Genomic DNA, 56,147 nt, shown 5'->3' on the forward strand with positions numbered 1-56,147 from the left:
CGACGCCGCCATCTCCCGCGTCCTGCTCGCCGGCTCGGTGGTGATCGACGTCGGCCGGGCGACGCGGGTGGTCTCGGCGCCGGCGCGGCGGGCGCTGCGGCTCCGGGATCGCGGTTGCCGCTGGCCGGGCTGCGACCGCCAGGTCAACTGGTCGACGCCGCATCACATCGTCGCCTGGAGCAAAAACGGTCCGACCGACCTGGCCAACCTCGTGCTTTTGTGCTTCGCTCACATCGCCTCGTCCACGAGGGGGGATGGCAGGTGGTCAAGGCCGGGCGCGAGTTCCGCTTCCTGCCGCCCGAGCGGGTGGTGATGCGGCGGGCGCGCGGACCGGGTGTGCGCTGGGCGGCCTAGGTCGCGTAATCGCGGAACCGGTGCCTCTCCTACTCTGGGACAGGGCATCCTAGTCAGCCCTGTCGGCGGTAACGAGTGGCAGCTCGACCTCGAACGTGGCCCCTCCGCCCGGCGTTTCGGTGACCTTGACGCGGCCGCCATGGGCGGTGACCACCGCGCTGACGATGGACAGGCCCAGCCCCGCGCCGCCGCTGTCCCGGCTCCGGCTCGGGTCCGCTCGGTAGAAGGGTTCGAATATCCGGTCCATCTGATCGGCCCGCAGGCCTGGGCCGTGGTCCGCGACCGACAGCCGTCCGTTGCCATCCGCTGTCGATACCGCGATGTCGACCGGGCTGAGCTGCGGCGTGTGCACGAGTGCGTTGCGGACCAGGTTGCCCAGAACCTGTCGCAGCCGCGTGTCGTCTCCTTGGACGACCACCGGGCCTGGCGTGCTGAGGCTGATCTCACGCTGCGGCGCGACCGCGCGCGCGTCGGCCACGGCGTCTTCGGCGATGGCCTGCAGGTCGACCGGCTCATTCTCCAGCGGCCGGCCCTGGTCGAGCCGCGCGATGAGCAGCATGTCGTCGACGAGCACCGACATGCGGACGGCCTCCTCTTCGATGCGGCGCCTCGCGAGCTCCGAGTCGGCCGGCGATTTCGCCGCGCCGCGCCGGAGCATCTCCGAGTAACCACGGATCGAGGTCAATGGGGTTCGCAGCTCGTGCGAGGCGTCCGCGACGAAGCGCCGCAGCCGCTGTTCGGTCTCGGTGCTCTGGGCGAACGCCGCCTCGATCTGGCTGAGCATGCCGTTCAGGGCCAGACCAAGCCGCCCGATCTCGGTTTCCGGTGTCGCGGGCTCGACGCGGCGGCTGAGGTCTCCCGCCGCGATATCCGCCGCCACGACGCCCATTCGCTGCAGCGGTCGCAGCCCGAGTCGGATGATGAGCAGCGCGAGCACCGCGGTTCCGGCGACGACGCTCAGGCCGATCAATGCCTCCAGCAGCAGCAGCTGGCTGAGCGTGGACTGAGCCTCCGTCAGCGGAACCGCAAACACGACGTATTGGCCATCGAACAGGTTCTCGGGCCAGTCGGTCATCCGGTACTGCGACACGCCACCCGTCCCGCTGACGGTGAACGGAGGGGCAGGAGTGTCGATACCCGCGGTCGGCAGGGGCTTCGGCAGCACAGGGCTCGCCGGCCGGGTCGACGTCGAGCCGAACTGCAGCGTGCAGGCCGTGACCACCGTGCCGTCCAGGCCGATGAGCTCGGCGACCGTGCCGGCTGGATACTCGGCCGGAGCGCCCGGCACTCGCCTCGTGCATTGGCCGGCAATGACGGCGACCGCGGTGTCGACCATCGATCGCGTTCCCAGCTGCCGGTCGATCCTGCCGATCAGGGATGACTGCAGGGCTGCGTACGTGGCGATGTCGGAGATCAGCAGTCCGGTGGCCACCAGCGAGATGACACCGATGAGCAGCCGCCCGCGCAGCGACCGGGTCATTTCCTGACCGCGCGGCGGCTCTTCACTTTCTGGGGCGGCGGAGGACATAGCCGACGCCGCGCACGGTCTGGATGAGCGGTGGATCGTGGCGATCGACCTTCCGGCGCAGGTAGCTGATGTACGTCTCCAGGACGCTTGCGTCCCCGCCGAAGTCGTAATGCCACACGTGGTCGAGAATCTGGCTGCGGGTGAGCACGCGGCCCGCGTTGATCAACAGGTAACGGAGCAAGCGGTACTCGGTGTTGGTCAGGTCGACGACGTGGCCGTGACGCCGGACCTCGTGGCCCTCGTCATCCAGCTCGAGGTCCTCGAGCGCGAGCTTGCCGGTTTCGGGCTCCGTGTTGCCGTGCCGCCTCAGCACCACCCGGACTCGTGCCATCAGCTCTTCGACGCTGAAAGGCTTGGTCACGTAGTCGTCGCCGCCGATGGTGAGGCCGTGCACCTTGTCTTCGGTCGCATCCCTGGCGGTGAGAAAGATGATCGGGACCTTTCTGCCCGCGCTGTTCAACCGGCGCAGCACCTCGAGACCGTCGATGTCGGGCAGCATCACGTCGAGAATCACCAGCGCCGGAGAGAACTGGGTCACCGCCGTCAGCGCACCGCGTCCAGTGGCGGCGGTCTTGACGCTGAAGCCTTCATAGCGGAGGGCCATGGCCACGAGCTCGGTGATGTTGGGCTCGTCGTCGACCACGAGCACGCGGGTCCCGTCGGGGTTCACCCCTCAATGCTGGGCTCGATTCCTGGGAAATTGCTCAAAATCCGTTGGGAAGCGACTTGGGGTCTGCCCGGTCGCGATGCCGCCGGAAGGTGGAGCGTGATGCCGGCCGTTCCAGGGGCGGGGCTCGACGGTGGGTAAACTCTGCTGGTCGCGTTAAGCCCCCGTAGCTCAGGGGATAGAGCAGGACGGTCCTAACGTCAAGGTCGGGGGTTCGATTCCCTCCGGGGGCACTTGTGTCGTTGACGGCGAAGCGAATACGCCGGCTGCAGCCCGTCAGGCAGGGGACTCGGCGTGCCGCCTTCAGCGCTGCGCGCGCCAACTCCAGCGCGCCGAGCGGCCGGCGCTGGCCGTCACGAGCTCCTGTTCACGCAGTTGGCGAAGAACTTGACGCATGGTGGCGTCGCTGATGCCGGGGAGCGCCTGACGAAGGTTTGAAGCCGGGTGCACCATCTACTCGTGCACGGTGGCCATCAGCCCATGAGCTGTGCCACGCGGGCGCCGATCAGGCCGCGGCCGGTGCCGGAAGGTAGGGCATCGGGTCGACGACCTGGCCCTCCACCCGCAGCTCGAAGTGCACGTGCGGCCCGGTCGAGTACCCCGTCGATCCCTCCAGCCCGACACGCTGCCCGCGCACGACCAGGTCATCGACCAAGACGTCGGTCTCGAGCAGGTGGCCGTACAGGGTCATGATCCCGCCGCCGTGGGCGACGACGACGTAGTTCCCGTAGCCCACCCCCGAGTGGCCGACCGCAACCACGATGCCGTCGGCGGCGGCCAGCACCGGGGTGCCCAGCGGAGCGGCGATGTCGATGCCGGTGTGGAAGTGGGGGAACGGTCCGAGCGGGGGTTCGAGGACGAGGTTGGTCGGGCCGAACGGCTGCGTCACGCGCGCGCCGGCCATCGGCCAGGCAAGGGTCAATCCGGCCACGGTCCTGCTCGCCGGCAGTTCCCCCGCCACCAGCGCGAGCCCCGTCCCCACCTGGGCCTGGTTCCATGCCTGCTGGTACGCCCTTTGAAGCAGGTCCAGCTCCTCCTGCTCGAGCAGCTGGGCGAGGTTGGCCGTCACCTCGGGAGGCTGGTTTTGCAGCCCGGCGGCAGCGTCCTGAAGGCGCTTCGTGAGCCCGGCCAGCTGGTTGTTGATGCCGTTCTGGGTGTTCATCAGCACCTCCAGAGCGCCGAGGTCGGCGACGAGCCCGTCTCGCAGCGCGTGCTCGCGGTCCAGCTCGGCTGCGAGGTCGGCACGGTCGGCCTGCAGCTTTTCGAGGTCGGCTTGCAGCCGCGCCTGCAAGGCGTGCGCGCGCTGGCCGGCGACGACAAGGTCGGCGGTGGCGAGGATCGCGTCACGCAGGTTTCCGGTACGAGCGACGAGGACCAATAGCGAATCGGGCTGCCGGTAGATCGCTCGCGCCATGGCGGCGACCTGCGTCCTCTCGACTTCGATGCGGTCCTGGGTCTGCGAGATCTGCGTGTCGAGCTGGGAGATCCGGTCTTCGAGGCCGGCGATGCGAGCCTCCTCGCGGGCGATCTGGTCGGTCAAGATCCGCTCGCTCGCGGCTGTCTGGTCGAGTACGAGCGCCAGCTGCTGCTCGGCGGTCAGCGCTTGGGCGAGGTCGCCGCCAAGCTGTGCCCGCAGATGGTCGTACGCGGCCTGCGTCGCGTCCGGCGCCGGGCAGGTCGGCGCGGGCGAGGCCAGCCGTGCGCCGGAAGCCGCACTGGTGCCCGCTGGACTGGGCGACGGGCACGTCGACGGATTCGCGGCGCCTGCGCTCGAGACCTGCAGCGCGAGCAGCGCGCCGGCCAGGGCCAGCGCGCCCAATCCGCGAGTCACGCGCGGATCTGCCGGAAGCCGAGCGTCGCGGTCAGCGCGCCCAGGACCAGGCCGGCCGCGATGACGGTGGCGAGCACGAGCTGGACCAGATCGGGACCGACGCCCGGCAGGACCTGGGCGTACGTGGCGGATGCCAAGTGATTGGCGAGGAGCCAGGCGCCCGCGACCGCCGCGGCCGCCAGCGCGCCGGCCAGCGCGCCGGTCGTGAGGCCCTCGACGACGAACGGCCCGCGAAGCATCCAGCCCGCGGCGCCCAGGAGGCGCGTCACCTTCACCTCATCCCGTCGCGCCGCGGCAATGCCGCGCATCGCGTTGGCGATCACCGCGTAAGCGACCAAAGCGAACAGCAGGACGAGCCCGCCGCCCACCGCGCCGGCGACGAGCGCGACCCGGCGGAGCCGCGAATAGGTGTCTGGATCGTAGGAGGTCGGGTACGAGGAGTCCACAGCTGGATCTCCGGTGACGGAGGCGGCGACCACTCCGACGTTCGTCACCTGCCGAACCTGGACGTCAAGGCTCGCTGGAAACGGGTTGGTCGTGCTCAGGCTCGCCAGGTTGTCGAGACCGGGATGGCTGCCCGCCTCGGCCAGCGCCGCCTCGGGGCTCAACTCGGTGACCGAAGCCACCCTGGGGTCCGCGACGAGGCGAGCCTTGAGCGCCGACACGGCATCAGGCGTCGCGCCCGCTGCCAGGTAGACGCGCACGATCGAGGCCTGCGCGGCCTGCTGGGCCGCGACGCGGTCGAGGGCAAGCCCGACCAGGGCGAGCGCCCCGCAAAAGACGAGCAGCAAGGCCATCGATCCCAGCGCCGGTGCGGTCAGTCGCAGGTCACGAGTCCAGCTGCGCAGCCCGCCGAACACCACGAGCCGGAAGCTGTTGGCGCACAGCGCAACCAGCCGGCGCCAGACCGGAAGTCGGGACGGCCGCGCCGCGCGCTTTCGCGGCCGCTCGTGGACTGGAAGCAGGCGGCGCCACAGCGGTTGCGCGGCATGACCGCCATTGCTTTCAAGCTGCCGCGACCCGTTCAGCAGGACCTTGCCGCTGGGGAGGCGCAGCAGGCGGCTCGAGCGGAACGTTGGCTGATGCGTGGCGACGATGACCGCGGTGCCGTTGGCGGCCGCCTCTTCGAGGAGGCGCATGACGACCTGAGCGTTGTCCTCGTCGACGCCAGCGAGGGGCTCGTCGGCGAGGAGCACTCGAGGGCGTGCGGCCAGCGCGCGGGCGACCGCCACGCGCTGCCTCTCGCCGGCTGAGAGCTGGTGCGGGTACGAGCGCCGCTTGTGCAGCAGGCCGAGGGACTCCAGCGCTTCGAGCGCCCGCTGCCTGGTGGTGCGGTATGGCAGCTGCGGAGCGCGCACCTGCAATGCCAGGACGAGGTTCTCGAGGACGTCGAGTCGCGGCAGCAGCCGCTGCTCCTGAAAGATGAAGGCGACGTCCCTGCGGATCCGTCCCAGGCCGCGGCGCCACCACCGATGCAGACCGCGGCCTTCCACCCACACCTCGCCACGGCTCGGGCGCAGCTGGCCGTGGACGAGGCGCAGAAATGTCGTTTTGCCTGAGCCGCTCGGACCCGTAACCTCGACCAACTCGCCGGGTGTGACGGTGAAGCTGATATCGCTCAGCACAGCCGTCCGGCCGAAGGATTTGGTCACCCGCGTGAGCCGGACCACCGGCTCCGTCGCCACCGCGTCGGCGGCCGGAGGGCGATGATGTGCCGCCCCGTTGTTTTTCGCGCGCATCCCATCGGTGGCCGCGCCGTGCTTCGAGACGCGCGCGCCGTCAGTGGCTACCTGTCGGTATCCCACCCCTTTCCACAGGACAGAGTAGTCCTCGCCACGCTCAGGAAAACCTCAGGTTTCGATGACCGCCGGCGAGGCCGGCGGCCCACCGGCGCCTGCGGCTTGCAGGGTGGCGCAGGTGTTCGTGGTCGTTCAGAAATCTGTATAAGGCACACTAGGAGTCCGAGAATCTGTGGTGTTATTTACACGAGGGTTGGCGTGAGGAGCCGGCATAAGTTGAGGGACGTGCGGATCGAAGGTGGGGGGGAGGACTCGAGCCTTGCCGCTCGGGAGCTGAGCTTTCTCGTGCGGCTCGCTCAGGCGGCGGCTTCGACGCAACGGCCGGACGAGCTGCTGGAGCTCATCATCCGCGAGGCCACGTCGGCGACGGGTACCGACGTGTGTTCGCTTTACCTGGTTACACCCCGCGGCCGCGAGCTGCTGCTGACGGCCACGAACGGGCTCAACGAAAACATGGTGGGCAAGGTGGTCATGCGGTTGGGCGAGGGCATCACGGGCTGGGTCGCTGAGAGCCGGCAGCCGACGGTGGTGCCGGATGTGAGCCAGGAGCCGCATTGGAAGTGGGTGCCGGGCCTCGACGAGGACCGCTTCCAGTCCATGCTCTCGGTGCCCATCGAATCGGGCCCCCGTCTCGTCGGCGTCCTCAACGTGCAGAGCGCCGCGAAGCGCGACTTCGACTCGGGCGACATCGACTTCCTGCGCGCCATCGCGGGCCAGGTGGCGGGGATCCTCGAGCGGAGCGAGCTGCAGCGGCGCATGGAGGCTCAGCTCGCGGAGATCCAGATGTCGCATGACATCCACGAGCGCTTCACGAAGCTCTCGCTCGAAGGCGCCGGCATCCGATCGATCCTCGAGGTTGTCGGCTCGCTGGCGGGCGGGCGGGCTGCGCTCTACTCGGCGGACGGGTACCGGGTGCGGGGAGCGGGGGAGTCGACCGACGGCATGCCCCAGCGCATTCACGTCCCCAGCCCGCTCGCCCAGGCCGGGGCCAGAGAGGTCCGGATCAACGCGGGACGACCGGCGAGGGCGCTGGACGTGGTGCCGGTGCGCGCTGGCTCCGACGTGCTGGGGCTGCTCGCGGTCGGCGTGGATGAGAAGACGGTGGATTCCCACGGCCGGCGCCGTGCCCTCGAGCACGGGTCGACGGTGCTGGCGCTGGAGCTCTCCAAGGAGCGGGCCGCGGCCGAGGTCGAGCGCCGGCTGCGCGGCGATCTGGTCGAAGAGGTCCTTGCCGGCGGACTCGAAGCTGACGAGGCCGAGCGTGTCGCGCGCCAGGCGGAGCGCTTGGGCCACAGACTCCCGCAGCGCGCGTGGGTCGTCGTCCTGGAACCGGACGACGACGACACAGAGGCGGCGCTCGGAGCGCGCGGCCAGCAGGACCGGCTGGACGGCGCGCTCAGCGGCCTGATCCGCTCCCGGCTGCCCGGCGCCCTCACCCTGGTCCGCTCCGCGTCAGCGGTGTTCCTGGTCCCCGACGAGTTGGCTTCCGACCTGCCGACGGTGGAGAAGCTCGCCGGCCAGGTCCTGGCCGCGGCCGCCCCGGTGATGAAGCCCGGCACCGCCTCGGTCGGGATCGGGAACGTGGCCAATGGTGTCGGCGAGCTCGCCCGGTCGCACATCGAAGCCCGACAGGCGCTGCGGCTCACGCGCCGCGCCGGTGGGCGCGGCCGGGTCGCGTCCTATCGCTCGCTGGGAGCGTTCCGGCTGTTGCTGGAGGTGCAGAGCCCCGACGCGCTGCGCCGCTTCGTCGACGAGCTGCTCGGCACGCTGCTGCAGTACGCGCAATCACGGGATACGCCGCTGCTGGAGACGCTCGAGGCTCTTTCGGCGGCGCGCTGGGTGCGGCGGGCGGCCGCCCGGCAGCTGGGGATCCACATCAACTCGATGAGCTACCGGGTGGAGCGGATCCAGGCGCTCACCGGCCTGCAGCTGGACGACCCGGAAACGCGAGTCGCGATCTCCATCGCCCTGCGTGCCCGCGCCATGCTCGGGATGTAGAGAAACAAAAAGGGCCCCGGTCGAACCGGGGCCCTTCGGAGAGTGGTCCTTTAAACGTCGCTGTAGAGCATGAACTCCCACGGGTGCGGCCGCAGAGCCACCTGCTCGACCTCCCGCTTGCGCTTGTAGTCGATCCAGGTGTCGATGACGTCCTTGGTGAAGACCCCGCCCTCCAGGAGGAACGCGTGGTCATTCTCGAGCGCGTCCAGGGCCTCGCCGAGCGAACCCGGCACCGACTTGATCTTGGCCTTCTCTTCGCCGTCGAGCTCGTAGATGTCCTTGTCGACCGGCTCCGGAGGCAGGATCTTGTGCTTGATCCCGTCGAGTCCGGCCATCAGGCAGGCGGCGAACGCGAGGTAGGGGTTCGCGGCCGGGTCAGGCGAGCGGAACTCGACACGCTTGGTCTTGGGGTCGGTCGAGTACATCGGGATCCGGACGCACGCGGAGCGGTTTCGCTTCGAATAGACGAGGTTGATCGGCGCCTCGTAGCCGGGGACCAGCCGTCGATACGAGTTGGTCGTCGGCGCGCAAATGGCAAGCAGCGCCGGCGCGTGCTTGAGCAGTCCGCCGATGTAATGCACGGCGGTCTGGCTCAGGCCGGCATAGCCGTCCGCATCGGCGAACAGGTTCTGCCCGTCCTTCCACAGGCTCTGGTGCACGTGCATCCCGGACCCGTTGTCCTGGAACAGCGGCTTGGGCATGAAGTTCGCCACGTAGCCGTGCTGCGCCGCGACGTTCTTGATCACGTATTTGAAGACCATGAGCTTGTCGCCCATCTTGGTCAGGGAGTCGAAGCGCATGTCGATCTCAGCCTGGCCGGCCGTGCCGACCTCGTGGTGCTGGACCTCGACCCGCACGCCCGCCTCGAGCAGCTTGAGCATGATCTCGGAGCGGAGATCCTGGAACTTGTCTGTCGGCGGCACCGGGAAGTAGCCCTCCTTGTGCCGCGGCCGGAAGGCCAGGTTGGGCTCGGAGTTCTTGCCCGAGTTCCAGATGCCCTCCTCCGAATCGATGTGGTAGTAGCCGCTGTACGCGTTCTGGTCGAAGCGGAGCGAGTTGAAGATGTAGAACTCCGCCTCCGGCCCCCAGTAGCTGACGTCGGCGATCCCCGACCGCTTGAGATGCTCCTCCGCCTTCCTGGCGATGAAGCGCGCGTCGCGGGTGTACGGCTCGCGATTGATGGGGTCGATGACGTCACAGATGAGAAACAGGGTCTTGTGCGATAGGCAGGGGTCGATCGTCGCGGAGTCCGGGTCCGGGATGAGCAGCATGTCGCTCTCATCGATCGCCTGGAAGCCGCGGATGCTGGAGCCGTCGAATCCGAGCCCGTTGGTGAAGCTGTCAACCTGCAGCTCACCGAGCGGCAGGCTGAAATGCTGCCACGTGCCGGGAAGGTCGATGAAGCGGACGTCGACGATCTCGACGCCCTGGGCTTTCGCCCGCTCGATCACCTCGCGCGGGCTGGTCTTGCTGACGGACTTGGTCTGTATCGCCATTTACCCTCCTGAACCTGGGATTGCCGGGCGCGCTGGGCGCCCCTCGAATTTGACGGGCTCATGGCCATCGTAGGCGCCGAGCCGGCGAGGTTCACGGTGGCACTGGCACGAATTGGAAGCCACCGTTTATGTGTGGTTGACACGAGGAGAAATATCCACAGGTCGCACGGCTCGTGCGCTCTGCACAGGCTGAAGGGGGTTGGTTCGTACTCACCACACGTTTCGGCGGGCTGGCTGCGGGCCTAGCCTCATCGTCGAGCCGTCCCGGCGGCATCCACATTCGGAGGTGACGTCAGCCTTGCCCACGCCGAGTCAAGACCTGAAGCGGTTGGAATCATCCCCTCACCGGACCTCTTCCCATGGGGAGAGGGCAGTCGCGCGAGCAGTCGGGAAGCGGAGTGCGGCGCTGGCCGTCGCCGCGGGCATGGCCTTGCTCGCCGCCCTTCTGCCGGCCGGCGTCCTCGCCGACGACAGCACCGCAACCCAGGCGGCGGGCGTCGCGGCGGACACGGTGTGGGTGATCGTCGCCGCCTGCTTCGTGATGTTCATGCAGGCCGGCTTCGCCATGCTCGAGGTCGGTTTCAGCCGCATGAAGAACGTGGGCACGGTGGTCGCCAAGGTGGTGACCAACCTGAGCGTCAGCTCGGTCGCGTACTGGGCGGTCGGCTTCGGGGTGGCATTTGGCGCGGGAGGGCTCTTCGCCGTCATCGGCGGCAGCGGTTTCTTTCCCACCTTCAGCCCGGGCTCGCAGCTGAACCTGCCGGCAATCGCCTCCAGCACCGCGCCCGCCGCCGCCAAATGGTTCTTCGAGTTCGTGTTCTGCGCCGTCTCCCTGGCGATCGTCTGGGGGACGATGCTCGAACGGACCAAGTTCATCGTCTACATCCTGTTCGGCATCCCGTTTGCCGCTTTCATCTATCCGTTGGTCAGCCACCAGCTGTTCGGCGGCGGGTTCTTGATGGCGACTCTGGGTTCGCAGGACTTCGCCGGCTCGACGGTCGTCCACCTCACCGGCGCGACGGCCGGTTTCGCGGGCCTGCTCCTGCTCGGGCCGCGCATCGGCAAGTACGAACGCGGGCGAGCCAACGCGATCCCCGGCCACAACATGCCGCTTGCCCAGCTGGGCGTTCTCATCCTCTGGTTCGGGTGGTTCGGGTTCAATCCCGGCTCCACCCTCAACGCGACCAATCTGCACTTCGCGGACGTGGTGGTGGTGACGAACCTTGCCGCCGCCGGGGGCGCGGTGGCCGCGCTCGCCACGGTCTACATGATCACCAGGACCATGGATGTCGGCATGATCGGCAACGGCGCCATCGCGGCGCTGGTCGCCATCACCGCACCGTCAGGCTATGTCGAACCCTGGGCCGCGATCGTCATCGGAGCGGTCGCGGGCGTGATCGTGGTCGTGGGCGTGCTCGCCCTCGACCGGTACGTTGACGATCCGGTCGGCGCCCTGCCGGCCCACGGCCTGGCGGGCATCTGGGGCACGCTGAGCTGCGGATTGTTCACCGTGCCGGCGCTGGCCAAGTTCAACGGCGTTGGTCAGGGCGGCCTGTTCTACACCGGCAGCTTCCACCAGCTCGGCGCGCAGGCGATCGCCGTCACCGCGTCATTCGTGACGGTGTTCGTCCTCAGCTACGGGCTGTTCTGGGTCATCAAGCGCACGGTCGGCCTGCGCGTCTCCGCGTCCGAAGAGATGGAGGGCCTGGACATCAGCGAGCACGGGATGTGGGGTTACCCCGAGTCCTTCATGCCCGTCCCGGGCGGCGTCTACCGGCAGCCGGACACGCCGACCGTCAACCCCCACCGGGGCCACGAACCGGCGGGCGCCGCGCAACAGGAGGTGGCGTCGGCATGAAGATGGTGGTCGCGATCATCCGTCACGAGCGGCTGCAGGAGGTCCAGGACGTGCTGGACGAGTGCGGGGTGTCGGGCGTCACCGTCACGGAGGTCAAAGGCTGCGGCGCGCAGCGAGGCTACACGGAGAAATACCGCGGAGCCGCCGTTCACATCTCGCTGCGGCCCCGGCTCAAGGTCGAAGCGGTGATGAAGACGGAGATAGTGGCGACAGTGGTCGACAAGATGGCCGTCGCCGCACGCACGGGCGAGGTGGGCGACGGCAAGATCTTCGTCATCGGCGTCGACGACGCGGTGCGCATCAGAACGGGCGAGCACGGCCCGGAGACGGTGCAGCATGCGCAAAGAGCGATGTGGGGCCATTGACGGAACAGGTGAGAGGGAACCCGCAGGGTTCCCTCTCACGGCGCTTTCTACGGGTTAGGCGGCGGCGACGCCGACGTTCTTTTCGATCCAGGCCTTGATCGGGGCCGCCCCACCGGGGTAGCCGACCAGCCGGTCGACCAGCTTCCCGTCACGGAACAGGCCCAGGGTCGGGATCCCCATCACGCCGTAGCGGATGGCGATGTCCTGGTTGAGATCGACGTCGAGCTTGCCGATGGTCACCTTGCCCGCATACTCACCGGCCAGCTGTTCCACGACCGGCGTCATCATGCGGCAGGGGCCGCACCAGTCGGCGTAGAAATCGACCATCACGGGCTCGCTGGCTTGGAGCACGTCGGCCTCGAAGGTCTGGCTGTCGAAGTGCTTGATGTTGTTCATGTCCACTGAAAGCGCGGCGCCGCTGAAGCTATTCCGACCCCTCCAAGCCGGCGGTCCCATAATCGGGCGGTGACCACCCTCCCCGCGGACCGCCCGGCGCCGGCTCTCGAGCAGGCGTGGCGGCAGTTCGGCGCCCGCCTGTTCGAGGCTGCCCCCGGTCTTGTCACCTGGGTGCTTCTGCTGGCGCCGGCGTGGATCCCGATCGTCTTCCAATCGCCTGGAGCGCTGGCGGTCGCGGTCTCGGTCCTGGTCTTCGACATCTACTGGATGCTGCGCGCGATCACGGTGGTGACCGGGGTCTACAGCACGCTGTTCCGGATGCGGCGGGACATGGGGCAGGACTGGCTGGCGCTGTGTCGCGAGGATCAGGCGCATGGCGCCCACGACCCGCTTCAGTACTACCACCTGTGCGTCATCCCGACCTATACCGAGCCGTACCACGTGCTCGAGCGGACGGTGCAGGCGATCGTGGATTCCAACTACCCGCCCGAGCTGAAGATGGTCGGGATCATCACCCGCGAGACGGACAAGCCAGGGTGGGAGAACGTGGCCCGGTTGAAGGCCAAGTTCGGGGACCAGGTACGCGGCTTTTATCACATCAAAGACCCGCTCGAGCCCGGGATCGTGATCGGCAAATCCGCCGCCATGAACTGGGGCGGCCGCTGGATGGTCCGGGTGCTGACCGAGGAGGGTTACGACCTCGGTCAGGTGCTCATCACCGACCTGGATTCCGATTACCGCGTCCATCCGCAGTACTTCGCGTGGATCAGCTGGCATCACGCCCGGGAGGCGATGCGCGATTACCTGATCTGGCAGCCGGTGCCGCTGTTCCACAACAACATCTGGCAGGTGCCGATGGCCGTGCGGATCATGTCGTCGAGCACGTCGCAGTGGCAGATGTTCCTGCATTCGCGGCCCCACCGCCTCGTGGCCTTCAGCAGCTACACGTGCAGCCTGGAGTTCGTGCACGGCGTGGGCTATTGGGACAAGGACGTGATCCCGGAAGACTCGCGGTTCTACTGGAAGGCCTTCTTCACCTTCGGCGAGCGCTTTGCCGTCAAGTCGGTCTACCTGCCGCTGTACGGCGATTCACCCAAGTCCCGCGACTACGCGTCGACTCACATGAGCCAGTACAACCAGATCAAGCGTTGGGCGTGGGGCATTACCGACGTGCCATATGTCCTCGCCCGCCTGTTCAAGCATCCCGAGATCCCGCTGGGGCTGCGGATCAGGCGCTTCATGAACCTGTTCCTGAACCACCTGAACTGGATCTTCCTGCCGCTGTTCCTGATGTTCGGCGCCTCGGTGCCCATCTGGGTGAGCGTCGACTTCTCGCTCACCGACCTGGGCCAGACGCTGTGGTCTTACTCCGGCATCCTGTTGTCGACCACGCTGTCGACGGTGGTCTTCTTCGTGTACGTCGAAATCAGGATGCTGCCGCCGAAGCCGGCCGAATGGCCGCTCTGGAAGAAAGGAGCCGTCCACCTGCAGTACCTCGCGTACCCGATCGTCGGCCTGGTCCTGAGCGTGCTGCCCGCGTTGGAGGCCCACACCCGGCTGCTGATGGGCCGCTACCTGGAATATCGCGTCACCGAGAAGGTGTGACGGGCGAAGCGACTCGTGCGGGTGGCTGTCTCAGGCCCCGCAGACGGGGCTGTTGATGATCCAGGGCAGGCAGAACTGCGGCCCGGCCAGGGCCCATATGGTCAGCAGCGCGACGATGCTCAGGCCGACCACCCAGAGCGTGCCGGTGATGATGTTGCGCCCGGGCACCGGCCAGGTCCTCCAGCCGAGGCGGCGGGCCATCTTGGGGCCGGCGATGGAGTCGATGAACGGCCAGAGCAGGAGCCCGACGACCACGATCGGCGGGATGACCAGGGACATGATCAGCTCCGGTCCGAGCTTCAGGAACTGGAACAGGAAGAGGAAGTACCAGTCGGGCCGCGGGATCGTGACCGTGCGCGGATCGGCCGACGTTTCCAGCTGCAGGTTCCTCTGCACGAAGGCGGCGAGCAGGCCGACCGTCACCAGCATCATCACGGCGATGATCGGGTAGGGCCAGAAGTGATCCGGGAAGAACGGATGGGTCTCGTCGTCGGGCATGTCATCCGCGAGGTGATGCCCGGCTGCGCCCATCAGGATGGGGAACAGGGCGAGGCCGACCAGCACCGGGTACAGGATGTGGTCGGGGCCGACCGGCAGACGCTTCCATTCAGGCTCGAGGGTGTGGCCGGAAGGGGACTCGGCTTCGACGACCGGCACCCGGACCGCTGTGGCTGCGCCCGGACCCTCCCGGCGGATGTCTTCGCTCATCTCACATCGGCTCCGAGATGCCGTGAGCGCGGATGAAGCGGAAGTGCACGTACATCAACAGCGTGATCAGGGCCGGGAGAAGGAACACGTGGATGGTGAAGAAGCGCTGGAGGGTGGGCGGTCCCACCACGGGTCCGCCCTGCAGCACGTCCTTGATGAAGGCGCCGAGCTGCGCCGGCGGAGCGGAGCCCGCGATCTTGATCGTGACCTCGGTGGCGAAGTAGGCCTTGGTGTCCCAGGGCAGGAGGTAACCGGTGAGCGAGAAGGCAAGGACGATCAGCAGCATGAGCACGCCGACCATCCAGTTGAGCTCACGCGGTGCGCGGTAGGATCCGGTCCAGTAGACCCTCGCCATGTGGACCAGCACCATGATGATCAGCAGGTTGGCGCCCCAGAAGTGGACGCCGCGGATCAGCCAGCCCAGGTACACGCTGTTCTGGATGAAATTGACGCTGGTGTAGGCGGGCGCCGGGCTGCCGGTCGCGTCGGGGACGTAGTAGAGCGCGAGCAGGATGCCGGTCAGCAGCTGCAGGACGATGAGGATGAAGACCATCCCGCCAAAGCAGTAGTAGAAAGCGTTGGCGAAGTTCGGCACGCGCTGGTAGAGGGCTTCGTCGACCGACTTCGTGAACGGATAGCGCTCGTCCAGCCAGTCCACGACCGCCATCTGGATTTCGCGCGGGTGGGGGATTGCCATCAGGATTCCCTAAAACCCGAGGGTGATGCCGTCCACCTGGATGGTGTTGGGGTCATCGCCTTGCTTCCAGCTGAGGTGCGAAAGTGGATAGGCAGCCGGGCCGTGGCGCACGGTCCCGTCGAGATGGAACTTTGAGCCGTGGCACGGGCAGTCGAAGCCGGACTTGTCCGAGTTGACGGCGACCGAGCATCCGAGGTGTGAGCAGTTGATGGCGAGCACCTCCACCTTGCCCTGGTTCTTGACCACGAACCCACCGAACGCAAGGTCGCCGGCGGCGTTGTCGCCACCGCCGTCGGCCATGATGAAGGCCGAATTGGGGCTCGTCGGAGCGTCGAACTTGATCGCCTCTCCGTCACCGAGCTGATCGATGGCCTTGTCGAGAGAAACCTTCACCGGTTGCTTCTTCTGGCCCTTCGGCGGAGCCGGCCAGAGGTAGACCAGGATGGGAGCGAGTCCGGTGACGACCGTCGCCGTCATGAGCATGGCCATCCACCAACCGAGAAAGGTTCGTCGTGTGAGCTGCTGCGGCGCTGAGGCGTCTGCCATCCGGCCAGAATTCTAATCGTCCTAACGTTTTCAGCGCGGGGCCGGCAGGCCGATCGCCTGGCGCACCTCGGCCATGGTCTGGCGCGCGACGGCCCTGGCTGTTTCGCTGCCCTGCTCGAGGATCCCGCCGACCTGTTCCGGGCCGAGCTCGGCCCGGAGCTCGCGAAACGGACGGAACTTCTCGATCATGCGCTCCGCCAGGAGTTTCTTCTTGTCGTGGCATCCGATCTGGGCTCTGCGGCACAGATCCCAGTAGTGCTGCCAGTCGTCGAAAAAGAACTTGTACAGGGCGCACACGTTGCAGGTGCGGGGATGACCGGGCTGGGTCCTGTAGATGCGCTTGACGTCGGTGACCATGGAGAGGACCTGCTTACGCAGGACCTCGGGTTCGTCGGTCACGCCGACGACGTTGCCGACGGTCTTCGACATTCGTTGCTTGCCATCCGTGCCCTTGATGAGCGGCGCCTCGGTGAGGAGGGCGCGAGGTTCGGGGAAGACGGGCGCGTAGGTGCGGTTGAACTTGCGCACGACCTCGCGGATGAGCTCCAGGTGAGGCAGCTGATCCTTGCCGACGGGCACGCCGGCGCCCTTGACGAGGACGATGTCGGCGCCCTGGAGGACGGGGTAGGAGAGCAGCCCGAGGTTCACGTTGTCGGGATGCTTTTTCGCCATCTCCTTGAAGGTCGGGGTGCGGAGGACCCAGCTCAGCGGCGTGACCATGGAGAGCAGCAGGGAGAGCTCAGCGACCTCCGGGACCTTGGATTGCTGATAGATCACGCTGCGGCTGGGGTCGAGCCCGACCGCGATCAGGTCCGCGGTCAGATCGAAGATCTTGCTCTCGACGGTGTGGCCGTCGGGCTCCGTGGTCAGGGCGTGGTAGTCAGCGACGAAGTAGAAGCATTCGTACTGTTTCTGGAGGTCGACCCAGTTCTTGGCGGCGCCGAGGTAATTGCCCAGGTGGAAACGTCCGGTCGGACGCATGCCACTGAGGATCCGGATTCGCTCAGCCATTGGCCGAGGAGTCTAACGGTGCTCCCCGTCCAGGGCGGATCCCAGCTCCGTGATCGCGCGCCCCCGGAGCGCGAGCCCTCCCCAAATCCACCCGGCCGGGGGGCTCGGTGCGGCTGCCACCGGAGTGCGGCCGGGCGGCGCCGCCGCCGATAGCGCCCTCGACCGGGGATTAGGATTTGGCGAAGTTGTCAGATCACGACCCAGCCTCCGACCTGCCGGCGGCGACCGCCGGGCTCGGCTCGCGGGCGCTCCGAAACACCGTCATCGTCCTCGCCGCCAAGGTCGTGGGGCGCGTGATCGCGCTGGTCACCGTCATCGCCATGCTGAACCACCTCCGCGCGGCTCCTTACGGCACCTTCACGACCCTGGTCAACTACACGGCGATCGTCAGCGTGGTCCTGGACCTGGGGTTCAACGTCCTGTTCGTCCGCGAGGGCGCCCGCCATTCGAACGAGATCCAGCGGTACCTCCGAAACATTATGTCGATCCGGCTCCTGATGTCGGTTGTGAGCCTGGTCCTGCTGGCCGCCGTGCTCGCCCTCGCCGGGCTGGGTGAGTTGCTCGTGCCCGGCTTCGTGCTCATGGTGTTGACCTCCTACTCGACGCTGCTCCGCAACGCCCTGTACGCGGTCCAGCAGCTGGGCTTCGAGGCCATCGCCGTGGTGCTCGAGAGCGTGGTGCTGCTCGGCCTCGTGCTCATCGGCATCAAGACGGGCCGAGGCGTCACGTACTTCCTGTGGGCGTACGCGGCCCAATACGCCTTCAGCTGCTTCTACTTCGCGATCGTGCTGGCGCTCAAGCGGATCGCGGTGATCGGCTGGCGGTTCGAGCCGGCGCTGCTGCGAGCCTGGCTCTGGCAGGGCCTTCCCTTCGCCCTCACGTTCGTCCTGACCATCCTCTATTTCAGGATCGACCAGCCGATCGTGTATGCCCTCCGGCCGCATGTCGAGGCCGGCTGGTACGGCGCGGCCTACAAGCCCTTCGAGGCCCTGCTGTTCATCCCGATGACCTTTCTGTCGGTCGTGTTTCCGGTCCTTTCCGTGTATCACCGCGAGCGCCCGACCGAGCAGATCGACGCCGTGAGCCGATTCTTCAAGGCGCTGTTCCTGATCGGCTGGCCGATGTCGGTGGGCATCTTCGTGCTCGCCCAACCACTGACCTCCGCGCTGCATCTGTACGGACCCTCGGCGCCCGCGCTGCGCATCCTGGCGCTCGCCCTGAGCATCGGTTTCGCCAACAACGCGTTCATCGGCGCCCTGAGCGCCTCCGACCGCCAATCGTCGTTCACGTGGGCCGCGGGCTGGAGCCTGGTCGCCAACGTCGCGCTGAACCTCGCCCTGATTCCGGCGTTCGGCTACATCGGCGCCAGCTGGGCGACCGTCGTGACCGAGATCGTGCTTGGCGTCGCCGGCTGGGTGCTGACCGCCCGTCACATCGGCCGCGTACCTGTGCTGCAGCTGAGTTGGCGCGTCGTCCTCGCCGGCCTCGTCATGGGTTTGGCCGTGTTCCCCCTCCGCGACCTTGGCGGCGCGGCCATCGCCATCCCGATCGGGGCCGGCGTGGCGGTTTATGCGGGCGCCGCCCTGCTGTTGCGCGCGGTGACCAAGAGCGAGATCTCGTGGGCGAGGCGCGCGCTCGCGTTGGCCCGATGAGCTCCAAGCCGCTGTTCCTCAAACCGCGCGGCGCGGCGCAGCCCGTCGCCTGGGAAGCGATCGCGGTCGACGCGCCAGAGCTGGGTCCCCAGACCAGGCTCGAGGCCGCCCAGTTCGTCGCGCTGGACGTGGAGACCACCGGCAATTCGCCCTTTCTCGTGCTCGAGATCGGCGCCGAGCGGTTCCGCTTGGAGGGTCCGCTCTCCTTCTTCGACACGCTCGTCGACTGCCGCGCCCCGATCAACCCTTACGCGCGCAAGCGGCATCACATTGACCGATCGATGCTCATCGGCGCGCCCGAGTTCCGGGATGCGCGCCGGGCCTTCCTCCGCTTCGCCTACGGGGCGGTCCTGGTCGAGCACAGTCACGATGCGTTCGACACCTGGCTCGTCGGCCGTGGACTCGAAAGCCCGCTCGAACACCCCATCATCGACACGTCAGCCTTGGCCAGGCTGGTCCTCGACCTGCCGAAGGGCCAGACTCCCGGGCTGGCGCGCCTGGTTGAGGAGCTCGCTCTGGACATCACGCCCGCGCATGCCGCCCTGGGCGACGCCCGCGCCACGGCGATGGTGTTTCGCGCTCTCATCAAGCGGGCGCAGGAGAATCTTGGCTGGACGACGGTCGGGGAGGTCATCGCCGCCCTGCCCCGTCCGGTCGTCGACCGGACGCCGCCTAATCGAACAGCGTCAGCTGCAGGTCGGGCGCAGGGTGCTCGAGCCCAGACAGGCCCACGCCGATCAACCGCACCGGCCTCGACTCCACGTGGGACTTCTCCAGCGCCGAGCGGGCGGCGCGAAAGATCGTCTCGACGTCGTCGGTCGGGCTCGTCCGGCTCACCTGGCGGCTCACCAGCTTGAAATCCGGAAGCTTCAGCTTCACGTAGACGGTGCGGGCGCGCACGCCGTCGGCCTTGAGCCTCTCGGCCACGCGATCGGTCAGCTCTCGGAGCGCCCTTTCGAGCTGCTCGCGATCACTCACGTCCGCCTCGAAAGTCGTCTCGGCGGAGATGGTCTTGGCCGGCTTGCTGCCGTCCACCGGCGATCGGTCGCGTCCCTGAGCGAGCCGCTGCAGGACCGCGCCTCCGACGCCGAGCGCCTGCACGAGCCGCTGCGTCTCGTAGGCGGCGAGCTCGCCGACCGTGCGTAGGCCCATGGCCAAAAGCCTCTCTTCCGTCTTGGGGCCGAGGCCGGGGATGACGCCGATGGGGAGGGGGGCGAGAAAGTCAGCCTCGGACTCGGGCGGCACCAGGACCAGGCCGTCCGGTTTGCGGGTTCCGCTCGCCACCTTGGCGACCAGCTTCGAAGTGGCGGCGCCCACCGAGGCGGTCAGACCCACCTCGGTATGGATCTGAAATTTGATGCGTCGCGCCACCTCATCGGCGTTCGAGGTCCCATGCCGCGTGCGGGCGGTCACGTCCAGGTACGCCTCGTCGAGAGCGACGCCCTCGACCAGCTCCGGCGACGTGTAGCGCCGGAAGATTTGGTGCACTACCCGGCTGGCCTCGCGATATCGAGACCCGTCCGGGGTGACGACCATCAGCTGGGGGCAGGCATGCAGGGCCTCATGCAGGGGCATCGCCGAGCGCACGCCGAACGCCCGCGCCTCGTATGACGCCCCCATGACCACGGCCCGGCGCGAGCGCCCCGCGACGGCCACCGGGATCCCGCGGAGCTTGGGGTCGTCCCGCTGATGCACCGAGGTGTAGAAGGCGTCGAGGTCGACGTGGAGGATGGTGCGGGGCCAGTTGTCGGGTCGGGGCATGGCTTGTGTCGCGGCCAGTCTGCCACAACAACTTGTGGCCCACCCGCTTTCGGGGTCCTGGTTGTGGTTGCTCTAGAGGGATCTCACTAGGGCGGGGAGCCGAGCGCGGCCGCCACGTTGGAGAAGATGTTCGAGATCTGAGCCCCCATCGTGTACAGGACGACCATGACGAGGATCGACACCAGGACCAGGACTCCGGCGAAGACCGCCACCGTGATCCCGATCGCCACGGCCGCGCCCGTTCGGGACCCCGTGGCGGGAATGCCGCCGGCCGGTTCCCAGGCCTGCCCGTTCCAACGCCACAGGCGGTCCTGGGACAGCGCCGGCTTCCATTCCGCCCCGTCCCACCACCAGAATCCGTCCGCCGAAAAGCGCGTCTGGGGCGGTGGAGCGCTGAGGCCTCCGGGATCTCCCGCCATCTTCCCGAAGCATAGGTGGGCTGGCGCTCGCCAGTAGAATCCGGGATCGAATGAAGGGAGTCATCCTCGCGGGCGGTACCGGCAGCCGGCTGCATCCGCTGACACGCATCACCAACAAGCACCTGCTCCCGATCTACGACCGGCCGATGATCAGCTACGCCATCGAAGCCCTGGTCAAGGCCGGCGTCTCGGAGATGATGCTCGTCACCGGGGGCACCCACGCGGGGGAGTTCCTCCGGCTCCTGGGCAACGGGCAGGAGTTCGGCATCGATCGCCTCTTCTACGCGTACCAGGAGAAGCCGGGCGGCATCGCCGAGGCGCTGAGCCTCGCCGAGAGGTTCGTGGGTGGCGACCGCACGGTCGTCCTGCTCGGCGACAACATCTTCGAGCGGTCGATCCGGCACTGCGTCGAAGCCTTTCGTCGGCAGGAGCGCGGGGCTCGCGTCGTGCTCTCGCACGAATCAGACCCGGAGCATTTGAGGCACCTGGGCGTGGCTCAGATCAATGGCGACCGCCGGATCGAGCGCATCCTCGAGAAGCCCGAGCACCCGCCAAGTGAATTCGCGGTCACCGGTGTCTATTTCTATGACGAGACGGTATGGCAGGTGCTGCCCGAGCTCCAGCCTTCCGGCCGGGGCGAGCTGGAGATCACCGACGTCAACAACTGGTACCTGGATCACGGCCTCATGGAGTACGACGTGCTCGAGGGCTTCTGGGGCGATGCCGGGGAGTCGATGAACGCCTATTACGCGGTCCACGACTTCGTGCGCGCGCACGGCGCCAACCGGGAGCCCTGAGGTGACCCCGGTGACCATCGAGGGAGTCGTGCTCAAGGAGCTGGTCACGCACGCGGACGAGCGCGGCTTCTTCCGCGAGGTGATCCGCGAGACCGACGATTTCTTCGAGCGCTTCGGCCAGTGGAGCCACTCGCTGATGTATGCAGGCAGCGCCAAGGCCTGGCACATCCACCAGCGGCAGACGGACTGGTGGTACGTGATCGGGGCGGTCAAGGTCGCCCTCTACGACACCCGCGACGGTTCACCGACCAGGGGCCGGCTGATGGAGTTCCTCATGGGCGACCGGCAGCCGGCCTGCCTGAAGATCCCGCCCGGCGTGGCGCATGGCTGCCGGGCGCTCGAGCTGAGCCACCTCCTTTACATCACCTCCAGCGTCTACTCGCCCGAGGACGAGGGTCGCATCCCGCACGACGATCCCGCGATCGGATACGACTGGACGGCGGGTACTCCGATCAAGTGACCCGTTCCCCCAAGCGGCTCCTGGTCGCCGGAGCGGCGGGCTTCATCGGCTCCAACTTCGTGCGCCTGCTCCGCTCCACCCGCCCGGATGTGCAAATCACCGTGCTGGACAAGCTCACCTATGCGGGGAACCTCGCGAACCTCGTCGACTTCGAGGGCCAGCCCGGTTACAGATTCGTTCACGGCGACATCTGCGACGCGGAGCTCGTCAACTCATTGGCCGCGCAGTCCGATGCGATCGTCAACTTCGCGGCCGAGACCCACGTCGACCGCTCGCTCATGGATCCGTTCGCGTTCATCGAAACCGACGTGCGCGGGACCGCCGTGCTGTGCGAGGCCGCGCGCCAGCACGGCCACGAGGTCTTCCTGCTGGTGAGCACCGACGAGGTCTACGGCGACGTGGCCCACGGCCGCTCACGAGAGGACGACGCGATCCGTCCGCGAAGTCCCTATTCCGCGAGCAAGGCCGGCGGCGAGCACATCGCCCGTGCGTACGCGGAAAGCTTCGGGCTGCCGCTCCTGGTGACACGCGGATCCAACAACTACGGCCCTTACCAGTACCCCGAAAAGCTCGTGCCGGTGCTGATCACGAACGCGATCGACGACCTGCCGCTGCCGCTGTACAACGACGGTTCAGCCGTGCGCGACTACATCTACGTCGAGGACCACTGCCGCGCCATCGACCGGGTGCTGCACGAGGCCCCGGTGGGCGGGGTCTACAACGTGGGCACGGGGGCTGAGACCAGCGGCAAGCAGGTCGCCGAGGCCGTGCTCGACATCATCGGCAAGCCGAGGAGCCTCATCCAGTACGTCGCCGACCGCCCCGGCCACGACTACCGCTACGCGCTCGACATCGCGCGGATCACGGAGCTGGGATGGGAGCCGAAGGTCACCCTGGCCGAGGGGTTGCAGCGGACAGCGCGCTGGTACCAGGAGCATCCCGAGTGGTGGCGGCCGCTCAAGTCGGGGGAGTACTGGGAGTACTACAAGAAGAACTACCGGCCGCTTGACGGCACGGCGGAGGAGGCCCTCCCGCGCCCGGGTCGCGGGGACCCCAAAGGCAGCCCCTCCGCGTAGCTCTTCGTCCGAAGGCGCTCGAAACGGTCATCGCCTCGTCCTGAAACGTCCCGCGAGCCCACGGCGGTACCAGTGCAGGTAGCGGGGCAGCCAATGCCACAGCCGGAAACGACTCTGACCCGCCGTGCGATCCCGCCAGGTGGTCGGCACCTCCGCGACGCGCATCCCGAGCAGGTGAGCCTTCACGGTCAGCTCGAGGCCCAGCTCGAACCCGCCGGTCGATTCGATCGTGACCCGGTTCAGGAGGCGCTTGGAGTAGAGCCGGAAGTTGCTCGTCGCGTCGTGCACCGGGACGCCGCCCAACCAGTGAAGGGAAAGGCCGGCCGCCCGTGACAGCGTCCGCTTGAGGAGCGGGCCGCCGAGCTGGCGGCCGCCGCGCATGTAGCGCGAGCCCGCGACGACGTCGGCTCCGCCACGGGCCAGCTCATACATGGGATCGATGTCGCTCGCGTCGTCGGAGCCGTCGCCCATGGTGATGAGCACGTAGGGCGCTCTCGCCGCCCGCAAGCCCGACTTCATGGCGTTGAGGACGCCCCGGCCGAGGGTGTTGCGGTGCAGGCCCAGCTCGGGCATCTCCGATTGCAGCCGCCTGACCACCGGGACGGTCGTGTCCTCGTCGAAGTCGTGCACGACCAGCACCTCCAGAGGCCGGGTCCGAGAGCGCTCGACGAGGCGGCGAAGCGTCGGCACCACGTTCTCGCCCTCGTTGTAGACGGGGATGACGACGCTGAGCGCCGGTGTGACCGCGCTCAGATCCGTCCGGCCTGGATCTCTTCGCGAATCCACGGGATCACCTCGTCGAGCATCTCCTCGAGCGACGTCGTGGCCTCGAAGCCGAGGACCTCGCGGGCCTTGCGCACGTCGGGCACTCGCAGCTTCACGTCGTGCTCGTACGGCGGGTCCGAGACCAGCCGCAGCGCGCGGTCGGGACCGTGCACCTTGCGCCAGATGACCTCCGCCAGCTCATGCACCGTCGTCGAACGCGCGGTCGAGATGTTGAAGTCCTCGTTCACGGCCTTCTCGGATTCCATCGCGAGGCGGATGCCGCGCGCCAGGTCGCCGCCGTAGGTGTAGTGCCGCACCTGGTGGCCGTCGCCGAGGATGTGAAGCGGCGCCTGGCCCTTGAGCACCTTCTGGCACAGGTCCGGGACCACGTGGCTCATCGCCAGCTTGACGTTCCCGCTCATGACCTGATGGTCGCGCAGGGCCCGCCGCTCTCCGATGCCGACGCAGTTGAAGGGCCTCACGATCGTGAACGGCAGGCCGTATTGCTCGTGCGCGCCATGGGCGAAATACTCGGTCGCCAGCTTCTGGAATCCATACGTCGATCGTGGAGGCGGGCTCGTCAGCGCGGCCTCCTCCGGGGTGGGGAAGACCGCCGCCGATTCGAACACCATGCTGCTCGAGAGCACGGTGATCTTCCGGAGCCGTCCGAGTCGACGGGCGGTGATCGCCGCGTCAAACGTGGCCGCACAGATCCGCTCGTTCTCGGCCAGCAGGTCGTACGCAAACTCATGGAAGTAGGAGATCCCGCCGATCATCGCCGCCCCCGCGACCAGGTGGTCGCAGTCCACGGCGAGCTCGGTCAGGAGCGCCGCGTCTTTGGCATCGCCCTCGACCAGCCGGTACCGCGGATCGGTGTCGTGGCCGCGCTTGACCGGCCCGTACTTGCTGAAGTTGTCAACCCCGACGACCTCGTGCCCGGCGTGGAGCAGCTCGGCGACGAGGTAGCCGCAGATGAACCCGGCGGCGCCGGTGACCAGGACTTTCAAGCGCCCTCGACGCCGCCGGCGCGCGATGCGAGGGCACCATCCGGGTTCCCACTCACAACCGGATTGGTCCCGTGATGCCCCAGATGTCGACCACCTCGCGCCCGTCCAGTTCGAGTGATCGGTATGCGCGATGGGGGGCGGCGATCACCAGCACCTCAGCTTCCCGCAGCACCTTCTCCAGCGGCTCGAAAGAGGGATCTTCGACGTACGGGTCGGTGCACATCACGCGCGCCCCCTTGAAGGCCGCCAGCTTACGCAGCTTGTAGCTGAGCGACGCGCGCGGGTCGTCGGACTCGCCCTTGAAGGCCATGCCGAGTATCCCGACGGTGCGCCCCGACAGAGGCCGGCGGGAGTTGATGGTGTCGACGATGTAGTTGGGCAAGCCTTCGTTGATCTGCATCGCGGCCTGACCCATCGGGAAATGATCGGGCGTGTATGCGGACAGCTGCATCGTGTCCTTCAACAGGCACGGCCCGGCGGCGAAGCCGGGACCCGGAAGGTCGGCGGCTCGCGGGTAGTCGTGGCGGATGGCGTCCAGCACACGGTTGTAGTCGAGGCCCGAACGGTGGGCGATCTGAAAGAACTGGTTGGCGATCGCGAACTTCATGTAGCGCCAGGTGTTGGTGAGAAGCTTCGCGAGCTCCGCCTCGAGCGGCGTGGTGCGGACGACGGCGACCCCCAACCGCTGGAACAGGCGGCTCGCCCTCTCGAAGGCGGTATCGGAAGAGGCCCCGACCAGCTGAGGCAGAGTCCGAAGCTCCTCCAGGGCATGGCCTTCGGCGATCCGTTCCGGGCAGAAGACCACCTCCGCCTCGATGCCGGCGGCGCGCAGCCGCCGCTCCACCGACTCGGTGGTGCCCGGGAACACGGTCGACCGGAGCACGACGAGGCAGCCGTCCTTGAGGTGGGGCACGAGATCATCGAGCACCCTCTCGAAGATCCGCACCGACGGGTTCATGAACTCGTCGATCGGCGTCCCGATGACCAGGATGATGGTGTCGGTGCGTTCGAGCAGGCTCGGGTCCGAAGCCAGCTCGAGGCGCCCGCTCGGTAGGAGCGTCCCGAGCAGCTCCGCCGCTCCCTTCTCCAGGAAGGGCACGCTCCCCGACCTCACCTGCTCCACCTTGGCCGCGTCGACGTCATCGATGCCCACCTGGTAGCCGCAGTCGGCCAGCGCCAGCGCGAGCGGCAGGCCGACGTGGCCGCAGCCGCCGACGACGACAAGGTCCAGGGGGCCCATGGCGGCCAAATTATGATGGCTCGACTGATGGCCTCATCCCCAGATTGAGCAAAGAGGCGAGCCGGCACACCCGCAAGGCAGCAGACGGGCCCTCGGTGCTGCTGGACATGCGGCCTCTGCAGGGACCCAGCGCCGGTCGTGGCGTCGGCTCCTATGGCAAGGGCCTGCTCGGCGGTCTGATCGCCGCCGGCTTCGATTCCAACCTCACGCTGCTGCTCGATGTGGGCCTGCCCGAACCCGCTCTGGCGCCGGGCCGTTACCGCCTGGCCGGCTCGCGACGGCGATACCGCGGCCAGCTGGCAGCCTATGAAGAAGCGGTCGCTCTGGGTTCGGACCTGGAGCGGATTCGCCCGGACGTCTATCACGCCATCGATCTGCGGCTTCCAGGACGGTCGCCGTGCCCGCTGGTGGTCACCCTTCACGACCTGATTCCGTGGGCGTGGGGAGGCCCGCGGATGCGCGGTGAACGCCTGCGCTTCTGGCTGGGCAAGCGACTGCTCAAGCGAGCCGACGCCGTGCTTGCGGTTTCGAAGGCGACGGCGGCCGACGCGGCCCGGTTCGGCGGCGTGGATCCGCAACGCGTGACGGTGGTGCCGGAAGCCGCCGCCCCGGCGTTCGAGCCGAGGCGGGGGGCGGGTGATCGCGTCCGCGGGCGCTGGGGTGTCGAGCCGGGCTATCTGCTCTTCGTTGGCGCCCTGGACGCGCGCAAGGATCCCTCGGCGCTCCTGCGCGCCTGGGCCGCGGCTCGGCGCACGCAGGCGCAGCTGGAGCTCGTGATCGCCGGCAATCCCGGGCGGCAGGCGCCTCCGACCATGCCCGGGGCCCGCATGCTCGGTCGCGTTGACGATTCGGAGCTGGCCGATCTGTACACGGCCGCCGGCTGCTTCATGCTCCCGAGCCGCTACGAGGGGTTCGGCCTGCCATGCCTCGAGGCGATGGCTTGTGGCTGCCCCGTGGCCGCGTACCGGAACTCGAGTCTGCCCGAAGTCGTCGATGCGGCCGGCGAGCTCGTGGACGACGGTGACGCAGAGGCCCTCGGCCGCGCCGCGGCGGCGATGGCCGCCGGACCCGAGCGCTGGCGGCGTGCCGGGCTCGAGCGCGCGAAGTCGTTCAGCTGGCTCAAGGCCGCGCGCCGCACGATCGCCGCCTATCAGGCGGTATTGAGATAATCGGCGCTGTTTTGAGCAAAGTCGCGGTCATCGGCGCGGGGTACGTCGGCCTGACCACCGCCGCCTGCCTCGCGGACCTCGGCAACGACGTGATGGTGGTGGACGTCAACCGCGAAAAGATCGACGAGCTGAACCGCCACCGGGTGCCGTTCTACGAACCCGGACTGAACGAGCTGGTGGAGCGAAACGCGACCGCCGGGCGCTTGCGGTTCACGACGTCGTACCCGGAGGCGATGTCCGGGGCCGAGTACGCGATCATCGCGGTCAGCACGCCGGAAGGTGAAGGCGGCGAGGCCGACCTTTCCTACGTGGAGTCGGCCGCGAATTCAATCGCGGACTCGATGGACGGGCCGCTGGTCGTCGTCAACAAGTCCACCGTGCCGCCGCTGACGGGTGACATGGTGTCGCGAGTCCTCCGCGAGCGCAACGGGACCCACCGCGCCGACGTGGTGTCCAACCCCGAGTTCTTGCGCGAGGGTTCCGCGATCCAGGACTTCATGCACCCGGACCGCGTCGTGATCGGCGGCCACGACCGGGAGGCGGCGGAGCGCGTGGCGAAGCTCTATGAACCGCTGGACGCCCCGATCCTGATCACACACAACATCTACACGGCGGAGATGGTCAAGTACGCCTCCAATGCGTTCCTCGCCGCCCGGATCTCGTTCATCAACGAGATCGCGCGCATTTGCGAACGCGTCGACGCGGACGCCAAGCTCGTCGCCGAAGGCATGGGCCTGGACAAGCGCATCGGGCCCAGCTTCCTCGACGCCGGCATCGGCTACGGCGGCTCATGTTTCCCCAAGGACGTCAAGGCGCTGGCGGCTCTCGCCGAGCGTTTCGACTACCACCCGGAGCTGCTGCACGCGGTCATGGACATCAACCGCGACCAGCGGATGCTGGTCGTCGACAAGCTGCGGGAGTGCCTCGAGGAGCTGAACGGGCGGGTGATCGGCCTGCTGGGGCTCGCGTTCAAGCCCAACACCGACGACCTTCGCGAAGCGCCGAGCCTGGACATCGCCCGGGTGCTGCTGGCCGCCGGCGCCATCGTGCGGGCCTACGACCCGGCCGCCATGCGCGGCGCCCACGCGGTGCTGCCCGAGATCGAATATCCAAGCGACCCGTACACGCTGGCGGCCGGCGCCGATGCGCTGGTCGTGGTCACGGAGTGGAACGAGTTCCGCCGCCTCGACCTCAAGCGGGTCAAGCATTCGATGCGCACGCCGGTGGTCGTCGACGGCCGCAACATCTACGACCCGCCGACGATGCGCGATCTCGGCTTCACGTACCGGGGGATCGGCCGCGAGTAGGCCGCACGTCGCCAAGGCCGGACCGAGAGCCGTCGTCTCGGGCGGGGCCGGGTTCATCGGCTCGCATCTTTGCGAAGCGCTTCTCGACAAGGGAATGTGCGTGCTCGCCCTCGACAACTTCATCACCGGCTCGCCTGACAACCTGCGTTCGCTCGCCGGCCGGCCGGGCTTCGAATTTCGCCAGGCCAACGTCAACGAGGAGGTGGTGGTCGAGGGCGACGTGCGTTACGTCCTGCACTTCGCGTCGCCGGCGTCGCCTCCGCAGTACGACGCCAACCCGATCCACACCCTGAAGGTAGGCACGCTGGGGACGATGAACTTGCTCGGCCTGGCGCGGGCCAAGAACGCCACCTTCCTGCTCGCCTCCACCTCAGAGGTCTACGGCGATCCGCTCGTGCATCCCCAGCCGGAGTCCTACTGGGGAAATGTCAATCCGATCGGGCCTCGCGGCTGCTATGACGAGGCCAAGCGCTGCGCCGAGGCGTTCGCGATGGCATACCACCGCGCGCACGGCGTGGACACGCGAATCGTGCGCATCTTCAACACCCACGGGCCGCGCATGCACGTGCAGGACGGCCGCGCCGTGCCCAACTTCATGGCCCAGGCGCTCCGGGGTGAGGCGCTCACCGTGTATGGAGACGGCTCGCAGACGCGCAGCCTCTGCTACGTCTCGGATCTCGTCCGCGGCGTGCTGGCCGTGCTCGAGCGGGCCGACGAGCTGCCGGTCAACCTCGGCAATCCCCAGGAGGTGACGATCCTCGAGCTGGCGGAGATCATCGTGCGCCTGGCGCGCTCCGACAGCAAGATCGTGTACCGGGAGCTTCCGGTCGACGACCCGAAGCAGCGCCGCCCCGACATCACCAGGGCGCGGACGCTGCTGGGGTGGAAGCCCGAGGTGGGCCTGGAGGAGGGACTCGGCCGGACCCTGGACTACTTCCGCCAGGTCGTATGACCATCCCCCAAGAGACCATGAAGGCCTTAATTCGTGCCGTCGTGGACTTCCCGCAGCCGGGCATCGTCTTCCGGGACATCACGCCCCTGCTGGCGGACAAGGTCATCTTCAAGCAGGTCGTCGACCTGGTCTGCGGCCACTGGTCGGGCCGGCCGCCCGACGCGGTGGCGGCGATCGAAGCGCGAGGGTTCATTCCCGGCGGGGCGGTCGCATTGGGCCTCGGAGCCGGGTTCATCCCCATCCGCAAGCCCGGCAAGCTCCCCTGGAAGACGGTGAGCCAGGCCTACCAGCTCGAGTACGGGACGGACCGCCTGGAGATCCACGAGGACGCGGTCCGACCCGGCGAGAAGGTGCTGATCGTGGATGATGTGTTGGCCACCGGCGGCACCGCCGCGGCCGCCGTCGAGCTCATCCGCAAGCTGGGAGGAGTGCCGATCGGGGTGCACGTCCTGGTCGAGCTCGAGGAGCTGGGAGGCCGTGAGCGGCTCCCCGGCATCGAGGTCGTTAGTGAAGTCATTTACTGAGGAGACGAACCACCGTTGAAAGCAAGCGCCAAGGGCAGCGACGTTAAAGACCTCAACCTGGCCGCGCCCGGCCAGGACCTCATCGATTGGGCGGCGCGGGAGATGCCCGTCCTGACCCTAATCCGGCAGCGTTTCCAGAAAGAGCAGCCGCTCAAAGGGCTCAAGGTCGCCGCCTGCCTTCACGTCACCAGCGAAACCGCAAACCTGATGCTGACGCTGAAGGCCGGCGGCGCCGACGTCGCGCTGTGCGCGTCCAACCCGCTCTCGACCAACGACGCCGTGGCCGCCGCACTGGCCTCGCAGCACGCGATCAGGACCTACGCCATCAGGGGTGAGGACAACGACACCTACTACCAGCACATCGAGGCCGCGCTGGACCACCGGCCGGCGCTCACCATGGACGACGGCGCCGACCTCGTATCGGTGCTGCACAAGTCGCGGCAGGAGCAGCTCGCCGAGGTCATCGGCGGCACCGAGGAGACGACCACCGGCGTGGTCAGGCTGCGCGCGATGGCCGACCGCGGCGTGCTGCGCTACCCGATCGTCGCGGTCAACGAGGCCGACACCAAGCACATGTTTGACAACCGCTACGGCACCGGGCAGTCGACCATCGACGGCATCATCCGGGCGACCAACGTCCTGCTCGCCGGCAAGACCTTCGTGGTCGCGGGCTACGGCTGGGTCGGCCGCGGGCTGGCGTCGAGGGCCAAGGGTCACGGCGCCGATGTCGTCGTCACCGAGGTGGATTCGGTGAAGGCCCTCGAGGCGGCGATGGACGGCTTCCGGGTCATGAAGATGGACGAGGCGGCTCGCCAGGGCGACATCTTCGTCACCGTCACCGGCGACCTGAACGTGCTGGATCGCAAGCACTTCGAGGTGATGAAGGACGGGGCGATCCTCGCCAACTCCGGTCACTTCAACTCGGAGATCAACCTGAAGGCCCTCGATGAGCTCGCCACCGGCGTGCGCCAGGTCCGGCCTTCGGTGCAGGAGTACAAGGTGGGCGGCGGCCGCCGGCTTCACGTGCTGGCGGAGGGCCGGCTCATCAACCTCGCCGCGGCCGAGGGCCACCCCGCGGCGGTCATGGACATGAGCTTTGCCAACCAGGCGCTGTGCGCCGAGTACGTGGCGCAGAACGCCAAGAGCCTCGAGCGCAAGGTGTACGACGTGCCGGCGGAGATCGACGCCGAGGTGGCGCGTCTCAAGCTCAAGGCGATGGGGATCGAGATCGACACCCTCACCGAGGAGCAGCAGCGCTACCTGACCTCCTGGGAAGAGGGGACGTGACGCCGGCGGGATTCGCGCCTCTCACCCCGGATGGGAGAGGGGCCTAGCATCTTCAGGCCCGCTCGGCGCACGTGGGTGCTGGGCGGTGGCGGCGCCCGAGGCGCCGCCCAGGTCGGGGTCCTGCAGGGGCTGTTCGAGGCGGGGGTGGAGGCGCCCGCCGCCGTGGTCGGTACCAGCGTCGGCGCCCTGAACGGGAGCGCGATCGCGGCCTACCCGTCACTCGCCGGGACGATGATGCTGCGCGAGGTCTGGATGTCGCGCCAGGCGATCGAGGTGTTCCACGCCCATCCCCTCGGGGTCATCCTCTCGGGCATCAAGCGCGACCAGCTGAGCGCGTTTCCGCAGCAGAACGTGCGGCGTCTGATCGAGCGGGCGCAGGCGCTCACCGGCATCACGACCTTCGAACAGATGCGGGTTCCCCTCGCCGTGGTCGCCACCGACCTGAATGCCGGCCGGCCGGCGGTTTTCCGCTCGGGAGAGTTGACCCCGGCGCTGCTCGCGTCGACCGCCATCCCCGGCCTGTTTCCCTCGGTCCGCATCAACGACCGCGAGCACCTGGATGGCGGCGTCGTCGACAACACGCCTCTCAACACCGCCGTCGACGATGGGGCCAAGGAGGTTCTCGCCATCAGCCTGATGGGGGGCGGGGAGTACGAGCTGGTGCCGAACAGCCTTCCCGAGCTGATCGCCCGCACCCTCCAGCTGTCGCTGCATCACCAGATGCTCAGCGACTACGAGCGCCTCCGCGAGCGCGCGCGGATCGTCGTCCTGTGTCCGATCACCGCTCCGACCGCGACCTGGGAGATGAAGCGCGAGCACCTGGAGACGGTTATGGAGGCATCGCGGGCGGCGACGGTGGCGCTCCTGTCGCAGCGTGGTTCCAGGCTCTTCCGTCATTCCGGAATCCACTATCTGGAGCTTCGCTGACCGGTGGGACGGCGGCTTGCGCCAGCCCCCCCGAGCGCCGGCGCGAAGGGGCGACGGGTTTAGTATGTGTGGCGTCCCAGAGGTATGAAGCCTGGCGCCTGGGGACGGGCCCGATACCGCGGCTCGTTCTTGCCGGCGCGGGTGATTCAGTGGAGGACTGCCATGTCGACTTCCAGCTTGTTCACGTCCGAGTCGGTCACCGAGGGCCACCCGGACAAGCTCGCCGATCAGATCTCTGATGCGATCCTCGACGCCATCCTGGCCAAGGACCCGCTGGCCCGAGTCGCCTGCGAGGCGATCGTCACCACCGGCCTGGTCATCGTCGTCGGCGAGATCACGACCGACTGCTACGTCGACATCCCGCGCATCATCCGCCAGACGGTGCGTGAGGTCGGCTACACGCGGGCCAAGTACGGCTTCGACGCGGAAACCTGCGGCGTGGTCACGAGCATCGACGAGCAGTCGCCCGACATCGCCCATGGTGTCGACGTGGGCGGCGCCGGAGATTCCGGGATGGTGTTCGGCTTCGCCTGCGATGAGACCCCCGAGCTGATGCCGCTCCCGATCACCATCGCGCACAAGCTGGCCCGCCGGCTGGCGGAGGTACGCCGGAACAAGACTCTCAGCTACCTGCGCCCCGACGGCAAGGTCCAGGTGACCGTGCGTTACGGCGAGGACGGGAGGCCGGCCGGGGTGGACAACGTGGTCGTCTCCGCCCAGCACCATGACGAGATCGACATCGAGCAGCTTCGCGCCGACATCGCCAAGCACGTCATCGACGCGGTCATCCCCGCCGGCCTGCGGGAGGGCGGCCTGCGCTCGTTCATCAATCCGACCGGCCGCTTCGTCGTCGGCGGACCGGTCGCTGACGCCGGCCTGACCGGGCGCAAGACCATGGTCGACTCATATGGCAGCTATGCGCGTCACGGCGGCGGCTGTTTCTCGGGCAAGGACCCGACCAAGGTCGATCGGGCGGGGGCGTATGGCGCCCGGCACGTCGCCAAGAACGTCGTCGCGGCGGGCCTCGCGACGCGATGCGAAGTGCAGATCTCCTATGCCATCGGGGTCGTGAAGCCGGTGGCGGTCCGCATCGACACGCTCGGCACCGGGTCCGTGCCCGACGGCGTGATCGCGGCCGCCGTGAGCAAGCTTTTCGACCTGAGCCCGCTGGGGATCATCAAGGAGCTGAATCTCAGGCGCCCGCTGTTTCGCCAGACCGCGGTCTACGGTCACTTCGGCCGCACCGACATCGATGCGCCATGGGAATCGACCGCGCGGGCGGAGGAGCTCGCGCAAGAGCTCGCGCAACATATCGGGTGAGCCGTTTGACGCGCACCATCGCGGTCATACCGGCGGGGGGCGCGGGGACGCGCCTGTGGCCGCGCTCGCGCAGTTCCACGCCCAAGCACGTCCTGCCACTCGGCGACCACGGCCGGCCCCTGCTGCGGGCCACGTATGACCGGGCGACCTCCCTGGCGGACGAGGTTTTCGTGCTCACCGAGGTACGCCAAAAGGAGATCATCGAAGCCGTCCTTCCCGAAGTCGACGCCGAGCATCTGATCCTGGAGCCGGCGGCGCGCGGCACGACCAACGCCTACGGCCTGGCCGCCCTGACGCTGAGCGAGCGCGATCCCAGCGCCGTGATGCTGGCCCTGCCGGCGGATCACGTGGTGAGCGGCAGGGCTCAGATCGCCCGGGCGGTGCGAACGGCGGTCCGCGCCGCCGCCACCACCGAGAGCCTGGTGACGGTGGGCCTCAAGCCGACCTTCCCATCCATCGGGCTGGGCTACATCCATGCGCCGGGTCGACTCGCCGCCGGCACGCTTCGGGTCAGGCGTTTCATCGAGAAGCCCGACCTCGACACCGCCAAGGGCTTCCTGAAGGCGGGCGGCTACTTCTGGAACCTGGCGTGGTTTTCGTGGCGGGTGGAGATCTTCATCGAGCAGCTCGCCCGCCACGCGCCGCGCCATCTGTCCGGGCTGCGCAAGGTACTGGCGGCGCGGGCGGCCGGCGACGAGGCCGGCGCTGCGGCGCTGTACCGGCGGCTTCCAGTCGAGGTCGTGGACCGCAGTGTCATGGAGAAGACCGATCGCCTGCTGCTCGTGCCGGCGGATTTCGAATGGGCGGACATCGGCAACTGGGCTGAGCTCGGCGAGCGGGTTCGCGCCGACGCCGGCGGCAACTCGGTGGAGGGGGAGGCGGTCCTCGTGGACACCCACGGCAGCCTCATCCTCGGCGACCGGCGGTTGGTGGCCACGATCGGACTCCGGGACATGATCATCGTCGACACCGAGGACGCCTTGCTGGTGTGCCCTCGATCTCGCGCCCAGGACGTGAAGAAGATCGTCGAGGCGCTCAAGCGGTCGCGCAAAACCCGTTACCTTTAGCCGGATGCCTGCCTCGCAAATCAGGTTCGGGACCGACGGTTGGCGTGGAGTCATCGCCGACGATTTCAACTACGGCAGCGTTCGCCGCGTCGCCCAGGGCATCGCGGAATTCATGCGGTCGCGCACTCCGGACCCGCTGGCGATCGTCGGCTACGACTGCCGCTTCGCCTCCGACGATTTCGCCCGGGCGGTCGCCGGCATCTTCGCCGCCAACGGCGTGCGGACCCTGATCTTCGACCGGCCTTCACCCACGCAGGCGGCCTCGTGGACGGTGATCGACCGCAAGGCGACGGGCGCGGCCGTGATCACGGCCAGCCACAACCCCTACCAGTTCAACGGCATCAAGTACAAGCCGGAGACCGGCAGCTCCGCGCCGGCCGAGGTCATCGCCGAGCTCGAGCGCCGCATCAACGCGCTGCCCGAGGTGCCGGTGCCCGACCGGCAGGCGGACCCGGGCCTGGTGACGGTCTACGACCCGCGCCCAGCCTACTACGCGCAGATCGCGCGCATGGTCGACGTCGACGCCATCAAAGCCGCCGGGCTGCGCATCGTCCACGAATGCATGCACGGCTCGGGTTACGGCTACGTCGGGGAGCTGATCGGCGGCGGCCGGACTCACGTCACCGAGCTGCACAGCCAGCGCGACCCGCTGTTCGGAGGCATGAGCCCCGAGCCCATCCGCCCCAACATCGACTCGGCGCTGGCGTTCATGAAGGTGGGCGGGCAGGATCTCTGCATCTGCACCGACGGAGATGCGGACCGGGTCGGCATCATCGACGAAACCGGCAGGTTCATCAACCAGCTTCAGGTCTTCGCCCTGCTGATGCTCTACCTCTTCGAGGTTCGCGGCCTGCGCGGACCGGTGGTCAAGACCGTGAACATGACCGCCATGGTCGACAAGCTCGGCGCGGAGTTCGGCGACAGGGTGTTCGAGGTCCCGGTCGGGTTCAAGTGGGTCGCCCCGAAGATGATGGAGACGGATGCGGTGCTGGGCGGGGAGGAGTCGGGCGGATTCGGCATCCGCGGCCATATCCCAGAGCGCGATGGGATCCTGGTCGGCCTCTTGTTCGCGGACATGATCGTCAAGCGCGGCAAGCCGCTGTCGCAGATCCTGGCCGACCTCGAGCAGCGGGTCGGGCCGCACGCCTATGCGCGTCACGACCTTCATCTGGACCGCCAGACCTATGACACGGAGCGCAAGCGGATCCTCGCCAAGCTGGAGGAGAACGAGCCGGAGGAGGTGGCCGGCGTCCCGGTGCAGCGCATCCGCTCGGATGACGGCTTCAAGTTCTATCTCGCCGATGGCAGCTGGGTGCTGCTTCGCGCGAGCGGCACCGAGCCGCTGATCAGGGTGTACTCGGAGGCGGCCACCGGCGAAGCCGTCGAGGAGCGCCTGGCGGCCGTGGAGGAGATCGTCGGCTTGAGGGCGAGATGCTGACGGCGGCTCTGATAGCTCGTGTCACGGCCACCTGAGTTCGGCCGGGTGGAGAACGCCCGGGTCGAAAAGCCGTGGGGCTACGAGCTGCGGTGGGCGGTCACCGACCGCTACCTCGGCAAGGTGCTCCACGTCAACAAGGGAGAGGCGCTGTCGCTGCAGTACCACGAGCGCAAGGATGAGTACCAGTACGTCATCGCGGGCAGCGTCGACATCGAGGTCGGCGGCCCCGACGGCGTGATGACCAGGCACCGCATGCGAGCGGGCGACACCCTGCACATCCGGCCCGGCACCCGCCACCGGCTCACCGCAGTGGAGGACACGGACATCTTCGAGGTGTCGACACCTGAGATCAGCGACGTCGTCCGCCTCGACGACCGCTACGGTCGCGCCGGTACCTGACCGGCGAAGCCTCGTAGACTGCCAAGGTTCAAATGAAGATCCCGCCGTCTCCCGCCGAGAAGGCCGTACGCGCGGCCCCGACCGCCGAAGCCGAACGCGACCGGGGCTTTCTGATCTTCGCGGGCGTGGTCCTGGTCGCCATCGCCCTCGGCTTCAAGTCGGAGCTGCTCGGACAGGGCCAGGTATGGGGGCTGGCGCTGGGGCTGGTCGTGGTGGCCGCGCCGGCGCTGCTGGGTTACCTGCGCGGCACCGAGGAGTTCCCGCGCATCGAGCACTACATTCCAGTGGCTCTGGGCGCGACCACGCTGGCCGGCCTGTCGCTCCTGGTGCCGGAGCTCTGGAAGTACCTGGTGTTGACGGCGACGTTCGGCGCCGGCTTCATCCTGGCCGCGCGGCTGGACTACCTGCGCCTGCGCGACGCCGAGAAGCGGGGCCACCTGGTGCTGCAGGAGACGATGCTGGTGCTCGTCCTGGCGGGCGCCTACCTGGTCGTCGTGACCATCCCGTTCAACCCGATCCTCCGGCTCCTGTGGATCTTCACCATCACCTTCCTGGCTTCCTATCGCGGCTTCCGGATCAACGGGTCGCCGATCGCCCCGCGGCGTGCCTTCACCTTCGCGCTGTTCGTCGGTCAGGTCGTCACGTTCCTGGCGTGGGCGATCACGGCTCTGTCCATCTACCTGGTGGTCAATGAGGGCACGTTCGCGGTCATGCTGCTGTTCGCCTGGTACATCAACCGGGGCCTGGTCAGGCACACGGTCGAGGACAGCTTCACCAGGAACGTGATCCTCGAATACGGCGCGTTCGCCGTCGTCCTGATCTACCTGTTCGTGTCGAGCTACCAGCCGGGGCGATAAGCGCCGATCGGCTCGGGCTACATGCCCAAGTAGGCCCTCTGCACGTCCTCCGAGGCGAGGAGCTCCCTGCCGGTGCCCGTCTTCACGATCTCTCCCGTCTCCAGGACGTAGCCGCGATTCGCGACCTCAAGCGCCTTGTGAGCGTTCTGCTCGACCAGCAGCACGGGCGTGCCCCGGGAGTTGATCTCGCGGACGATGTCGAAGATCGTCTCGACCAGGATCGGGGCGAGGCCGAGCGACGGCTCGTCGAGCATCAGGAGCTTCGGCCTGGCCATCATCGCCCGGCCCATCGCGACCATCTGCTGCTCACCACCGGAGAGCGTGCCCGCGATCTGCCGCAGGCGTTCCTTCAGGCGCGGGAAGAGCTCGAAGACGCGCTCCATGTCCGCTTTGATCTGGGCCGTGTTGCGACTTGTGTAGGCGCCCATCTCGAGGTTGTCGAGCACCGTCATCCGGCTGAATAGGCGCCGGCCCTCCGGCGACTGGCAGATGCCCAGGTTCACGATCCGCTGCGGCTCGGTCCGCGTGATGTCCTTGCCGTCGAACTTGATCGTGCCGCGTGCCGGGTGCAGGAGGCCCGAGATGGTACGCAAGGTCGTGGTCTTGCCCGCGCCGTTGGATCCGATCAGGGCGACGACCTCGCCGGCATCGACCTCGAGCGAGGCCCCGCGCACCGCCTGGACGCGCCCGTAGAAGACGTCGATCCCGGAGACCTCGAGCAGCGCCATCAGGCTTGGCCGGCCGTCACGCGGACTTGCCCAGGTAGGCCTCGATCACACGCTGGTTGTTGCGCACCTCGGCAGGCGGGCCCTCGGCAATCTTCTCGCCGTGGTCCAGCACGACGATCCTCTGGGACGCCTGCATCACGACCCGCATGTCGTGCTCGATCAGGAAGACCGTGATCCCGCGCTGGAGGATCGTGCCCACCAGCTCCATGAGCTCCACCTTTTCCTGCGGTGTGAATCCCGCGGCCGGCTCGTCGAGCAGCAGCAGCTTGGGATTGGTGGCCAGCGCTCGGGCGATCTCCAGGCGCCGCTGCTGCCCGTACGCCAGGTTGCGGGCGTAGTTCTCGGCCTGGCGGTCGAGGCCGACGAGCTCCAACAGCTCCATCGAATGTTCGGTGATGTCCCTCTCCTCACGCCGCTCCTTGCGCGTCTTCAACAGGGAGTCCCAGAGCTTGGACTGCATCCGGCAGTGGTGGCCGAGGCGGACGTTGTCGAGCGCCGACATGTACTCGAAGAGCCTGATGTTCTGAAAGGTGCGCGCGATCCCGGCCTTCGCCGTGCGGTGCGGGGGCGAGCCGGTCAGGTCGCGGTCGCCGAAGGTGACGTGGCCCAGCGTCGGCTTGTGGATGCCGGTGATGCAGTTGAAGAGTGTCGTCTTGCCGGCGCCGTTGGGTCCGATGAGCGCGAACACCTCGCCCGCCGCCACCTCGAAGCTGACGTTGTCGACGGCGACCAGGCCGCCGAAACGCTTGGTCAGCCCGCTGACTCTCAGGATGGCCGGCATGTCAGGCCTGGAACTGCCGCGGGGCGGCGACTGGTTCGTGCCCGGCGTGCTTCAGCTCCTGCTTGCGGACCTGGCTGGGGACGAGACCCTGTGGGCGCAGCAGCATGATGCCGACCAGGATCATCCCGAAGATGACGTACTTCGACCGCGACACCTCCTCGGCGATGCCGGGCCACCCATTCGGGTTGGCGTGGTTCAGCCAGTCGAGTCCCGTCGACGTGGCCAGCGCCTCCACCTGCTGCGGTGCGTTCGGCAGCAACCAGAAGAGGATGAAGTAGAGGACGATGGCGCCGAGCATGGCGCCCGGGATGTTGCCCATGCCGCCGAGCACGACCATGGCCAGCACCGTCACCGAGACGATGAAGCCGAAGTTCTCGGAGCTGACGTACGAGAGCTTGGCGCCGTAGAAAGCGCCGGCGAAACCGCTGGTGGCGGCGCCGATCGAGAACGCCAGGAGCTTGATCGTCACGGTGTTGACTCCGCTGGCGGCGGCCGCGGTCTCGTCTTCGCGAACCGCCATCCACGCACGGCCGAGGCGGGAGTTGTAGAGGTTGTGCACCAGGAAGACGACGAATGCGATCAGGACGACCATGAGCACGTAGTAGGCGGTCAGGTTGGCCGAGGTGAACCTGAAGTCGGGAACCCAGACGAAGTCCTGGCCGACCCACGGGCCCTGGAACCATCCCGGCAGCGTGGGCACGTCGAGCGCGCTGATCCCGGGCACGCCGCCGGTCCAGACGCCGGCGTTGCGGAAGACCCGCGGCACGATCTCGCCAAAGCCGAGGGTCACGATGGCGAGGTAGTCGCCGCGAAGGCGCAGCGTCGGCGCTCCGAGCAGCGCGCCGGCGGTGGCGGCGACGACCATCGCGATGAAAAGGGCGATCCAGAACGGGACGTGGAGTGAATGGCCGAGTGGGGTGGCGGCCATGTGGTTCGAAGCCACGATGGCGTACGTGTACGAGCCAATGGCGAAGAAGGCGGCGTAGCCGAGGTCGAGGAGGCCGGCAAAACCCACCACGACGTTGAGCCCGATCGCCATCAGCATGTAGATGCCCCCGTCCGCGGCCAGGCCGACGAGGTAATCGCCGTTGTTGCCGGTCGCGAACTGGACGAGCGCGGGGAAGGACAGGGCCCCGAGGAGCATGAGGGTGTATGCGATGGCGTTCGGGTTGCGCAGGTTGGCCCGCATGAAGTCGCGCAGGCGGGTCATTTCTCAGGCACTCGCATGCCGAGCAGTCCGGTCGGCCTGAACACGAGGACGAAGATCAGGATGCCGAAGATCATGATCTGGGTCCAGGCGACCGAGAAGTAGCCGTCGGAGATGGAGTAGATGATGCCGATGAGCAGGCCGCCCAGCGCCGCGCCCGGGATGTTGCCGATGCCGCCGAAGACGGCGGCGGTGAAGGCGATGAGGCCGTAACCGAAGCCGTCGAAAGCCGCGACCGAGTTGTAGTACAGGCCGTAGATGATGCCGCCGGCGCCGGCCAGCGCGGCGCCGATGAAGAACGTCGCCGAGATCGTGCGGTTGATGTCGATGCCCATCAGCTGGGCGGCGTCACGGTCCTGAGCGGTCGCGCGCATCGCCTTGCCCAGCTTTGATCGGTTGATGAAAACCGTCAGGGCGACGACCAGGACGACGCCGATGACGATGACCATGACCGCCTTGGCCGCGATGGTGACTCCTCCCCCGATCGGGATCTGGTACTCAGGCAGGAAGTCGGGGTAGTGAAGGTTGAACGGTCCGCGCCACACGAACATCACGCCCTCGAGGAAGGCCGACATGCCGATGGCCGTGATCAGCGGCGCCAGGCGTGGGGCGTGCCGCAGCGGCCGGTACGCGACGCGCTCGATGGCGACGTTGACGACGGCGCAGAAGAGCATCGTGATCACGAACAGGCCCAGCAGGGGCAGGATCAGCGCGAAACCCGAGATCTTGCCCTCGGTCAGGCCGAAAGCCGGCATCAGCGCCAGTGAGAAGAAGGCCCCGAGCGTGAACACGTCGCCGTGGGCGAAGTTGATCAGCTCGATGATCCCGTAGACCATCGTGTAGCCGAGGGCGACCAGCGCGAAGATCGATCCTTCGGCGATCCCGAAGCCGATCGTCTGGAAAAAGTAGGTCGCCCCACCCTCGTAGATGCGCTGCAGCGCGGCCACGACGGCGACGGCGACCACCGCCAATCCGATGAGGTTGATGGCGGAGTTCGATGGCGATGCGATCACCGACACCCGAAGTCGCTGGACCATGGTGGCCACGGCGTAATTGTTCACAAATCAGGCTCGTTGGCAAAAAAAGCAGGGAGGGGCCGCGGGCCCCTCCCTGCGAAAAACTCGACCTTACGAGCTGCTGACGGCGATGTTCTTGACGGTGGTCCAGGCGCTGCCCTTGTACTCCTGGATCTGCAGCGCCGGCGAGGTGGGGTCACCCACCGTGTTGAGGGTGTAGGTCCCGGTGAGACCCTGGAAGTTGGTCGTCTTGGCCATCTGGTCGATGACCTGCTGCCGGGTCGGCATGTTGCCGCCGTTGGCCTCGATCGCGCGCTTGATGGCGTCGATCAGGATGGCGGCGCAGTCGTAGCCGGCGAACGTGTAGGCGGCCGTGTCGGCGGACGCGGGGTGCGCTGCCTTGTAGGCCGCGATGGTGGACGCCGCGCTGGTGTTCGAGTTGGCGTCCGCGACGCCCTGGCTCGCGTACATGTGGTCGTTGGCCATGGCGCCTGAGTCCGTGATGCACTGGCCGTCGCCGATGCCGTCAGGACCGAGGTAGTAGGAGTCGGCGGGGAAGATGCCCTGGCTCTCCTGGCGCGGGATGCAGCCGTAGGACGCCGATGTGGCGCCGGCGTAGATGCCCTGGGCACCGGCGGCGTGGGCCCGGTTCAGCCAGGTGTGGAAGTCAGGCTTGCTCGAGGTGTCAAAGCCCTGTCGCGCGACCACGGTGCCGCCCTTCTTCTGGAATTCCTTGGCGAAGTTGTTGGCGACGCCCAGACCGAACGGCTCCTGGTCGTCCCAGACCGCGACCGTCTTCAGGCCGAGGGTGTCGTAGGCGAAGTCGGCCATCGCCGGACCCTGGAACGTGTCGTTCGCGGCGATGCGGAAGTAGTTGTTCTTGCCGGTCGGGCGCAGGCTCGACGCGGTGTAACCGGCGTACTTCTGGCAGTAGTCGAATGCGAGGGTCAAGCACTCGTTGGTGTTGGACGGGCTGATCATGGCCAGGGGCGCCTGGTTGGCGACCGGGATCTCAGCCGCGGCCACGCCGGAGTTGAACGGGCCCACCATGCCCAGGAGCTTGGTGTCCGAGATCATCTGCTGGACGTTCTGCGCTCCCTTGGTGGGGTCGTGTTTGCCGTTGACCGCGTCGTCAAACGGCACGAACTTCAGGGTGAAGCCATCGACGCTTCCCACCTGCGAGACGGCGAATGCCGCCCCGTACTGAGTGGGCAGGCCGCTGGACGCGTCGGCGCCTGAGGTGGGCAGGTCGCTGCCGATCTCGATCGTGCCCTTGGAGCCGCCGCCGCCGCTGGTACCGCCACACGCGAATGCGACCACGGTCGCCAAAGTGAGGACTACGAGTCCCCTAGCTCGAACCATATGGTTCCCCCTTGTGCTTGTTGGGAGGCACGAAAAGCGCCGCTCCGGCGGCTGCCTCCCCTCACTCGCCGCCCTCTTCCCAACTTGCGTCGGGGCGAGAGTGCGCCGGCGGCGAATGCGGCCACATGGGGTGGCCGAACCACTACTCCGCCAGAACTATTGACTCGAGGGCGCCCTCAAGTCAATAGGCCGGGTTGGGTGGGAGATCGACGCCATCTGCGCCTGAGTACGGTCCAGTATCAATATGGGAGTGCAGTGCTGTAATCGATGGTGCCCACCCACTTCCAGCGCGCCCGCGGGTCGGTGCCCGCCGGTTCGTAGATCGAGACCACCCGGAGCGTGGTGTCGCCGGCCGGATCGAAGCCGAAAGTCCCGGTGACGCCCTGAAAATCCGTGGTCGCCGCCAGCGCGGTGACGACGCCGTCGCGCCCCGGCAGCCGCCCGGCGCCGGCCCTGATGGCGCGGTCGAGAGCGTCGTAGACGACCCCGGCGGCGTCGTAGGCCGACAGGGTGTAGGCGCCGTAATCCCGCGGCCGGCCGTATTCCGACCTGAAAGCGGCGATGACCGGCTGGGCCGCCAGGACACCGGGTGCGTCAACCGAGGGGACGGTCGCATAGATGCCGGCGGCGTTGTCCCCGGCATCGCCAACGCATGCGGGGTCCTCGGCGATCCCATTGCCGCCGAGGAACGGAGTCGCCTCCCCGGGGTCGAAGACGCCCGCCATCTGCTCGCGGACCTTGCAGCCCTGGTGCGATGTGGAGCCGCCGAAGTAAACGCCCTGCGCTCCATCCTTCTTGGCCTGTTGCAGGAAGGTCCTGAGGTCGACGCTCGGGGAAGGATCGAAATCGAGGCGATCGACGACGGTGCCGCCGAGCCTGGCAAAGCTCGCGGTGAAGCTGTCGGCCAGGGCCTGACCGTAAGCCTCGTGGTCGGAGAGGACCGCCACGCGCAGCAGGTGGAGCTGCTTGTAGCCATAGTCGGCGGCGGCCGGGCCCTGCAGATCGTCCGTGGTCGAAAGCCGGAAGTAATTGTTGACGCCGGTCGGTCTGAGATCCGCCGGCGAGGGCAGACCGGCGGCTTGGCATCCGATCGCCGTCCGCCTCGGGTTCAGCGCGGCGGGCAGGAGCGGCTCCTTGGTGAGACAGCGGTTGCTGGTGGCCGGGCTGACCATCGCCAGGTGGGCGGCGTTGGCGACTGGGATCTCCGCGCGTGCGACGCTCGAGTCGAGCGGCCCGATCACGGCCAGCACCGTCGGGTCGTCGATGAAGGTCTGCACGTTCTGCACGCCATGTGCCGGGTCCCGGATGCCGGCGACCGCGTCGTCGCGAGCGTCGACGACGACGCTGAAACCGTCCAGGGTGGGGTGGCGGTGGACGAAAAACTCGACCCCGTTCAGGGTCGGGATCCCGGCCTGGCCCTCATGGCCGGACAGCGGCAGGTCGACGCCGATCCTGATGCTGCCGGCGGTGGTGACACCCGGCGTGCCGCCCGAGCAGGCGACGGTGGAGAAAAGGCACGCGGAGGCGGCCGCGGCGACGGCCCGGACCAGAGATCGCACCTGGAGATTGTCGTCGGCCCACGACCCCACACGCGCGGTTCATCGCCGCCGTCCCGGCAGTACTTATACTCGTCATCCCTTTCACCCAGGTAACAGGAGCACGCCCGATTGAAGACCGAAGCCGGTGAGCATCTCAAGCCCCGCTCGCAGTACGCGGATGACGCCGTCCAGCTGGCGATCGCCGGCAAGTGGGACGACGCGGTCAAGCTGAACCGGTTCATCATCGACAGCTTTGGCTCCGACGAGGAGACCCAGAACCGGCTGGGCAAGGCCCTGGCCGAGCTCGGCAAGCTCAAGGAGGCGAAGTCCGCCTACGAGGTCGCGCTCAAGCTCAACCCGATGAACTCCATCGCCAAGAAGAATGCGGCTCGCCTCAACGCGCTCCTCCACCAGAAAGAGGGTTTGAAGGTCGGCGGGACCAGGGTCGACCTCAACCTGTTCGTCGAGGAGATGGGCAAGACGGTCATCACCACGCTCGAGAGCTCGGACGCGGACATCTGCTCCAGGGTTGCGGCCGGCGATGTCGCGGAGCTGCGAATCGACGACGACGGCATCGTGGCCGAAACTTCGAAGGGCGTCCGGCTCGGCCTGCTCGAGGCGAAGCTGGCCCGCCGCCTGATCAAGTTCATCCACGGCGGCAACCGGTACCAGGCGGGGGTGACGGCCTGCGATGGCAGCACCGTCAAGCTGATCGTCCGCGAGACCTACCAGGACCCGAGGTTTGTGGGCAAGCCGAGCTTCCCCATGCGCCGCAAGCGCGAGGTGGAGTTCCGGCCCTACACCAAGGAGAGCCTGCTCGCGCGGGAGGTCGAGGTCTTCGCCGAGGACGAAGAAGAGGAGACGCTCGTCCAGGGCGCCCCGGCCGGCGACGACATCGAGGAGGGCATGCACGCGGTCGAGGACGAGGCCGAGCCGCTCGAGTTCGGCGAGGGTGCGGACGGCCAGGGCGGCGATGACGATGACGACGATGACAGCTAGCCAAGAGAACCCTTCACCAGGCCTCTTGCCCGCGGGCAAGAGGGCGTTCATGGCGCAGGCCCGGAGGTCTCTTCACCGACCCTAGTCAGGTGCCTGGGGCGACTCCTCAGCTGGGCGGCGTGCCCGGATTTCGCGATCTTCTTCCCGCGGAGGCCGAGGTGCTGCGCGATGCGCAGGAATCCATCCTGGCGGAGATGCGCCGGTGGGGCTACCGGCATGTGATCACGCCCATGGTCGAGACGACCCAGGTCCTGGAGCTCGGCCTGGACGCCGGGCAGATGCGGCGCCTCTTCAAATTCACCGACGTTCGCGGGGAGGTCGTCGCCCTGGTCGGCGAGCGCACGGTGCCGGTGGCCAGGCTCGTCGCCGGCAAGCTGAGGACCGCGCCGCTGCCGCTGCGCCTGTGTTACGCGGGCCCGGTGCTGTCGACCCAGGCGGGCCGCTTCCAGCAGCGCCGCGAGACCTACCAGGTGGGCGCGGAGCTGGTCGGCGCTCCCGGACCCGTCGCCGACGCGGAGGTCATCGCGCTGGCCGCGCGCTGCCTCGAAGCGACCGGGCTTCGGCGCTACCAGGTCGATGTCGGCCATGCCGAGTTCTTCCAGGGGATCATGGATGCGGTCAAGCTCGCGGACGAGGTCAAGGCCGGCGTCCGGAGCGCGCTCGCGGCTCGCGATTTCGTCGCCCTCGAGTCGCTGCTCGAGCGGACCCCGCTGCGCTCGGCTGAGCACGAGCTCCTGTTGCGCTTCCCGGCTCTGCGTGGTGGGGCTGAGATCCTGGAGGCGGCCGGCGGCCTCGTCCGCAACCGCCGGTCGGAGCGGGCGCTGGTCGAGCTCGGACACGTCCGCGACCTCCTGGTCGATCACGGCCTCGGCGAGGTCGTGAACTTGGATCTCGGCGCGATCCGCGACTTCGATTACTACACCGGGATCATCTTCGAGGGCTACGGCCCGGACCTCGGACGCCCGGTCTCCCAGGGCGGACGATATGACGGCCTGCTCGCCCGTTTCGGGCGGCCGGCCCCCGCGACCGGCTTTGTCGTCCAGCTCGACCTGGTCTGGGAGATGCTGACCCACGCGGCCCGCCCGCCGGCGCTGCCTCGACTCGATGCCGCCGTGGCCTGGAGCGGTTCAGGCCTGGCGACGGCGCTGCGTCTCGGCTCGACCCTGCGTCTGTTTGGTATGCGCGCCGTGGTGGACACCGAGGCTCGCGATCACGACCAGGCAACGGTCTGGTGGCGCGCGCTGGGCGCGGCCAACCTGATCCACTGCCGCAGCGCCGCGACCGTTTCGTGGACCGCCACCGGGCGGCGCGCGCGCCGGCTGCCTCCGGAGCAGGTCGCCGGGCGCCTGGCCGGGTCGATGGGGCAAGAGAAGGGGCGAGACAGGTGATGGGCGCGCGACCGGAACGCGTCTCGATCGCCGTCCCGACCGGCGCCCTGATGGCCGGCGGGCTGCGCATGCTCGGGCGAGCCGGCCTGGCGCGTCTCGGCGCTGAAGAGCTGGGCCGCAAGCTCCTGGTCGAGCGCGCGGGAGTGCGAGTCATCCTGGTCCGGCCGGCGGACGTGCCCGCATACGTCGACTACGGCGCATCCGACCTCGGGATCGTCGGCAAAGACGTCCTGTGGGAGATGCCGGGCTCGCACTACGAGCTGCTCGACCTGGGCTTTGGCGGCTGCCGGCTGGTGCTGGCGGTGCCGCAGCAATCCAGGCTCGACGGCCCTGAGACCTGGCCGCCCATCCTTCGAGTCGCGACCAAGTACCCGCGCACCACCGCCTCATGGTTTGAAGCTCGAGGCCAGGCCGTGGAGGTGGTGCAGCTGCACGGATCGGTCGAGCTGGCGCCCCTGGTCGGCCTGGTCGACGGGATCGTGGACCTGACCGCCAGCGGCCGGACGCTGCGCGAGAACCAGCTCCGCATCACGGCGCTGCTGGGTACGTCCACGGCTCGCCTCATCGCCAACCAGGCGAGCCTCAAGACCCGCACGGAGGCGGTGCAGGCGATGGTGGGGCGCCTGCGCGAGGCGGTCGAAAGTGCCGGTTAGACGCTTCGACGTCGGTTCGTGGCTCGACTCGCCGCTGTCACGGCGGCGGCTCGACCTGTCGCAGTTCGCCCAGGAGCGAGCGGCCGTCGCGGACATCTGCGCGCGCGTGGCGGCGGACGGCGACTCCGCCCTGCGCGAGCTCGGGAAAAAGTTCGACGGCTGGGCACCGGGCGCTGATGAGACCTTCGAGGTCCCGGCCGTTGAGCTGGCCCAGGCCGCCGACCGCCTCGCTCCGGCCGACCGAGCCGCCCTGGAATTCGCGGCGCAGCGCATCCGCGATTTCCACGCGCCGCAGGTGCAGGCCCCCTCGATCGGACCGCCGGGTCTCAAGCTGCTCACCCGGCCGGTCCGGCGGGCGGGCGTCTACGCGCCCGGCGGGCGCGCCGCCTACCCGTCGACCGTGCTCATGACCGTGATCCCGGCACGGGTCGCGAAGGTGCCCGAGGTCGTGCTCGCGACGCCGCCGCGTGCGGACGGCAGCGTGCCCGCGGCGATCCTGGCGGCCGCCCACATCGCGGGCGTCGACACCGTCTATCGGGTCGGCGGGGCGCAGGCGATCGCGGCGATGGCGTACGGCACGGCCACCATTCCCCGAGTGGACGTCGTCGCCGGTCCGGGCAACATCTACGTCGCGCTCGCCAAGCGCGAGGTGTTCGGCGCGGTCGGGGTGGACGCGATCGCCGGCCCGACCGAGGTGATGGTCATCGCGGACGCCGGCGCCAGGCCCGATTACGTGGCCGCCGACCTGGCCGCGCAGCTGGAGCACGACCCGCTGGCGTGGGCCGTGCTGGTCACGGATTCGGCGCGGCTCGCGGATCGGGTCGAGGAGGAGCTGGAGAGCCTGGTGCGAGGGCTGGAGCGGGAGCCGATCATCCGGGCCGCAAACTGCTGCGTCATCGTGGCCGACGACCTCGACCAGGCGATGGACCTGACCAACGATTTCGCGCCGGAGCACCTGCTCATCGTCACCGCCGACGCCGGGCGGCTCGCCACCCGGGTCGAGAACGCGGGCGCGGTTTTCGTCGGCGCCTACGCGACGGTGCCGCTGGGCGACTATGTGGCGGGCCCGAATCACACCCTGCCGACGTCGGGTGCGGCTCGCTTTGCCTCGCCGCTCGGCGTGCACACGTTCATGAAGCGGACCAGCGTCCTGAGCTTGAACCGGGGCGACCTCGAGATGTTGCGCGAGGCTTGCGTGCGGCTCGCGGCGATGGAGGGTCTGGGCGCGCACGCGCACGCGGTGGAGGTGCGGCTTGAGTAGGCGAGGTGAAATCGCGCGCAAGACCAAGGAAACCAGCCTGACGGCGAAGGTCGACCTCGACGGTCGCGGACGCGTCAAGGTCGCAACCGGGCTGGCGTTCCTCGATCACATGGTGGAGCAGGTGGCTCGGTACGGCGGATTTGACATCACGCTCCGCGGCACCGGCGATATCGAGGTCGACACCCACCACCTGGTCGAAGACGCCGGCATCGTCGTCGGCCAGGCGCTGTCGGAGGCGTTGGGCGATCGCGCGGGCATCGTGCGCTTCGCCTCTGCTTACGCGCCGCTGGACGAAGCGCTCGCGCGCGTGGTCGTCGACCTGGGCAAACGGCCGTACCTGTCTTACAACGTGGCCCTCCGAGGGCGCATCGGGACAGTCGAGTCCGAGGTCCTGGAAGAGTTCTGGCGGGCGCTGTCCATCCACCTCGGGGCGACTCTCCACGTCGACTCGATCCGCGGCCGCAACCGGCACCATATCGCCGAGGCGACTTTCAAAGCCCTGGGCCTCGCGCTGCGCCAGGCGATGGCCGCGGGCGGCGGCTTGGGAGTGCCCTCCTCAAAAGGCCTTTTGGGGTGATCGCGATCGTCGATTACGGGGTCGGCAACGTTCGCTCGGTGGAGCGAGCGCTGGCCCATGTCGGCGCCGACCCCAAGCTCACGGCGGATCCCGACGAGCTCGAGCGCGCAGACGGGATGGTCCTGCCTGGTGTCGGCGCGTTCGCCCCGGCGCTGGAGAAGCTGTCCGAGGGTGGATTGGGCCGGCGGGTCGTCGAGCTGGCGGCGAAGGGCAAGCCGATCCTCGGCGTCTGCCTCGGTTATCAGCTGCTGTTCGAGGAGTCGATGGAGCACGGCCGCCACCAGGGCCTGGGTCTTTTGCCCGGCCGTGTGGTCGAGGTCGAGAACAGCGAGCGCCTGCCCGTCATCGGGTGGTGCCGGCTGACCCAGAGCGACGATTCGCCCCTGTGGCGGGGGATCAAGGACCGCTCCTACTTTTACTTCGTGCACTCGTACACGCCCGATTCGCCGCGGCACGCCATCGCCATCAGCGACCACTCGCCGGCGGCCGCGGCCGCCAGACGCAACGTGATGGGCACCCAGTTCCATCCGGAAAAAAGCGGTCCGGACGGCCTGCGCGTTTATGCGAACTTCCTGGCCCTGTGCGGATGAGCGCGCGGCGCGTGCCATGACCGCCAAACGAATCATTCCCTGCCTCGACGTCACCGCGGGGCGCGTGGTCAAGGGCGTGCGGTTCAAGGACCTGCGCGACGCCGGCGACCCGGCCGAGCTGGCGGCCCTGTACGACCGTGAGGGGGCGGACGAAATCGTTTTCCTCGATATCACCGCCTCCTCGGAGGCGCGAAACATCCTTCTCGGCGCGGTCGAGCGCACCGCGGATCAGGTGTTCATACCGCTCACGGTGGGCGGCGGCATCCGGAGCGTCGAGGACATGGCCGCGCTCCTCACGCACGGCGCGGACAAGGTCTCGGTCAACACCGCCGTGCTGGACGACCCCGAGCTGATCACCAGGTGCGCGGAGGTGTTCGGATCGCAGTGCGTGGTGCTCGCCATCGACGCGCGGCGGCGCCAGGAGGGCGAAGGCTGGGAGGTCTTCAGCCACGGCGGGCGCCGGGCCACGGGCCGGGACGCGGTGGAGTGGTCGGTGCTCGGCGAAAGGTTGGGAGCGGGGGAGATCCTGCTCACATCGATGGACCAGGACGGCACCGAGGCGGGTTACGACCTGGGCCTGTTGAAGGCCGTGAGCTCGGCGGTGCGCCTCCCGGTGATCGCCTCGGGCGGGGCCGGCAGCGCCGACCATATGTACCAGGCCCTGACCGAGGGAGGGGCGGAGGCGACGCTGGCGGCCTCCATCTTCCACTTCGGGCAGCTCTCGATCGGCGCCGTCAAGCAGCAGCTCGCCGCCAGGGGATTGGAGATCAGACCGTGAGACCAGAGGTCATCGAACCCGACTTTTCCAAGGGACTCGTCCCGGCCGTGGTCCAGAACGCCAAGACGGGCAGGGTGCTGATGCTCGCCTACATGGACGAGGAGGCGTGGGCGCGCACGCGCGAGAGCGGGCGGGCGTGGTTTCACTCACGCGAGCGCGGCCTGTGGGAGAAGGGCGCGACCTCCGGCAACGTCATGGAGGTGGTGGAGGTGCGGCTGGACTGTGATTTGGACAGCGTGCTGCTCCGGGTGAACCCTCGCGGTCCAGCGTGTCACACCGGGGCGGAGTCCTGTTTCTTCAACGAGCCCCGGGCGTAAGCCGCATCTCCCTCGGAGTGTAGGCGGCGCGCATGTTTATGCAGTCCCATGTATACTCATGCGTTCATGACCAGAACCCTGAAGGCCGCCGTGGCGGGCGCCAACGGATATGCCGGCATGACCCTGGTCCACCTCTTGTCGAGGCATCCGGGCGTGGAACTGGCCCAGCTGACCTCACGGTCGTTCGCCGGCCGGCCCTACTCCGACGTGTTCCCGCTGCTGGAGCTGGAGGGCGAGTTCCGGCCCGAGCCTGACCCGGCGGGGTTGGACGTCGTCTTCAGCTGCCTCCCGCACAACGTCGGCGCCGGCAAGGCCGCGGGCTGGCTCGCCGCCGGCGCTCGGGTGATCGACATGAGTGCCGACTTCCGGCTGCGCGACGCCGGCCAGTACCCCACCTGGTACAAGCAGGAGCACCCGGCTCCCGAGCTGCTGAGCCAGGCTGTCTTCGGGCTGCCCGAGCTTCACGAGCAACAGATCAAGACCGCCCAGCTGGTCGCCGTCCCGGGCTGTTATTCCACGGCCGTGATCCTGGCCCTGGCGCCGGCGGCGGCGGCCGGCGTGATCGGCTCGGACGTCGTCGTCGACGCCAAGTCGGGCGTCAGCGGGGCAGGGCGGTCACTGGCGATCGGCGTCCACTTCAGCGAGGTCAACGAGTCGATCGGGGCCTACGCCATCGGCGGGCACAGACATGTGGCGGAGGTGACGCAGGAGCTGGGTCACCTTCTCACCGCCAGTGGACGGGGAGGCGATCTGAACGTGACCTTCGTCCCCCATCTCGTGCCCATGACGCGCGGGATCCTGGTCACCTGCTACTTCGATCTCACGGGCTCCCTGGACGAACTGCAGGAGACATATCGAGAGTTCTATGCCGGCCAGCCGTTTACGAGGGTGATCGGCCAGAGCCCGGCGACCAAGCTCGTCACGCATTCCAACCTGTGCCTGGTCAACGCCGGCGCGCAGGGCAGGAAGGCGGTGGTGACCGCCACGCTCGACAACCTGGTCAAGGGGGCTTCCGGCCAGGGGGTCGAGTGCTTCAACCTCGCCTTCGGCTTCGATCGCAGGACCGCGCTGGAGGCGCCAGTCCAATGGCCGTGACCTATGCCCGAGGCTTTCGGGCGGGCACGGCCGCTTGCGGGATCAAGGCGTTCACGGCCGGCGCCTCCGCCATCCCGAGCGGCCAGACAGACGATCTGTGCGTCATTCATTCCGCGTCTCCATGCGACACCGGTGGCGTGTTCACGACCAACAAGGTGAAGTCCGCGTCGGTGGTCATCGACCAGCTTCACCTGCAGCACAACCGCGTCCAGGCGCTGGCGATCAACTCCGGCAATGCCAACGCCTGCACGGGCGCGCAGGGCTTCAAGGACGCCCTGCTGATGGCCAAGCTGGCCGCCGATCGGCTCGACCTCGACCCCGACCAGGTGCTGGTGAGCTCCACCGGCGTCATCGGGCGCAATCTGCCGATGAACGCGGTCAAGGCGGGCATCGTGGAGGCGTGTGGCAGGTTGAGTGCGGACGGCGGCACGGCTGCGGCGCGGGCCATCATGACCACAGACACGGTGCCCAAGACCGCCCAGCTCGAAGTCGAGCTCGGCGGCACGATCGTGCACGTCGGCGGCATGTGCAAGGGCTCGGGGATGATCCATCCGAACATGGCGACCATGCTCGCGTACATCACCACCGACGCCGCCGTCGAGGCCGGCCTGATGGCCGGGCTCGTGAAATCCATCGCCGATCGCAGCTTCAATCAGGTCACCGTCGATGGCGACAGCTCCACCAACGACACGTTTCTGATGCTCGCCAACGGCGCGGCGGGCAACGAGCCGATCCGGGCGGGCAGCGTCGAGGCGGAGCGGCTGGAGATGGTGATGCTGGAGGTTGCTCGTGACCTGGCGCGCGCGGTGGCGCGCGACGGGGAGGGTGCCACCAAGCTGATCAGCGTCAAGGTCCAGAACGCGCTGTCCGATGCCGAAGCGCGGACGGCGGCTCGCGCCGTCGCGTCGTCGAGCCTGGTCAAGAGCGCGGTCCATGGCGGGGATCCGAACTGGGGACGGATCGTATGCGCGCTCGGGTACAGTGGCGCCGAGCTCGCGCTGGACAAGCTCCACCTGTCGGTCGGCGGGTTGGTGGTCTTCGAGCGTGGGTCCGGGGTCGACGTCGACCTCACGGCCGTTCGCCGCGCGTTCGAGCAACCGGAGATTGAGATCGTGGCCACCCTTGGGCTGGCGGACGGCCGCGCCGAGGCCTGGGGCTGTGACCTTTCGGAGGAGTACGTGCGAATCAACGCCGAGTACACGACATGACGCTGACAGTCGAAGAGCGCGCGAAGGTCCTGGTCGAGGCGCTGCCCTACATCAAGCGATTCCACGGCCAGATCGTGGTGATCAAGATCGGCGGCAACGCCATCGCACAGGCGCGTGACGAAACCCTGCTCGACGTGGTGCTGCTGCGCTACGTGGGCATGCAGCCGGTGATCGTCCACGGCGGGGGGCCGGAGATAACCTCCATGAGCGAGCGCCTGGGCCTCGAGGCGACCTTCAAGAACGGCCTTCGCGTCACCGACGAGAAGACGATGGAGGTCGTCAAGATGGTGCTGACCGGCAAGGTGAGCCCCGATCTGGTCGCGGCCATCCACCGGCTCGGCGGCCAGGCCGTCGGCATGAGCGGCGAGGACGGGCCGACGATCATCGCCGAGCCGCTCGAAGAGTCCATGGGATTCGTCGGCCGCGTGACGCAGGTGAACAAGGAGCCCATCACGGCGCTCCTCGGCCGCGGCTACATCCCGGTCATCGCCTCGATCGGGCTCGGCTATGACGGCCACGCGTACAACATCAACGCGGACACGGTCGCGGCGGAGATCGCGGTCACCCTGAACGCGGCCAAGGTCATCCTTCTGACCGACGTCCCCGGCGTGCTCGGAGTCGACGGCAACGTCGTCGCGGTGCTGTCGCGCGAGGACGCGCGGCAGAGAATCGAGGCGGGCGAGGTCACCGGCGGCATGATCCCCAAGCTCGAAGCCTGCCTGCGGGCCCTCGACCGCGTCCCGTTCGCGCACATCGTCGACGGCCGCACCCAGCATGCTCTGCTCCTCGAGCTGTTCACCGAGGCGGGCATCGGGACGATGGTGACCCCCTGAGCGCCGTGACCACGTCCGAGCTCGCCGAGCGCTATCTGATGTCGACCGGCCGGCGCCTGCCGGTCACGTTCGTGCGCGGTCAGGGCTGCCTCCTCTACGACGACGGCGGGCGGGAATACCTCGACCTGGTCGCCGGGATCGCGGTCAACCTGCTCGGCCACGCGCATCCCGACGTGGTGGCGGCTGTGACCGCCCAGTCCCGAACGCTGATCCACACCTCCAACCTCTACTTCACCCAGCCGCAGGTCGATCTCGCCCGCCGCCTCGTCGAGCTGTCCTTCCCAGCGCGTGTGTTCTTCTGCAACTCCGGGACGGAGGCCAACGAGGCGGCGATCAAGCTCGCTCGCAAGTGGGGGACGCGCCAGCGCGACGGCGCTTTCGAGATCATCACGGCCACCGGTTCGTTCCATGGGCGCACGCTCGCCGCCGTGACCGCCGGCGGGCAGCACAAGTACTCCGATCCGTTCAAGCCGCTTCCTGAAGGCTTCGTGCACGTGCCCTACAACGACCTCGAGGCCTTGAAGGCGGCGACCGGCGCGCGGACGGTGGCGGTGATGCTCGAACCCGTGATGGGGGAGATCGGCGTCATCCCGAGCGCGCCCGGCTACCTGGCCGCGGTGCGCCGCTGGTGCGACGCGAACAACCTGCTCCTCATCCTCGACGAGGTCCAGACCGGCCTGGGGCGCACCGGGCGATGGTTCGCGCACCAGCACCACGGCATCACACCGGACGTCATGACGCTCGCCAAGGGCCTGGGCGGAGGCCTGCCGATCGGAGCGTGCCTCGCCGCTCCGCGCGCCGACGTCTTCGAACCCGGCGACCACGGCTCGACGTTTGGCGGCAATCCGGTGGCCTGCGCGGCCGCCCTCGCGGTGCTGACCGTCATCGAGCGCGACGGCCTGGTCGGGCACGCGGCGGAGGTGGGCGAGATGCTGCGGACGGCCCTGCTCGACCTCGGCGCCGGGGAGGTTCGTGGACTGGGGCTGATGCAGGCCCTCGAGTTCGCCGAGCCGCGCGCCAAAGCCTTTCAGCAAGCTTCCTTGGACGCCGGGCTGATCGTCAACGCGGTCGACGACAACTCGGTGCGGCTGGTGCCGCCGCTGATCATCACGCCGGCCGAGATCGACCGGGCCCACACCACGATGCGGCAGGTCCTCAGGTGACCGTCACCAAAAACGAGCGGCACCAGGCCATCCTCGATCTGGTGAATCGCGGCTCGGCGCACACGCAGCACGAGATCGCCACCGCGCTCGCGCGGCGTGGCGTGAGGGCGACCCAGGCCACGGTCTCTCGCGACATCCAGGAGCTGGGGCTGGTTCGCGCGGGCAGCGGCTATCGCAGCTCCGCCGCCATGGTGCGAGAGCTGGTGCTGTCGGTCGAGCTGGTGGAGCCCGTGGCGGTGATCAAGACCCCGCCCGGCACGGCGAACCTGGTCGCCAGGCGGATCGACGAGGCGGCGCTGCCAGGCATCGCCGGCACGGTGGCGGGGGACGACACGATCATCGCCGTCCTGCGCAAGCGGGGCGCCGGCCGCGCCTTGAAGGAGCTCCTGACCCATGCCGGCTAAGAAACTCGTGCTCGCCTACTCGGGCGGACTCGACACTTCGGTGGCGATCCGGTGGCTGAAGGATCGGGGCTGGGACGTGATCGCCTTCACCGTCGACCTGGGAGAGAAGAAGGACCTCGACGCCATCCAGGCCCGAGCCCTGAAGATCGGGGCGTCGGCAGCGTACGTGGCGGACGGACGCACGCCCTTCCTCCAGCTGTTCGTCTGGCCGTCGCTGCAGGCTGGGGCCGTGTACGAGAAGGAGTATCCGCTGGCGACGGCTCTGGGCCGTCCGCTGATCGCGGCCATGATGGTCGAGGTCGCCCGGCGCGAAGGAGCGGCGGCGATCGCCCACGGTTGCACCGGCAAGGGCAACGACCAGGTGAGGTTCGACGTCGCCACCGCCGCGCTTGCGCCAGAGCTCGAGGTGGTCGCTCCCGTGCGCGAATGGGACATGAACCGCGACGACGAGATCGAGTACGCGACCAAGCACGGCATCGAGGTGCCCGCGACCGTGCGCTCGCCTTACTCGACCGACGAGAACCTCTGGGGCCGTTCGATCGAAGCCGGCGTGCTCGAGGACCCCTGGGCCGAGGCCCCGCGCGACGTGTACAGCTGGACGCGCGATCCGCGCGAGTGCCCGGACGAGCCCATCTACGTCGAGATCGGATTCAAGCACGGCCTCCCGGTGGCCCTGGACGGCAAGGCCGTCGACCCGCTGGAGCTGGTGACAGAGCTCAACCGGATCGGCGGCGAAAACGGAGTCGGACGGATCGACCATCTGGAGAACCGCCTGGTCGGCATCAAGTCGCGCGAGATCTATGAGGCGCCGGCGGCCGTGCTCCTCCTCCAGGCCCACCAGGCCCTGGAGGACATCACCCTGCCCAAAGAGGTGGCCAGGTTCAAGGACCTCGTGGCGCAGCACTGGGCGCAGATGGTCTACGACGGCCTCTGGTTCAGCCCGCTGCGCGATGCGCTCCACGCCTT

The 56,147-nt window shown here is 68.1% G+C and carries 56 protein-coding genes and 1 tRNA gene (1 of these 57 running past the window's edge); 36 read left to right on the forward strand and 21 right to left on the reverse strand.

Annotation, left to right across the window (positions count from 1 at the left end):
- A partial coding sequence (locus EPN29_06385) for an HNH endonuclease (GenBank protein ID TAN33172.1) occupies positions 1 to 313 on the forward strand: 313 nt, incomplete at its 5' end.
- 90 nt (positions 314 to 403) lie between these two features.
- Here EPN29_06385 and EPN29_06390 read toward each other — a convergent pair.
- On the reverse strand, positions 404 to 1,834 hold the full coding sequence (locus EPN29_06390; GenBank protein ID TAN33173.1) for a HAMP domain-containing histidine kinase: 1,431 nt from the start codon (positions 1,832 to 1,834) through the stop codon (positions 404 to 406).
- A gap of 22 nt (positions 1,835 to 1,856) precedes the next feature.
- A complete protein-coding gene (locus tag EPN29_06395) occupies positions 1,857 to 2,486 on the reverse strand; it encodes a response regulator transcription factor (protein TAN33224.1) in 630 nt (209 codons plus the stop codon).
- 223 nt (positions 2,487 to 2,709) lie between these two features.
- Between EPN29_06395 and EPN29_06400 the strand changes: the two genes are divergently transcribed.
- Positions 2,710 to 2,782: transfer RNA gene (locus EPN29_06400), tRNA-Arg, on the forward strand.
- Between the two features lie 272 nt (positions 2,783 to 3,054).
- On the opposite strand, the gene EPN29_06405 is transcribed toward EPN29_06400, so the two are convergent.
- Together EPN29_06405 and EPN29_06410 are read right to left on the reverse strand one after the other, a co-directional pair.
- Positions 3,055 to 4,380: a hypothetical protein gene (locus tag EPN29_06405; protein ID TAN33174.1), complete on the reverse strand. Its 1,326-nt coding sequence runs from the start codon at positions 4,378 to 4,380 to the stop codon at positions 3,055 to 3,057.
- The gene (locus tag EPN29_06410; protein TAN33175.1) at positions 4,377 to 6,119 is read right to left on the reverse strand and encodes an ATP-binding cassette domain-containing protein; all 1,743 of its coding nucleotides are present in this window, start codon (positions 6,117 to 6,119) and stop codon (positions 4,377 to 4,379) included. The genes EPN29_06405 and EPN29_06410 overlap by 4 nt, the downstream gene beginning before the upstream one ends.
- Here EPN29_06410 and EPN29_06415 point away from each other — a divergent pair.
- Positions 6,087 to 8,177 carry a GAF domain-containing protein gene (locus tag EPN29_06415; GenBank protein TAN33176.1) on the forward strand — a complete coding sequence of 697 codons (2,091 nt, stop codon included), beginning with the start codon at positions 6,087 to 6,089 and terminating at the stop codon, positions 8,175 to 8,177. The genes EPN29_06410 and EPN29_06415 overlap by 33 nt on opposite strands.
- A 50-nt stretch (positions 8,178 to 8,227) precedes the next feature.
- Here EPN29_06415 and glnA read toward each other — a convergent pair whose 3' ends face one another.
- Positions 8,228 to 9,673 carry a type I glutamate--ammonia ligase gene (gene glnA, locus EPN29_06420; GenBank protein TAN33177.1) on the reverse strand — a complete coding sequence of 482 codons (1,446 nt, stop codon included), beginning with the start codon at positions 9,671 to 9,673 and terminating at the stop codon, positions 8,228 to 8,230.
- Positions 9,674 to 10,097: 424 nt separating this feature from the next.
- On the opposite strand from glnA, the gene EPN29_06425 reads away from it, so the two are divergent.
- Positions 10,098 to 11,531 (forward strand): ammonium transporter, encoded by a 1,434-nt coding sequence (locus tag EPN29_06425; protein TAN33178.1) that lies wholly within the window; start codon positions 10,098 to 10,100, stop codon positions 11,529 to 11,531.
- Positions 11,528 to 11,896: a P-II family nitrogen regulator gene (locus EPN29_06430; GenBank protein ID TAN33179.1), complete on the forward strand. Its 369-nt coding sequence runs from the start codon at positions 11,528 to 11,530 to the stop codon at positions 11,894 to 11,896. Before EPN29_06425 ends, EPN29_06430 begins: the two co-directional genes overlap by 4 nt.
- Positions 11,897 to 11,950: 54 nt before the next feature.
- Here EPN29_06430 and trxA read toward each other — a convergent pair whose 3' ends face one another.
- Positions 11,951 to 12,298, reverse strand: a complete 348-nt coding sequence (gene trxA, locus EPN29_06435) for a thioredoxin (GenBank protein ID TAN33225.1) — start codon at positions 12,296 to 12,298, stop codon at positions 11,951 to 11,953.
- A 63-nt stretch (positions 12,299 to 12,361) separates the two neighbouring features.
- Here trxA and EPN29_06440 point away from each other — a divergent pair, with 63 nt between their 5' ends.
- Positions 12,362 to 13,897 carry a glycosyltransferase family 2 protein gene (locus tag EPN29_06440; protein ID TAN33180.1) on the forward strand — a complete coding sequence of 512 codons (1,536 nt, stop codon included), beginning with the start codon at positions 12,362 to 12,364 and terminating at the stop codon, positions 13,895 to 13,897.
- A gap of 30 nt (positions 13,898 to 13,927) precedes the next feature.
- Here EPN29_06440 and EPN29_06445 read toward each other — a convergent pair whose 3' ends face one another.
- The 4 genes from EPN29_06445 to trpS are packed head-to-tail and all read right to left on the reverse strand — an operon-like array spanning position 13,928 to position 16,859.
- Entirely contained in the window at positions 13,928 to 14,605 is a 678-nt protein-coding gene (locus EPN29_06445; protein ID TAN33181.1) for a hypothetical protein, read from the reverse strand.
- Position 14,606: 1 nt separating this feature from the next.
- On the reverse strand, positions 14,607 to 15,302 hold the full coding sequence (locus EPN29_06450; protein ID TAN33182.1) for a cytochrome b6: 696 nt from the start codon (positions 15,300 to 15,302) through the stop codon (positions 14,607 to 14,609).
- 9 nt (positions 15,303 to 15,311) lie between these two features.
- Entirely contained in the window at positions 15,312 to 15,848 is a 537-nt protein-coding gene (locus tag EPN29_06455) for a ubiquinol-cytochrome c reductase iron-sulfur subunit (protein ID TAN33183.1), read from the reverse strand.
- A 30-nt stretch (positions 15,849 to 15,878) separates the two neighbouring features.
- The gene (gene trpS / locus EPN29_06460; protein ID TAN33184.1) at positions 15,879 to 16,859 is read right to left on the reverse strand and encodes a tryptophan--tRNA ligase; all 981 of its coding nucleotides are present in this window, start codon (positions 16,857 to 16,859) and stop codon (positions 15,879 to 15,881) included.
- A 176-nt stretch (positions 16,860 to 17,035) separates the two neighbouring features.
- Between trpS and EPN29_06465 the strand changes: the two genes are divergently transcribed.
- Both EPN29_06465 and EPN29_06470 read left to right on the forward strand, forming a co-directional pair.
- Positions 17,036 to 18,511: a flippase gene (locus EPN29_06465; GenBank protein ID TAN33185.1), complete on the forward strand. Its 1,476-nt coding sequence runs from the start codon at positions 17,036 to 17,038 to the stop codon at positions 18,509 to 18,511.
- Positions 18,508 to 19,368: a 3'-5' exonuclease gene (locus tag EPN29_06470; GenBank protein ID TAN33186.1), complete on the forward strand. Its 861-nt coding sequence runs from the start codon at positions 18,508 to 18,510 to the stop codon at positions 19,366 to 19,368. The genes EPN29_06465 and EPN29_06470 overlap by 4 nt, the downstream gene beginning before the upstream one ends.
- Here EPN29_06470 and EPN29_06475 read toward each other — a convergent pair.
- Both EPN29_06475 and EPN29_06480 read right to left on the reverse strand, forming a co-directional pair.
- On the reverse strand, positions 19,184 to 20,272 hold the full coding sequence (locus EPN29_06475) for a DNA polymerase IV (protein ID TAN33187.1): 1,089 nt from the start codon (positions 20,270 to 20,272) through the stop codon (positions 19,184 to 19,186). The genes EPN29_06470 and EPN29_06475 overlap by 185 nt on opposite strands.
- 86 nt (positions 20,273 to 20,358) lie before the next feature.
- Positions 20,359 to 20,691: a hypothetical protein gene (locus EPN29_06480; protein ID TAN33188.1), complete on the reverse strand. Its 333-nt coding sequence runs from the start codon at positions 20,689 to 20,691 to the stop codon at positions 20,359 to 20,361.
- A 50-nt stretch (positions 20,692 to 20,741) separates the two neighbouring features.
- Here EPN29_06480 and EPN29_06485 point away from each other — a divergent pair, with 50 nt between their 5' ends.
- From EPN29_06485 to rfbB, 3 genes are read left to right on the forward strand one after another with little or no spacing between them, the layout of a single operon-like run.
- The gene (locus EPN29_06485) at positions 20,742 to 21,488 is read left to right on the forward strand and encodes a spore coat protein (GenBank protein ID TAN33189.1); all 747 of its coding nucleotides are present in this window, start codon (positions 20,742 to 20,744) and stop codon (positions 21,486 to 21,488) included.
- A gap of 10 nt (positions 21,489 to 21,498) precedes the next feature.
- Positions 21,499 to 21,948 carry a hypothetical protein gene (locus EPN29_06490; GenBank protein TAN33226.1) on the forward strand — a complete coding sequence of 150 codons (450 nt, stop codon included), beginning with the start codon at positions 21,499 to 21,501 and terminating at the stop codon, positions 21,946 to 21,948.
- Complete coding sequence (gene rfbB, locus EPN29_06495; protein TAN33190.1) at positions 21,945 to 23,024, forward strand: dTDP-glucose 4,6-dehydratase; 1,080 nt, start codon at positions 21,945 to 21,947, stop codon at positions 23,022 to 23,024. The genes EPN29_06490 and rfbB overlap by 4 nt, the downstream gene beginning before the upstream one ends.
- A gap of 27 nt (positions 23,025 to 23,051) precedes the next feature.
- On the opposite strand, the gene EPN29_06500 is transcribed toward rfbB, so the two are convergent.
- The 3 genes from EPN29_06500 to EPN29_06510 are packed head-to-tail and all read right to left on the reverse strand — an operon-like array spanning position 23,052 to position 26,036.
- Complete coding sequence (locus tag EPN29_06500; GenBank protein ID TAN33227.1) at positions 23,052 to 23,777, reverse strand: glycosyltransferase; 726 nt, start codon at positions 23,775 to 23,777, stop codon at positions 23,052 to 23,054.
- Positions 23,774 to 24,796: an NAD(P)-dependent oxidoreductase gene (locus EPN29_06505; protein ID TAN33191.1), complete on the reverse strand. Its 1,023-nt coding sequence runs from the start codon at positions 24,794 to 24,796 to the stop codon at positions 23,774 to 23,776. Before EPN29_06505 ends, EPN29_06500 begins: the two co-directional genes overlap by 4 nt.
- Before the next feature lie 52 nt (positions 24,797 to 24,848).
- Positions 24,849 to 26,036, reverse strand: a complete 1,188-nt coding sequence (locus EPN29_06510; GenBank protein TAN33192.1) for a nucleotide sugar dehydrogenase — start codon at positions 26,034 to 26,036, stop codon at positions 24,849 to 24,851.
- Between the two features lie 44 nt (positions 26,037 to 26,080).
- On the opposite strand from EPN29_06510, the gene EPN29_06515 reads away from it, so the two are divergent.
- From EPN29_06515 to EPN29_06565, 11 genes are all read left to right on the forward strand, one after another.
- On the forward strand, positions 26,081 to 27,205 hold the full coding sequence (locus tag EPN29_06515) for a glycosyltransferase family 1 protein (GenBank protein ID TAN33193.1): 1,125 nt from the start codon (positions 26,081 to 26,083) through the stop codon (positions 27,203 to 27,205).
- Complete coding sequence (locus tag EPN29_06520) at positions 27,205 to 28,512, forward strand: UDP-glucose/GDP-mannose dehydrogenase family protein (GenBank protein TAN33194.1); 1,308 nt, start codon at positions 27,205 to 27,207, stop codon at positions 28,510 to 28,512. Before EPN29_06515 ends, EPN29_06520 begins: the two co-directional genes overlap by 1 nt.
- Positions 28,475 to 29,464 (forward strand): SDR family oxidoreductase, encoded by a 990-nt coding sequence (locus tag EPN29_06525; protein TAN33228.1) that lies wholly within the window; start codon positions 28,475 to 28,477, stop codon positions 29,462 to 29,464. Before EPN29_06520 ends, EPN29_06525 begins: the two co-directional genes overlap by 38 nt.
- A complete protein-coding gene (locus EPN29_06530; protein ID TAN33195.1) occupies positions 29,461 to 29,988 on the forward strand; it encodes an adenine phosphoribosyltransferase in 528 nt (175 codons plus the stop codon). Before EPN29_06525 ends, EPN29_06530 begins: the two co-directional genes overlap by 4 nt.
- A 15-nt stretch (positions 29,989 to 30,003) precedes the next feature.
- Complete coding sequence (locus tag EPN29_06535) at positions 30,004 to 31,275, forward strand: adenosylhomocysteinase (protein TAN33196.1); 1,272 nt, start codon at positions 30,004 to 30,006, stop codon at positions 31,273 to 31,275.
- A gap of 30 nt (positions 31,276 to 31,305) precedes the next feature.
- Complete coding sequence (locus EPN29_06540) at positions 31,306 to 32,202, forward strand: hypothetical protein (protein ID TAN33197.1); 897 nt, start codon at positions 31,306 to 31,308, stop codon at positions 32,200 to 32,202.
- A gap of 162 nt (positions 32,203 to 32,364) precedes the next feature.
- A complete protein-coding gene (locus EPN29_06545; protein ID TAN33198.1) occupies positions 32,365 to 33,522 on the forward strand; it encodes a methionine adenosyltransferase in 1,158 nt (385 codons plus the stop codon).
- Positions 33,462 to 34,589: a mannose-1-phosphate guanyltransferase gene (locus EPN29_06550; protein TAN33199.1), complete on the forward strand. Its 1,128-nt coding sequence runs from the start codon at positions 33,462 to 33,464 to the stop codon at positions 34,587 to 34,589. Before EPN29_06545 ends, EPN29_06550 begins: the two co-directional genes overlap by 61 nt.
- A gap of 4 nt (positions 34,590 to 34,593) precedes the next feature.
- The gene (locus EPN29_06555; protein ID TAN33200.1) at positions 34,594 to 36,027 is read left to right on the forward strand and encodes a phosphoglucomutase/phosphomannomutase family protein; all 1,434 of its coding nucleotides are present in this window, start codon (positions 34,594 to 34,596) and stop codon (positions 36,025 to 36,027) included.
- Between the two features lie 45 nt (positions 36,028 to 36,072).
- Positions 36,073 to 36,426 carry a cupin domain-containing protein gene (locus tag EPN29_06560; GenBank protein TAN33229.1) on the forward strand — a complete coding sequence of 118 codons (354 nt, stop codon included), beginning with the start codon at positions 36,073 to 36,075 and terminating at the stop codon, positions 36,424 to 36,426.
- Between the two features lie 32 nt (positions 36,427 to 36,458).
- Complete coding sequence (locus tag EPN29_06565) at positions 36,459 to 37,283, forward strand: hypothetical protein (GenBank protein ID TAN33201.1); 825 nt, start codon at positions 36,459 to 36,461, stop codon at positions 37,281 to 37,283.
- 17 nt (positions 37,284 to 37,300) lie between these two features.
- Here EPN29_06565 and EPN29_06570 read toward each other — a convergent pair whose 3' ends face one another.
- The 6 genes from EPN29_06570 to EPN29_06595 form a co-directional block, all read right to left on the reverse strand.
- Entirely contained in the window at positions 37,301 to 38,011 is a 711-nt protein-coding gene (locus EPN29_06570) for an ABC transporter ATP-binding protein (protein ID TAN33202.1), read from the reverse strand.
- 16 nt (positions 38,012 to 38,027) lie between these two features.
- Positions 38,028 to 38,792, reverse strand: coding sequence for an ABC transporter ATP-binding protein (locus EPN29_06575; GenBank protein TAN33203.1), 765 nt, complete (start codon positions 38,790 to 38,792; stop codon positions 38,028 to 38,030).
- Between the two features lies 1 nt (position 38,793).
- Entirely contained in the window at positions 38,794 to 40,002 is a 1,209-nt protein-coding gene (locus tag EPN29_06580; GenBank protein TAN33204.1) for an ABC transporter ATP-binding protein, read from the reverse strand.
- Entirely contained in the window at positions 39,999 to 41,036 is a 1,038-nt protein-coding gene (locus EPN29_06585; GenBank protein TAN33230.1) for a branched-chain amino acid ABC transporter permease, read from the reverse strand. Before EPN29_06585 ends, EPN29_06580 begins: the two co-directional genes overlap by 4 nt.
- A gap of 90 nt (positions 41,037 to 41,126) precedes the next feature.
- Complete coding sequence (locus tag EPN29_06590; protein ID TAN33205.1) at positions 41,127 to 42,377, reverse strand: hypothetical protein; 1,251 nt, start codon at positions 42,375 to 42,377, stop codon at positions 41,127 to 41,129.
- A 239-nt stretch (positions 42,378 to 42,616) separates the two neighbouring features.
- The gene (locus EPN29_06595; GenBank protein ID TAN33206.1) at positions 42,617 to 43,966 is read right to left on the reverse strand and encodes a hypothetical protein; all 1,350 of its coding nucleotides are present in this window, start codon (positions 43,964 to 43,966) and stop codon (positions 42,617 to 42,619) included.
- Between the two features lie 78 nt (positions 43,967 to 44,044).
- On the opposite strand from EPN29_06595, the gene EPN29_06600 reads away from it, so the two are divergent.
- The 14 genes from EPN29_06600 to EPN29_06665 form a co-directional block, all read left to right on the forward strand.
- Complete coding sequence (locus EPN29_06600; GenBank protein ID TAN33207.1) at positions 44,045 to 44,914, forward strand: tetratricopeptide repeat protein; 870 nt, start codon at positions 44,045 to 44,047, stop codon at positions 44,912 to 44,914.
- Between the two features lie 89 nt (positions 44,915 to 45,003).
- Complete coding sequence (gene hisZ / locus EPN29_06605) at positions 45,004 to 46,302, forward strand: ATP phosphoribosyltransferase regulatory subunit (GenBank protein TAN33208.1); 1,299 nt, start codon at positions 45,004 to 45,006, stop codon at positions 46,300 to 46,302.
- Positions 46,302 to 46,955 carry an ATP phosphoribosyltransferase gene (locus EPN29_06610; GenBank protein TAN33209.1) on the forward strand — a complete coding sequence of 218 codons (654 nt, stop codon included), beginning with the start codon at positions 46,302 to 46,304 and terminating at the stop codon, positions 46,953 to 46,955. Before hisZ ends, EPN29_06610 begins: the two co-directional genes overlap by 1 nt.
- Positions 46,945 to 48,216, forward strand: coding sequence for a histidinol dehydrogenase (hisD, locus tag EPN29_06615; protein ID TAN33210.1), 1,272 nt, complete (start codon positions 46,945 to 46,947; stop codon positions 48,214 to 48,216). The genes EPN29_06610 and hisD overlap by 11 nt, the downstream gene beginning before the upstream one ends.
- Positions 48,209 to 48,793 carry an imidazoleglycerol-phosphate dehydratase HisB gene (gene hisB / locus EPN29_06620; GenBank protein TAN33211.1) on the forward strand — a complete coding sequence of 195 codons (585 nt, stop codon included), beginning with the start codon at positions 48,209 to 48,211 and terminating at the stop codon, positions 48,791 to 48,793. Before hisD ends, hisB begins: the two co-directional genes overlap by 8 nt.
- Positions 48,790 to 49,383: an imidazole glycerol phosphate synthase subunit HisH gene (hisH, locus tag EPN29_06625; protein ID TAN33212.1), complete on the forward strand. Its 594-nt coding sequence runs from the start codon at positions 48,790 to 48,792 to the stop codon at positions 49,381 to 49,383. The genes hisB and hisH overlap by 4 nt, the downstream gene beginning before the upstream one ends.
- A 16-nt stretch (positions 49,384 to 49,399) precedes the next feature.
- Positions 49,400 to 50,161: an imidazole glycerol phosphate synthase subunit HisF gene (hisF, locus tag EPN29_06630; GenBank protein ID TAN33213.1), complete on the forward strand. Its 762-nt coding sequence runs from the start codon at positions 49,400 to 49,402 to the stop codon at positions 50,159 to 50,161.
- An 11-nt stretch (positions 50,162 to 50,172) separates the two neighbouring features.
- Positions 50,173 to 50,478 (forward strand): phosphoribosyl-AMP cyclohydrolase, encoded by a 306-nt coding sequence (gene hisI / locus EPN29_06635; protein TAN33231.1) that lies wholly within the window; start codon positions 50,173 to 50,175, stop codon positions 50,476 to 50,478.
- 66 nt (positions 50,479 to 50,544) lie between these two features.
- Complete coding sequence (locus EPN29_06640) at positions 50,545 to 51,573, forward strand: N-acetyl-gamma-glutamyl-phosphate reductase (protein TAN33214.1); 1,029 nt, start codon at positions 50,545 to 50,547, stop codon at positions 51,571 to 51,573.
- Positions 51,564 to 52,781, forward strand: a complete 1,218-nt coding sequence (gene argJ / locus EPN29_06645) for a bifunctional glutamate N-acetyltransferase/amino-acid acetyltransferase ArgJ (protein TAN33215.1) — start codon at positions 51,564 to 51,566, stop codon at positions 52,779 to 52,781. The genes EPN29_06640 and argJ overlap by 10 nt, the downstream gene beginning before the upstream one ends.
- Positions 52,778 to 53,614: an acetylglutamate kinase gene (gene argB / locus EPN29_06650; GenBank protein ID TAN33216.1), complete on the forward strand. Its 837-nt coding sequence runs from the start codon at positions 52,778 to 52,780 to the stop codon at positions 53,612 to 53,614. Before argJ ends, argB begins: the two co-directional genes overlap by 4 nt.
- Positions 53,615 to 53,652: 38 nt before the next feature.
- Positions 53,653 to 54,777 (forward strand): acetylornithine transaminase, encoded by a 1,125-nt coding sequence (locus tag EPN29_06655; protein ID TAN33232.1) that lies wholly within the window; start codon positions 53,653 to 53,655, stop codon positions 54,775 to 54,777.
- Positions 54,774 to 55,181, forward strand: coding sequence for an ArgR family transcriptional regulator (locus tag EPN29_06660; GenBank protein TAN33217.1), 408 nt, complete (start codon positions 54,774 to 54,776; stop codon positions 55,179 to 55,181). Before EPN29_06655 ends, EPN29_06660 begins: the two co-directional genes overlap by 4 nt.
- Positions 55,171 to 56,147: the 5' portion of an argininosuccinate synthase gene (locus EPN29_06665; GenBank protein TAN33218.1), read on the forward strand. 271 nt of this gene lie beyond the right edge of the window; 977 of the gene's 1,248 nt are visible here — the first part of the coding sequence; it begins with the start codon at positions 55,171 to 55,173; the stop codon falls past the right edge of the window. Before EPN29_06660 ends, EPN29_06665 begins: the two co-directional genes overlap by 11 nt.

It is taken from the genome of bacterium, from assembly GCA_004299235.1.
Classification (GTDB): domain Bacteria; phylum Chloroflexota; class Dormibacteria; order Dormibacterales; family Dormibacteraceae; genus SCQL01.

What these genes read in the sequence shown, in the direction of transcription:
- EPN29_06390 (TAN33173.1), bottom strand. Translation starts at nt 1,834, where the DNA reads ATGACCCGGTCGCTGCGCGGGCGGCTGCTCATCGGTGTCATCTCGCTG.
- EPN29_06395 (TAN33224.1), bottom strand. Translation starts at nt 2,486, where the DNA reads ATGGCCCTCCGCTATGAAGGCTTCAGCGTCAAGACCGCCGCCACTGGA.
- EPN29_06415 (TAN33176.1), top strand. Translation starts at nt 6,087, where the DNA reads ATGATGTGCCGCCCCGTTGTTTTTCGCGCGCATCCCATCGGTGGCCGC.
- EPN29_06410 (TAN33175.1), bottom strand. Translation starts at nt 6,119, where the DNA reads ATGCGCGCGAAAAACAACGGGGCGGCACATCATCGCCCTCCGGCCGCC.
- glnA (TAN33177.1), bottom strand. Translation starts at nt 9,673, where the DNA reads ATGGCGATACAGACCAAGTCCGTCAGCAAGACCAGCCCGCGCGAGGTG.
- EPN29_06425 (TAN33178.1), top strand. Translation starts at nt 10,098, where the DNA reads ATGGCCTTGCTCGCCGCCCTTCTGCCGGCCGGCGTCCTCGCCGACGAC.
- EPN29_06430 (TAN33179.1), top strand. Translation starts at nt 11,528, where the DNA reads ATGAAGATGGTGGTCGCGATCATCCGTCACGAGCGGCTGCAGGAGGTC.
- EPN29_06445 (TAN33181.1), bottom strand. Translation starts at nt 14,605, where the DNA reads ATGAGCGAAGACATCCGCCGGGAGGGTCCGGGCGCAGCCACAGCGGTC.
- EPN29_06450 (TAN33182.1), bottom strand. Translation starts at nt 15,302, where the DNA reads ATGGCAATCCCCCACCCGCGCGAAATCCAGATGGCGGTCGTGGACTGG.
- EPN29_06455 (TAN33183.1), bottom strand. Translation starts at nt 15,848, where the DNA reads ATGGCAGACGCCTCAGCGCCGCAGCAGCTCACACGACGAACCTTTCTC.
- trpS (TAN33184.1), bottom strand. Translation starts at nt 16,859, where the DNA reads ATGGCTGAGCGAATCCGGATCCTCAGTGGCATGCGTCCGACCGGACGT.
- EPN29_06470 (TAN33186.1), top strand. Translation starts at nt 18,508, where the DNA reads ATGAGCTCCAAGCCGCTGTTCCTCAAACCGCGCGGCGCGGCGCAGCCC.
- EPN29_06475 (TAN33187.1), bottom strand. Translation starts at nt 20,272, where the DNA reads ATGCCCCGACCCGACAACTGGCCCCGCACCATCCTCCACGTCGACCTC.
- EPN29_06480 (TAN33188.1), bottom strand. Translation starts at nt 20,691, where the DNA reads ATGGCGGGAGATCCCGGAGGCCTCAGCGCTCCACCGCCCCAGACGCGC.
- EPN29_06485 (TAN33189.1), top strand. Translation starts at nt 20,742, where the DNA reads ATGAAGGGAGTCATCCTCGCGGGCGGTACCGGCAGCCGGCTGCATCCG.
- EPN29_06510 (TAN33192.1), bottom strand. Translation starts at nt 26,036, where the DNA reads ATGGGCCCCCTGGACCTTGTCGTCGTCGGCGGCTGCGGCCACGTCGGC.
- EPN29_06530 (TAN33195.1), top strand. Translation starts at nt 29,461, where the DNA reads ATGACCATCCCCCAAGAGACCATGAAGGCCTTAATTCGTGCCGTCGTG.
- EPN29_06540 (TAN33197.1), top strand. Translation starts at nt 31,306, where the DNA reads ATGGGAGAGGGGCCTAGCATCTTCAGGCCCGCTCGGCGCACGTGGGTG.
- EPN29_06545 (TAN33198.1), top strand. Translation starts at nt 32,365, where the DNA reads ATGTCGACTTCCAGCTTGTTCACGTCCGAGTCGGTCACCGAGGGCCAC.
- EPN29_06550 (TAN33199.1), top strand. Translation starts at nt 33,462, where the DNA reads ATGGGAATCGACCGCGCGGGCGGAGGAGCTCGCGCAAGAGCTCGCGCA.
- EPN29_06555 (TAN33200.1), top strand. Translation starts at nt 34,594, where the DNA reads ATGCCTGCCTCGCAAATCAGGTTCGGGACCGACGGTTGGCGTGGAGTC.
- EPN29_06565 (TAN33201.1), top strand. Translation starts at nt 36,459, where the DNA reads ATGAAGATCCCGCCGTCTCCCGCCGAGAAGGCCGTACGCGCGGCCCCG.
- EPN29_06570 (TAN33202.1), bottom strand. Translation starts at nt 38,011, where the DNA reads ATGGCGCTGCTCGAGGTCTCCGGGATCGACGTCTTCTACGGGCGCGTC.
- EPN29_06575 (TAN33203.1), bottom strand. Translation starts at nt 38,792, where the DNA reads ATGCCGGCCATCCTGAGAGTCAGCGGGCTGACCAAGCGTTTCGGCGGC.
- EPN29_06580 (TAN33204.1), bottom strand. Translation starts at nt 40,002, where the DNA reads ATGACCCGCCTGCGCGACTTCATGCGGGCCAACCTGCGCAACCCGAAC.
- EPN29_06585 (TAN33230.1), bottom strand. Translation starts at nt 41,036, where the DNA reads ATGGTCCAGCGACTTCGGGTGTCGGTGATCGCATCGCCATCGAACTCC.
- EPN29_06590 (TAN33205.1), bottom strand. Translation starts at nt 42,377, where the DNA reads ATGGTTCGAGCTAGGGGACTCGTAGTCCTCACTTTGGCGACCGTGGTC.
- EPN29_06610 (TAN33209.1), top strand. Translation starts at nt 46,302, where the DNA reads ATGGGCGCGCGACCGGAACGCGTCTCGATCGCCGTCCCGACCGGCGCC.
- hisF (TAN33213.1), top strand. Translation starts at nt 49,400, where the DNA reads ATGACCGCCAAACGAATCATTCCCTGCCTCGACGTCACCGCGGGGCGC.
- EPN29_06640 (TAN33214.1), top strand. Translation starts at nt 50,545, where the DNA reads ATGACCAGAACCCTGAAGGCCGCCGTGGCGGGCGCCAACGGATATGCC.
- argJ (TAN33215.1), top strand. Translation starts at nt 51,564, where the DNA reads ATGGCCGTGACCTATGCCCGAGGCTTTCGGGCGGGCACGGCCGCTTGC.
- argB (TAN33216.1), top strand. Translation starts at nt 52,778, where the DNA reads ATGACGCTGACAGTCGAAGAGCGCGCGAAGGTCCTGGTCGAGGCGCTG.
- EPN29_06655 (TAN33232.1), top strand. Translation starts at nt 53,653, where the DNA reads ATGTCGACCGGCCGGCGCCTGCCGGTCACGTTCGTGCGCGGTCAGGGC.